General features: G+C 56.3%; 36 protein-coding genes (1 of these 36 running past the window's edge). 11 read left to right on the top strand and 25 right to left on the bottom strand.

All coding sequences use genetic code 11. From position 1 onward, the window contains the following. The first annotated feature begins 159 nt into the window (after nucleotides 1-159). Entirely contained in the window at nucleotides 160-1692 is a 1533-nt protein-coding gene (gene tnpC, locus F8N44_RS28900; RefSeq protein WP_150652718.1) for an IS66 family transposase, read from the top strand. A gap of 610 nt (nucleotides 1693-2302) precedes the next feature. On the opposite strand, the gene F8N44_RS28905 is transcribed toward tnpC, so the two are convergent. From F8N44_RS28905 to F8N44_RS28940, 8 genes are all read right to left on the bottom strand, one after another. Further along, nucleotides 2303-4561, bottom strand: coding sequence for a hypothetical protein (locus F8N44_RS28905; protein WP_150652719.1), 2259 nt, complete (start codon nucleotides 4559-4561; stop codon nucleotides 2303-2305). A 354-nt stretch (nucleotides 4562-4915) separates the two neighbouring features. After that, complete coding sequence (locus tag F8N44_RS28910; RefSeq protein WP_150652720.1) at nucleotides 4916-6223, bottom strand: hypothetical protein; 1308 nt, start codon at nucleotides 6221-6223, stop codon at nucleotides 4916-4918. A 65-nt stretch (nucleotides 6224-6288) separates the two neighbouring features. Beyond that, entirely contained in the window at nucleotides 6289-7230 is a 942-nt protein-coding gene (locus F8N44_RS28915; protein ID WP_150652721.1) for a hypothetical protein, read from the bottom strand. Between the two features lie 256 nt (nucleotides 7231-7486). After that, complete coding sequence (locus F8N44_RS28920) at nucleotides 7487-10417, bottom strand: DEAD/DEAH box helicase (RefSeq protein ID WP_150652722.1); 2931 nt, start codon at nucleotides 10415-10417, stop codon at nucleotides 7487-7489. 666 nt (nucleotides 10418-11083) lie between these two features. Then, the gene (locus F8N44_RS28925; RefSeq protein ID WP_224794829.1) at nucleotides 11084-12067 is read right to left on the bottom strand and encodes a Wadjet anti-phage system protein JetD domain-containing protein; all 984 of its coding nucleotides are present in this window, start codon (nucleotides 12065-12067) and stop codon (nucleotides 11084-11086) included. A 2-nt stretch (nucleotides 12068-12069) separates the two neighbouring features. Continuing rightward, a complete protein-coding gene (locus F8N44_RS28930; protein WP_150652723.1) occupies nucleotides 12070-16332 on the bottom strand; it encodes a hypothetical protein in 4263 nt (1420 codons plus the stop codon). 63 nt (nucleotides 16333-16395) lie between these two features. Next, nucleotides 16396-17121: a hypothetical protein gene (locus tag F8N44_RS28935; protein ID WP_150652724.1), complete on the bottom strand. Its 726-nt coding sequence runs from the start codon at nucleotides 17119-17121 to the stop codon at nucleotides 16396-16398. Beyond that, on the bottom strand, nucleotides 17108-18586 hold the full coding sequence (locus F8N44_RS28940; RefSeq protein WP_150652725.1) for a hypothetical protein: 1479 nt from the start codon (nucleotides 18584-18586) through the stop codon (nucleotides 17108-17110). The genes F8N44_RS28935 and F8N44_RS28940 overlap by 14 nt, the downstream gene beginning before the upstream one ends. A gap of 130 nt (nucleotides 18587-18716) precedes the next feature. On the opposite strand from F8N44_RS28940, the gene F8N44_RS28945 reads away from it, so the two are divergent. Continuing rightward, nucleotides 18717-19607, top strand: coding sequence for a helix-turn-helix transcriptional regulator (locus F8N44_RS28945; RefSeq protein WP_224794830.1), 891 nt, complete (start codon nucleotides 18717-18719; stop codon nucleotides 19605-19607). 248 nt (nucleotides 19608-19855) lie between these two features. Here F8N44_RS28945 and F8N44_RS28950 read toward each other — a convergent pair whose 3' ends face one another. The 5 genes from F8N44_RS28950 to F8N44_RS28965 all read right to left on the bottom strand — a co-directional run bounded on the left by F8N44_RS28950 (nucleotide 19856) and on the right by F8N44_RS28965 (nucleotide 29307). Continuing rightward, entirely contained in the window at nucleotides 19856-20713 is an 858-nt protein-coding gene (locus F8N44_RS28950) for an HNH endonuclease (protein ID WP_224794831.1), read from the bottom strand. Next, nucleotides 20710-22269, bottom strand: coding sequence for an AAA family ATPase (locus F8N44_RS28955; protein ID WP_150652727.1), 1560 nt, complete (start codon nucleotides 22267-22269; stop codon nucleotides 20710-20712). Before F8N44_RS28955 ends, F8N44_RS28950 begins: the two co-directional genes overlap by 4 nt. A gap of 152 nt (nucleotides 22270-22421) precedes the next feature. Further along, complete coding sequence (locus tag F8N44_RS31465) at nucleotides 22422-22589, bottom strand: hypothetical protein (protein WP_191630971.1); 168 nt, start codon at nucleotides 22587-22589, stop codon at nucleotides 22422-22424. A gap of 428 nt (nucleotides 22590-23017) precedes the next feature. Further along, complete coding sequence (locus tag F8N44_RS28960) at nucleotides 23018-27373, bottom strand: NACHT domain-containing protein (RefSeq protein ID WP_150652728.1); 4356 nt, start codon at nucleotides 27371-27373, stop codon at nucleotides 23018-23020. Between the two features lie 683 nt (nucleotides 27374-28056). After that, nucleotides 28057-29307: an MFS transporter gene (locus F8N44_RS28965; RefSeq protein ID WP_150652729.1), complete on the bottom strand. Its 1251-nt coding sequence runs from the start codon at nucleotides 29305-29307 to the stop codon at nucleotides 28057-28059. 102 nt (nucleotides 29308-29409) lie between these two features. Here F8N44_RS28965 and F8N44_RS28970 point away from each other — a divergent pair, with 102 nt between their 5' ends. Then, a complete protein-coding gene (locus tag F8N44_RS28970) occupies nucleotides 29410-30378 on the top strand; it encodes an AraC family transcriptional regulator (RefSeq protein WP_150652730.1) in 969 nt (322 codons plus the stop codon). A gap of 21 nt (nucleotides 30379-30399) precedes the next feature. Here the strand turns inward: F8N44_RS28970 and F8N44_RS28975 are convergent, their stop codons facing one another. From F8N44_RS28975 to gcvA, 3 genes are all read right to left on the bottom strand, one after another. Beyond that, nucleotides 30400-31161 carry an SDR family oxidoreductase gene (locus tag F8N44_RS28975; protein WP_150652731.1) on the bottom strand — a complete coding sequence of 254 codons (762 nt, stop codon included), beginning with the start codon at nucleotides 31159-31161 and terminating at the stop codon, nucleotides 30400-30402. 29 nt (nucleotides 31162-31190) lie between these two features. Beyond that, entirely contained in the window at nucleotides 31191-32018 is an 828-nt protein-coding gene (locus tag F8N44_RS28980) for a DMT family transporter (protein WP_150652732.1), read from the bottom strand. A 74-nt stretch (nucleotides 32019-32092) separates the two neighbouring features. Beyond that, nucleotides 32093-32998: a transcriptional regulator GcvA gene (gene gcvA, locus F8N44_RS28985; protein ID WP_150652733.1), complete on the bottom strand. Its 906-nt coding sequence runs from the start codon at nucleotides 32996-32998 to the stop codon at nucleotides 32093-32095. A 227-nt stretch (nucleotides 32999-33225) separates the two neighbouring features. On the opposite strand from gcvA, the gene F8N44_RS28995 reads away from it, so the two are divergent. From F8N44_RS28995 to F8N44_RS29015, 5 genes are all read left to right on the top strand, one after another. Beyond that, complete coding sequence (locus tag F8N44_RS28995) at nucleotides 33226-33741, top strand: hypothetical protein (protein ID WP_150652734.1); 516 nt, start codon at nucleotides 33226-33228, stop codon at nucleotides 33739-33741. Between the two features lie 243 nt (nucleotides 33742-33984). Then, a complete protein-coding gene (locus F8N44_RS29000) occupies nucleotides 33985-35724 on the top strand; it encodes a dipeptidase (protein ID WP_150652735.1) in 1740 nt (579 codons plus the stop codon). Nucleotides 35725-35996: 272 nt separating this feature from the next. Then, nucleotides 35997-37250 carry a multidrug efflux RND transporter periplasmic adaptor subunit MexE gene (mexE, locus tag F8N44_RS29005; RefSeq protein ID WP_127927306.1) on the top strand — a complete coding sequence of 418 codons (1254 nt, stop codon included), beginning with the start codon at nucleotides 35997-35999 and terminating at the stop codon, nucleotides 37248-37250. A 15-nt stretch (nucleotides 37251-37265) separates the two neighbouring features. Beyond that, entirely contained in the window at nucleotides 37266-40445 is a 3180-nt protein-coding gene (locus F8N44_RS29010) for an efflux RND transporter permease subunit (protein ID WP_150652736.1), read from the top strand. Next, nucleotides 40442-41863, top strand: a complete 1422-nt coding sequence (locus F8N44_RS29015) for an efflux transporter outer membrane subunit (protein ID WP_150652737.1) — start codon at nucleotides 40442-40444, stop codon at nucleotides 41861-41863. Before F8N44_RS29010 ends, F8N44_RS29015 begins: the two co-directional genes overlap by 4 nt. Nucleotides 41864-42061: 198 nt before the next feature. On the opposite strand, the gene F8N44_RS29020 is transcribed toward F8N44_RS29015, so the two are convergent. The 3 genes from F8N44_RS29020 to F8N44_RS29030 are packed head-to-tail and all read right to left on the bottom strand — an operon-like array spanning nucleotide 42062 to nucleotide 45356. Beyond that, a complete protein-coding gene (locus tag F8N44_RS29020) occupies nucleotides 42062-43027 on the bottom strand; it encodes an HlyD family secretion protein (RefSeq protein WP_150652738.1) in 966 nt (321 codons plus the stop codon). Between the two features lie 3 nt (nucleotides 43028-43030). After that, nucleotides 43031-43231, bottom strand: coding sequence for a DUF1656 domain-containing protein (locus tag F8N44_RS29025; RefSeq protein WP_150652739.1), 201 nt, complete (start codon nucleotides 43229-43231; stop codon nucleotides 43031-43033). Next, complete coding sequence (locus tag F8N44_RS29030; protein ID WP_150652740.1) at nucleotides 43221-45356, bottom strand: FUSC family protein; 2136 nt, start codon at nucleotides 45354-45356, stop codon at nucleotides 43221-43223. Before F8N44_RS29030 ends, F8N44_RS29025 begins: the two co-directional genes overlap by 11 nt. Before the next feature lie 171 nt (nucleotides 45357-45527). Between F8N44_RS29030 and F8N44_RS29035 the strand changes: the two genes are divergently transcribed. The 3 genes from F8N44_RS29035 (at nucleotide 45528) to F8N44_RS29045 (ending at nucleotide 49885) form a co-directional block, all read left to right on the top strand. Further along, nucleotides 45528-46583: a tetratricopeptide repeat protein gene (locus F8N44_RS29035; protein WP_150652741.1), complete on the top strand. Its 1056-nt coding sequence runs from the start codon at nucleotides 45528-45530 to the stop codon at nucleotides 46581-46583. Nucleotides 46584-46715: 132 nt separating this feature from the next. Then, nucleotides 46716-48218: an ATPase domain-containing protein gene (locus F8N44_RS29040; RefSeq protein WP_150652742.1), complete on the top strand. Its 1503-nt coding sequence runs from the start codon at nucleotides 46716-46718 to the stop codon at nucleotides 48216-48218. Then, nucleotides 48215-49885 (top strand): ATP-binding protein, encoded by a 1671-nt coding sequence (locus F8N44_RS29045; protein ID WP_150652743.1) that lies wholly within the window; start codon nucleotides 48215-48217, stop codon nucleotides 49883-49885. The genes F8N44_RS29040 and F8N44_RS29045 overlap by 4 nt, the downstream gene beginning before the upstream one ends. Nucleotides 49886-49892: 7 nt before the next feature. Here the strand turns inward: F8N44_RS29045 and F8N44_RS29050 are convergent, their stop codons facing one another. The 6 genes from F8N44_RS29050 to F8N44_RS29075 form a co-directional block, all read right to left on the bottom strand. Continuing rightward, nucleotides 49893-52856, bottom strand: a complete 2964-nt coding sequence (locus F8N44_RS29050; protein ID WP_150652744.1) for an RHS repeat-associated core domain-containing protein — start codon at nucleotides 52854-52856, stop codon at nucleotides 49893-49895. A gap of 96 nt (nucleotides 52857-52952) precedes the next feature. Continuing rightward, nucleotides 52953-53330, bottom strand: coding sequence for a response regulator (locus F8N44_RS29055; protein ID WP_003225116.1), 378 nt, complete (start codon nucleotides 53328-53330; stop codon nucleotides 52953-52955). Nucleotides 53331-53374: 44 nt separating this feature from the next. Then, nucleotides 53375-54589: a hybrid sensor histidine kinase/response regulator gene (locus F8N44_RS29060; protein WP_150652745.1), complete on the bottom strand. Its 1215-nt coding sequence runs from the start codon at nucleotides 54587-54589 to the stop codon at nucleotides 53375-53377. After that, nucleotides 54583-55176 carry a chemotaxis protein CheB gene (locus F8N44_RS29065; RefSeq protein WP_150652746.1) on the bottom strand — a complete coding sequence of 198 codons (594 nt, stop codon included), beginning with the start codon at nucleotides 55174-55176 and terminating at the stop codon, nucleotides 54583-54585. Before F8N44_RS29065 ends, F8N44_RS29060 begins: the two co-directional genes overlap by 7 nt. Continuing rightward, on the bottom strand, nucleotides 55173-56006 hold the full coding sequence (locus tag F8N44_RS29070) for a CheR family methyltransferase (RefSeq protein ID WP_150652747.1): 834 nt from the start codon (nucleotides 56004-56006) through the stop codon (nucleotides 55173-55175). The genes F8N44_RS29065 and F8N44_RS29070 overlap by 4 nt, the downstream gene beginning before the upstream one ends. Next, nucleotides 56006-57671, bottom strand: partial view of a response regulator gene (locus tag F8N44_RS29075; RefSeq protein WP_150652748.1) — the final stretch only. Its footprint extends 1826 nt past the window's final position; only the last 1666 of its 3492 coding nucleotides appear in the window; the start codon falls outside the window, past its right edge — the gene reads right to left on this strand; it ends in the stop codon at nucleotides 56006-56008. Before F8N44_RS29075 ends, F8N44_RS29070 begins: the two co-directional genes overlap by 1 nt.

Genomic DNA, 57671 nt, shown 5'->3' on the forward strand with positions numbered 1-57671 from the left:
TCCGAGCGATTCAAAACATCGCCCGAAGCCCGCGACGAGGCGATTGTCCTGACAGTCCAGGAACTGAACTGGCTACTCGACGGCTTCGACCTCTGGCGCAACCGCCCTCATCAGGTTTTGACACTTCGATACGTCGCCTGATTCGGTATAATCCGCGGCATGATTTCCATGCCCAAAGACCTTCCTGATGATCCTGTTTTGCTCAGGCAATTGCTTGAGCAAATGATCAGTGAGCGGGCGTCTGACAAAGGCAAGATTGTTCATCTTGAAGAAGAGAACGCGCTGTTGCGCCAAAGATTGTTCGGGCGTAAGTCCGAGCAAACGACTGATCCGGCAACGCCGCAGCTGGCGCTCTTCAATGAAGCAGAAAGTGTTGCAGAGCCTGTCGATGAAGCCTGCGAAGAAGAAGTTGTCGTGCCGACCAAACGTCGCGGCAAACGTAAGCCGCTGCCCACCGACCTGCCCCGAATCGAAGTCATCCATGAACTTCCCGAGCATGAGCTGACGTGTGCCTGCGGCTGCCGTAAACACGCCATCGGCGAGGAGGTCAGCGAACAGCTTGAAATCATCCCGATGCAGATCCGCGTGATCAAGCATGTACGCAAGGTCTATGGCTGCCGCGATTGTGAGTCGGCACCGGTGACGGCGGATAAACCCGCCCAACTGATTGAAAAAAGCATGGCCAGTCCGAGCGTGCTGGCCATGTTGCTGACGACCAAATACGTCGACGGTCTACCGCTTCACCGTTTCGAAAAGGTGCTGGGCCGTCATGGCATCGATATCCCGCGCCAGACCCTGGCCCGCTGGGTCATCCAGTGCGGTGAGCACTTTCAGCCGCTGCTCAATTTGATGCGCGATAGCCTGTTGGCCAGCCGCATCATCCACTGCGATGAAACGCGCGTGCAGGTGCTCAAAGAGCCGGATCGGGAGCCAAGCAGCCAGTCCTGGATGTGGGTGCAAACCGGTGGCCCGCCTGACAGGCCAGTGATCCTTTTTGACTATTCCACCAGCCGGGCGCAGGAGGTGCCGACGCGCCTGCTCGATGGCTATCGCGGCTACGTGATGACTGACGATTATGCCGGTTACAACGCGCTGGGCGCACAGGCCGGAGTTGAGCGTTTGGGCTGCTGGGCGCATGCTCGGCGCAAGTTTGTCGAAGCGCAAAAAGTGCAACCCAAGGGCAAGACGGGACGTGCGGATATCGCGCTGAACCTGATCAACAAGCTTTACGGCATCGAGCGCGACCTCAAGGATAACGTCGATGAAGATCGCAAGACCGGTCGCCATGAACGCAGCCTGCCGGTGCTGGCTCAGCTAAAAAGCTGGATGGAAAAGACGCGGCCGCAGGTCACGGCTCAGAATGCCTTGGGTAAAGCCGTCGGTTACCTGGCGAGCAACTGGAACAAACTTGAGCGGTATGTCGAGCAAGGCTACTTGCCGATCGACAACAATGCCGCCGAACGTGCGATCCGGCCCTTCGTCATCGGTAGAAAGAATTGGTTGTTCAGCGACACGCCCAAAGGCGCGACGGCCAGCGCTCAGCTTTACAGCCTGGTCGAGACGGCCAAAGCCAATGACCAAGAACCCTATGCGTGGCTGCGCCACGCACTGGAGCGTTTGCCACTGGCGTCCTCGGTTGAGGATTACGAAGCCCTGTTGCCGTGGAACTGCTCGCCGGTATCACCTGGCTGAGCGCTCACCCCATCCTGAAATCGGTGGGGTTTATGGAGCGCTTACGTTTAAATCGCCTTATATCGTGCGTGAAACTGCAAAGTGGAAGTGCTGTCCCCGCTGCGCACGAAATCATCCAGAAGTCAAAGAGCGACGCCGGAACACAATGAAATTAAAGGGTGGTGAATACCTGGAGGCGCTTCGTGAGAGAGGCCGAGCCATTGGTCTGGAGCTAGTGGATGCCGATTGGAAAACTGCGGCTCAACACGTCACTTATAGGTTCAAATGCATCCACACGAAAGCTGAAGTGAAACCCAGAAACTACAACAGCGTATTCTTGGGGTACAACGGTTGCGATTGCGATGAACACCGCCGACCACGAGTTTGACCCAGCGAACAATTTTGATTTGTATCGATCTCTTGTCCAGATTGAGGTGATTAAGTCACTTCATTTTCCGTTCTTCACGGCGAGATGATGTCGAAGAGCGGCGGACTGCCATCAACATCGCCATAAAGCTGATCTCGTCCCAGAGGTAGCTTCTCTCCGCCCATGACTTTATGTCGTTCTGAGCGTTTACAGTTCGTTACTCAAAAGCTTGATCGGGCACCGGTATACCATCGTTTACCTGGTCTAGAGATCGACATCGTCAAAGATGTTTCGGCCGCCCTCCTGTGCAGATGGCCGCATCAGATCGCTTCGGCCAACTGCAGGCTCTTCTCCCCGCTCCTGTGATACTTCGCTCACCCACTCCTCGACTCGGCGCCTTTGAGTTTCGACCACATCCTCCACCCTGGGCCATTCAGGGAAAGCCGCACGTATTCCCTCTAGCTGATCAATAAAATCAGAAAGGTGGTAATCAGGATCGTCCTCATAGCTATACATTTCCTGCTGAGACTGGCGAATCCTGTCTAGGTCAGGCAAGACATGCTTCTGTACATCGCTGTAGAAGTCTTCCCGCTCCTGGTCACTAAAGAACTCATGCATGTCCTGATCGTAGATGTACCCTAGGTCATCCTCATCGAACACAAAGCCGTGAATTTTGGTCGAGATCGCACCCCTTGCTGATTCCTCAAAAAGGCCTTGTCGAAGCAAGCGCAGTGCAAGGTCAGACGACATCGTGAATAGGTTTCTCGCAAAATCACGAACCAGGCTGGAGGCCAGTTCACCATCAGTTTTCGAGTACATGGCCAGAAATACGGCGTCAGTCCTGCGCAGCAGGAAAGAGTACAATCTGCCCCGCCTCATGCGCACCACTTCGGCCCCACAAGTGACGTACTGATAGCATCGTGTTGCGATCACTGCGAACATGCTCGACGGCAAAATCGTAGCATTCTGGATGCCCGCATCGCCGCACGTCACAAGTTCCATCAAGCGCTCAATGGGTGTGCCATCTACAAAAATCTGCAGGTGATCAGGACTCTGAGCGAGAATTAAAGCAAACGCATCGCCAATCGTTGGGTGCTTGAACCTCCAATAGCGTCCTTCAGCAGTATCTGCCACTTGTACAAAGCTTCCACGGAGGCTCTCAAGCGCTCGGATGCAACCGGCTTGATTACCACCCAACCGTTCAATTGTCTTCACCTCATCCCCTGAGAGGTTGACCGGGCTTTCGATTGCTCCGTGCTTCATGTAGAGCAAAGCCAATGCTGCTTGGCTTTCGTCATCCATGCCCTGCATTGTCTCAACGAGCCATCGCTCCTGCTTAGCGACAAACTCATCAATGCCTTTATGGTCAACCTTGAGCGCCTTGGTGAATTCAATGCTGCCCAAGCGCCGAGCTGTCTCAGGAGCGAACCGACTGTGAGCTGCCACCGCAGGAAGAAACTCCTTTAAAGCCGTCCGAACCCGCCGCGGTTGGTTGCCAAGCTTCACATGGTTGTAGAGGATTTCTGACTTTTCTCGTGGGGTCAGCTCTTTCACGTCGATGACCACCTGGCTTTCCTCGATCAAAGGAAATGCCGTTCTCTTGAGATCACGCCGTGCGCTGTTGTAGATGTAATCACGGCTAGTCAGGACTACCCGATGGCCCGCTCGGATCATCGTCGAGAGCGCTGGGAGTATCCGGTTCCATTCCATCACTAGGTCGGCTTCGTACTGCATCGCCCCAAAGGCGTCATCAACCCAGATGAACTGAGATGCTTCGTCCGTATTCCAGTGATCTCGAATTTGCTCGGGCTTTTCCAGCTTCAACACCCTACTTCCCCACTTATCCATCGCACACATCGCCATAAGTGAGGCAATCGTCGTCTTTCCTGCAGCGGGCTCTCCAACCAGGAGAACAAAACCATGCTGCTGAAGGGCCTGAAGTGCTTTGCGATAGGTGCCAGTCACCACAAGCTTTGAAAGCTCAGGAAGCTCCGTCAGTAGCGCCTTCGTCTGCTTGTACCGTCTCTCATCCAAGATCTGACTGAGGTCACCCAGACCATAGAGCCGAGGCACATTCATGCGCAGGTTACTGTTTAGCTGGATCTTCTCGCAGATCCATGTGGAGCCCAGCAGCAGAACGTGCTTGGCCCCTGCATCTTCAAATGCCTGCTTGATCTTGAGATGGCTCTCTCCAGTCCAGTCGCCGTTCGTCATCAGAACATAGACATCACACTGTCCCTTGGCGACGAGTCTGTGCACTTTTTCACGCTCACCAGACACATCTGACAGCGTCAGATTATGATCACGGCGCGATGTGAACTTGCACTGGAAAACAAACGCGCCTTCATACAGCTCATTTGGCTGAGGAGACCACGTCCCCTTGAACCCACCGTCGCGACCTCCATCATTTCCCTCTAGAAACGTCTCGACCGTCTGACCCAATACCGTAGAGGCTACAGCCATACATAACTGCTGAAAGCTATGCCAACCCAAGAGGTGAAGGTCGTATTTTGGGGTGCTCATTTGACGTTCGATCCTTGCAGCCACGTACCGATGCTGGACAAAGTGTCCATCATAACGAAATTGTCGAAATGCCGTGCACTGGAAATAGCAGTATTACTTTCTAACCTGGATTTTGGGGCCGATCTTTCGCTTCTATATTGGCATTATAGAAATATAATTCGCAACTCTGCTGATTCTTTTAACCTTCACTTGAAAGCAAGTACTGCCGCATACATTACAGGCGACAGCCCAGTGTATTTGATGGACCCATTCTTTCAGCATCGACGAGATACTAGGCAAAGCAATCCGGATCGCAAAAGCTAAAATATCATTAGTGAAAAAGTAACGCAGAGCTCAATCAGCCCTTCGGAATAATCAATTACTCATACCAAGCTTTCTACTAAACCACTGATAGGTTGAATAATCAAACTTACTTCCTAGAAGACTATCAATCCTCGCCTTTATAACCACATAGTCGTGCCGCGCACGATTACGATCATAACATTGACTATTACTTTCCACCTTAAGCGCCAAATCATGCAAAGCTGCCTCATTGAAAAGTTCGATATATTGAGGTATAGCCACTTGAAATCTCGAATCCGCTTGATCGTAACCACTGCTTGATGCGTAATACGTCGAGAGAATATTACAAAACCTCTCCTGCCACTCATCCGAATCAGACAGCCCCAATAGAGCATCTAATTGCTTAGGCGAAAATACAGGATCTTCAGTCTTAATCCATGCCTCAATATCTTGACCATGTTGCATAAGGTCGGCTTTAACAAACCACCCCACCGTCTTACCGACATCACTTTCCGTCACGCAATGCTCAACTTTCATACGTGCGGCTGCATTTAGCAACGGAAATATCTCCGCATTCCGAGATAAAAAATAGATCAGAAAATCTAATGGCTGACCACCGCTAGCTACATTACTAAAATAGTCAACATCGCCCCGTACCCAATCAGCAATGGAACCTTTATTTCTTGTGGCAATAACCTCTAAAGCTTGTAAATTGATTAGTCGATTTTTGTCACAATCTTCATTCTCGACTTTAAAAACAATTTTCCATAGCGAACGAAAAAGACTTCTTTCAACTGGAACTGTCGTCCGTTCAAGATAGCGACTCTCGACGTACCTCTTTACTTTCAGCGGACTATTTAAAACAAGCTTCGATTCTGCAATATCAGCAAGCAACTCCCCCATGATGTGCTGCGTGTAAAATGGCGACTTATTTAACAGCCCCTCCAAAACACATCTAAGCAATGATCTTACAGTGTCTTTTTGTGGTGAATGAAGCTCTCGCTCTCCATTTAAAATAGGGTGGGCAGATAGATGCCGCTGTTTCTGCAGGTAGCGTAAATTTTCATACTCAGCGGTATCGATCAAGTTGGTTTTCGAGTAAACATCATCAATGAGCTGCAACTCCCAAGCAGATGATTTCGAATCAGCTCGCTGAATCTCGCTCATATCACCGAGAATTTTCTTTGCAGAAGCATCTTCATACAAATCGATGAGGCTTTGCAATTTATAAACCACATCACAGACAGCCACAGACCAAAGCATAACCACGGCAGACCGATAATTACCATTGTAATAGGATGACAACACCTCCCGAAAATAATCTTTAGACTTACCATAGTGAATTAGATCGGCCGCCTTTTCCAAAGAAAAATCTTGCATAACCCTCACCTCCTGACACAATTAAAATTAGACACGACTTAAACACAAGGCAACGCCCTCGATTGTTATTTCGTTTTTTGATTTTCACCCCATGGTAGATCGACATTCTCTTTTAACTCTCCCGCCAAGCCCGTAGAGGTCTCAAAAGAAATTAACCCGTCCGTTAATTTTTTCAGTAGCAACTCGAGAGCTTTATTATTTTGCAAAAGAATTGCTAATGACTTAACTCGCTCGAGTTGCTTTGGCTCGGACTCCTGCCAAGAACATGTGAGGATACGCATGCCTTCTTGAGTGATGATTTTACTATCACGCCAAATGTTTTTCTCAATCTCCTCTGTCGTCACTTGTATATCCATCAACTTCAAGAGAGCAGAAACATCAACACCCATTTTCTCCATAACACATTGATTAACAACGCTCCGCCAACTAAACCCTCCTTGCCACCATTCCACCTCCGAGCACAAACACTCTATCAGAGCCTCGGACAACTCATTAGCCATTTGCTTTAACGCTACATCATTCTTCAAAGATCCGACATCTTCTCTAACGGTAACATCGAGATTACACAACAAAATCTCAGTTAGAGCCTCGACATAGGACGCGAAATCTTTGAATGCTAGTTCTTTTTCAGAAAAAGCATCATAGGTGTTAGCAGAGTCTCTTGCCGCCATATATTTTATCCGTGACTCGTGCATTTCCGCCAACAAAACGCCCCACACATCACTTGATCCAATCAAAAATTGGACACCTAAGTTTACCCTTACCCCCTCAGAGCTAGCCCCTCGATACCTTAGCCAATTTCGATAGATATTTTCACGCTGTGCCTTAAGCTCCTTCACCTCCCGCCTAAAATAACCGCCGCCTAAAAATTCGTGATAACTTTTAATTACTTTATAGAAATGAAAGTATTTTTTGCCACCCTGCCCTTCCTCATGCGCCACGCATAAAAAATCTCCAAGCCCAACAACATCTATTATTTTAATACTTTGAAATACTTCGCTACCCACTCAAGCCCCCTTCAAATCACGACACATGTCACATGTAAGAAATTGCCGCTGTCTAGCAGCTTCATCATCACATCCCCCACCCTCAAAAAATTGAGAGCCACTAATTACACTCTGCACAGACTTGCAAACCAAGAATCGTCGAAACTCATAACTCCGACTGAAAACTTATACCTGCATTAATACTTCCCCACGTTGACGCAAATAGAGACACAACATAAATCAATCGATAAAAGTGCATATCTAGTTCATCACCACGTCACATATTGGTTACGACTCTGACATCTGAACCAGATACATTCTTAATGTAGGAATAACTGGTGCCGAGAACTGCAAGCTGATCAGCGGAGATCTTAGCTGCTGAAATGGCAGGCTGTACGATCACAAATCTGAAAATCATCTCGTGGTCGTGGCACTTGTTGCGAAGCAGCTCCAAATCTATTGGGTCACCCTTGAGGATTCTGTCGAACCCTTTCGGCAACGATTGCTGGTACCGCCCCATCAATCGATTGAAAAATTTTTCCTCGGTGTGCAGCCATTTCACCGATCGTGATGCCTGACCGCAGACCTCGTAAACATCGGAGACACGAGCACCAGGCCGATCTTTTTGGGGGCAATACTTGCAGTGGTAAAGGTCGACAAAGATTGCGTCCTTGCTCTCTTTGATTGCCACCAGATCCGCAATCTCACCAGCGCCATCATCGTTGAAAATGAATGCATAGTCGTCCTCAATACGGCTGTAGGTGAACCCTTGGACGGTGTCCATGTTACGGGTAGCCCTCATCGACTCGCTGTGGATCTGGGTGGTTCCCCAGTTCCAAGCCTCAATCAGCGCTATGGGAAGCTTCAAGTCCAAGCTATTGGGTGTGTAGAACCGGTAATTGCCCTCGATCATCGAACCGTCCACGGCTAGCAGGACCAAAGGGTTCATATCCAGGTACTGCTCGAACGAGCTCTCTTCGGCGAAAATGATCTTGACCCCAGGGCAGGAGACTTTGTAGCTGTCGTTCAGTAACCGTATCGTGATGTCAGGCAACAGACGCTCCGTGCCATCTACTGCAATGGCGATGAGGGGCACTTCTAGTGTCAGGTCATCGCTTCGCCGAGGTTTGCCAAGCTCGACATCAAGCAGGTTGAAAATCTCACCGTTGAACGCTAGCGAAATTTTCTGCTCGTTTTCGATCGCAATGGACTCTGGCCAATCAGCATAGAAAAGTCCCGTTGGCCAAGCCCCTTCGATCTTCTCCGAGCGAATCACATCCTTGAGCACTTCAGAAGGGTTGATCGAGGCATCGTTGAGTTTTTGCGAGGCACGTTTGCACCACTCAATCCAGTAAATGATGCTGGAAGAGTTCATCTCCCAGATCTTCCCTTTGTGAGAGCAGCCAACGGTGGTGCGCTGTCCATCTTCATAGCCCGTTGCGAAGATGTTGGACTTTTTCGCCGTGCCGTTCTCGATTTCACTGATGACGGTATTGATGTCCCGCCCGACGTGCATCGTGAATCTCAGATCCTTGCGTGTCCTGGACAGCCCCACGTTCTGCAGCTTCATGAGCTTGATGTCGTGCAGGGTTCGGAAGGTAGGCTCACCGTTGATTCGCCTGGCATCCTTTGCAATCAAATTCAAAAAACGCGTCGCTTGCGACTCATCACCAGAGGAGTGAATGAAGAGCGTCTTGTCGGGCGCGTGGTAGTACGCCAGGTACAGAATCCAGTTCGTGTCCACAATCGCCGAGGTCTGAGCCCATCCGACAGGTGTTTCTCGTCGGGTCACCATGATGATGGTGTCTGAATCGTCGTTGATAGAAAGGAACTGCAGCGGTTCTTTCTTCTGGGAGAAGTGATTCGCTTTTTCTGGCCGCCAATGGTCGCGCTCCACATGGTAGGCGATCGCACTGATCTTGGGGTTTGGGTTCAACCCGAAGATCTCCTCGGAGTCGGCATCATCCGGGAACTGTTCAGTGAACGTCTCTTTTTCGATTTCGCGGGCGATCTTGTCTTGGCTCACATCTCGAATCACAGCGCTCCAGTCGGCACTTTCCTTGTAAAGCACTGCCATCTGGTAATCGACTTTCTGGTTGGCAATGTTTGAGACGAATTTGGCGTCGCCTAGCGTGTCATCAACCCGGGTTAGCCGACCGATGAACTGTAGCGTGACGGCCGGACTGCGATGCTGGTCGTGAATAGCCGCGATTTTCAGCTCTGGCAGGTCGAAGCCTTCGCCCAGCATGTCCACGCATACGATGATCTTGTATTTCTTCTCGACAATTTCACCCAGCAGCTTGACCCGATTCGGCACCTTGCTGTGGATGAGAATGGGTGAGAGGTCTTCATGCTTTTTGTAGAGTTCAAACAGGGCTTCAGCACGTTTTTGCGATCGTGCGCGTACCATCAGTAGGTGGTTAAAGCCTTGCTCTCGATCGCCTCGCAACAACTCTACCGCCTTATCAGCAACCATTTGGTCAGCCAACTCGAGGTTGTATTCGCGCACTGGGTGAAATTCGATCGACTTGAAGTAGCCATCGATCTGCGCATCCTTCAACGGGTAGTTGTAGATAATCTTGCCTTCAAGGGGCTGATTGTCCTCCCTGAAAGGCGTAGCAGTGAACTGCAGGCATGGCTTCTCTTTAAACGCGTTTTTCACCCGCCCCCATGTCATGGCGGCCACATGATGGGTTTCATCGATGATCAGGTGGCTGCAGAGCTCAGCCAAGGCTCGGAGGGACTCTGTGTCGAATCGCTGCAATGCTTGCGGGGTAGCGACAATTACATTCGCCTCGGCAAGCTGTTGGACATCTTCAGCCGACATTCCTGAGCCGACCGCCCTAACCACAGGGTTAAGTGCTGTGGCAGAAATAGCACCGATCTCCCGAAGTTTTTTCAGCCCGAGGCATTTTTCGACAAGCTGGGAGCGCAAGGCATCTGACGGGACGAGCACCAATGTCCTTGCCAACCGCCCTGCGATAAGCAGACCAAGCATGGTATCGGTCTTGCCGGTACCCGTTGGCATCACGATCGTTGCCGTCGTGGCCGGAGACACCACCAGGTGGCCCAGTGAAGCGTATAGGGCGGCAAGCTGAGGCTTACGCAAGCCGGGCGTATTGGTATCCCGGACTGCTAGGTTGAAGTTGAAGAGGTGTTGCTGCCAGCTTTGATATACGTCTAAGTACTTCCCTGTAGCATCGACCATTGCGTTCACCAATTGAATGTGAAAATCAGCGCTGATTATTCAATGGCCACATGCTATCAGTGAACATCATTTCAGGTGTACCCCGAAAAGCAGTGCTCAAACGCGCCACGCCCTCTACCTCCACCAACCGACGATCGATGCCAAACAGTCCAATCTGAGATGAAGGTACACTGAAAGCCATCCGAATCCATCTTGGTCTATGGAAGAAATCGCCATTCGCGATCACTCGCAAAACTGATGCAATTGAGGGCAAAATTGGGGCATATTTGATATTTTTCTGCCTTAAAATACCGTCCTAGAGCCAAGTCAAAATGTTTTTTGGCGACCCTGAGAGTCTTTAGACGTCGTCTGGCAGGCTGTTCGGCTGATCATTTCTGCCTTTCCACAAACCATGGAGCTCCATTCACTTCCGGTAGATTGCTACATTGGGGGCACATCTGAGGGCATGCTTTGGATGGTTTGAAAAGGATGCCCCCAGCCTAAGGTCCAACAGTCTCCCTCATCGAAAACTCACCCGTTGTCAATGAGATCAGCAATGTTCACAGCGAGGTTCCCTATCATTTGCGATCCGGAGGATAGCGAAACAATGGCTGAGGTCGAGTCTCGGATTCCCCGTCCTAGAACCTTCATTACGTTATTTCCAGCGTTACGCGTTGGCGTTGAGTATCAGCTTTTCATCAGTTGTTCCAGCCCTACACCTTCTTGAGGTAACCAGTACCCCTCCTCCCAGAGCTCAGTGATCTGCCCAGAGAAATCCGGCAACCAAGATTTCACTAAATGTCGGTGTTCAGCGTTCAGTGACACAGAATCCCGGCGCCGCCCCACTTCTAGCAATAGGCGGTAAAAGCCAATGCTCGGCGTCAATTGAAGTCGATGCAAACGATTGAATTTCAAGGGAATATTCAGACCTTCAGGATCGATGTCACCGAAGTATTCTGCACTTTGGGCATCTCGCTCTCTCATGACCTCCAGCAAAGCCAGACCGGACGCGCAAATCGTATTTCCACCACCATAGACGATGGCGCTGTAGCGCTTGGCCTGCTCGTTCCACTCTCCCAGGCTCCAGAACGTGTGGTGGTTTTCGACCACGAGCACAGGTGCTCCAACGGCGTCTGAAGGTCGGTAAGCAAGCGGGTGCTCAACCCGCATCGCTCCAATGACACTTAAGGGCATGCGACCACCAAAGAGCGCTCCATTGCGCACCCGGGCGTCGAGAAATTTCTCATCCCCGAAAATTTCCAGCGACCGCTCACGCAACGGCACCTGCAGGAATCGACCGCGGCGCTTGATCAGCCACTCGTTGACCATAAAAGCTGTTGCTTGCTCGCTCAGTGACAGGCTAGGCCAGAACCCAATCTCCGGCAGCCATGAAACGCTGTTGTAGTCGAATGTCGACTTCTGCTTTTCTTCTCGCAACAAGGTAATGGCCTTGGGCATTGGAGGGTGGCCAAGCTTTTCGAAGCCCCTCGCGCCGGGTAATTTCAGCAAACCCTCAGACTCTCCTAGCCGCAACGCTTCGAGCAACTGAGCATCCCGGTTCGGCGTCTCGACCTGCTCCGGATAAGCTGCAAGCCAGAGGGTTCTGAGCGTCGGTAGCGTCACGCGCTTCCCTGCTTCCAGCCCAAGCGTTTTCAAAAATGCAGCGCTCATGGTTATACCGCCGCCTCAGCAAAGGTCGCCCTGGCCATCTCGATATGCGTGCGTTTTGTCTTGCTATTAACGCCGGCCTTACGAAGCCGGATGATCCGCCTGAACCCTTCGAGGATGTTGGCATCCGCATTGGCGGTAAAGCAGATCAGCTGGATACCGAGGCTGGTTGCCAGCTTTCTCTGCGCATCGATGAGGGCTCTGGTCTGGACGTTTGCGAAGGGGTTGTCCAGAAGCAAGGGCCCGCCACCGCCGCGTTTTGCTTGTGTCTGTGTGCTCACACGCATATGACTGACCAGCATGTAGAGGAACGTCGCGATGACAGTCCCTTGGCCACCTGACTTCTTCATGGCATTCACAGGCTGATACTGAAAATCGATGTTCTGCTCCATTTTCAGCATGTGCAGCCCAAACGACTTCTCGTTCGTAAAGCGCAACAGGCACTGCGTGATGATGTCCGCCCCACTGCTTGGGACGACGCCATCCTCGATCTGACTGTTCAGATAGTGGCGGATTTCGAGCTTGCGCTGCTCCGAGCTCTTCGCAGAAAGGTTGGCCGACATCTTCAGGATTTCTTTGCCACCCACATAAGGCGTTCCGGCGGGCATGGTGATTCCTGAGGCATATTTGACCAAAGAGCTCGCCGACGTCGCCTGGTTGTAGACCTCATTCACGCAGCTCTCGAAGTCAGGAATCATTTCGTTCAGCTGATCCATGACCGAAGCAATCCGGTCATGGATCATTTCAGCCAAGCGATCATGGTCGGTACATGCTTTGTCAAAATCGTCCTGACTGATGTGCATCGAGACCTCAGGCTCTACGGCAATGAAATCGCTGTGCGTGGCGACCCTAACCAAGTCTCGATGCGCCCTGCTTGTCTCGATACTGCAGTTTTTCACTGCTGCATCTCGCGCGGTTCGCATTTCTACCAAAGCGGTTACGCGCCGTTGGATATCTCCGTCCAGCGGGATCAGTTTGGGTTCGGCATTGGTAGCAGGGAATGCCGACGCTACAAAATTGACCTGGACGACCAGGGCATCCTTGCGCTTCTCATCGGCGGCGCTGTCGATACGTTGTTGAGTGATTTGCCGGCGAAGAGTTTCGGCCTCAGCGCCTCGCGCCACCGCAGCAGCCAACTCACGCTCCAAGGCATTGGAGACTTCCTCATCACCGAGTCTGCGCATGTCTTCTGAAGGCTCTTCAGGGGCGTGCTCGCGGATGAAACTGTTCAACACTGAGCCCGTTACAGCTGCGTCATGAACCGCTCTCTCCTTCTCGCCATCAAGCCGTGTGTTCAGCTTTTTCTGCGAGTCGATTTCTGCTCCGATGTCGATCTCACTCAGGGCGAGCTCCGTGATGAACGCGTCGTCAAGACGGCCATACTCCTTGAGGAATAGCGCTGCCAATTGAGTAGATCGGTCGCGCTGGTCTCTCAGTTGGTAACTGACGACGCCGAGCTTATGGTTTTCCTCCGCGGTCAGCATCCTCATGGCGTTTGAATACAGCGTCCGAATGACGCTGAGGTCATATCCCGTTTCTTGTAGACAGCCCTCGGCGTCGAAATCGGCGTCATACCGCGTAACTTGCCCAAACTCACGCTGTAGCTCGGAGACAGTAGCGGCAACGTCAACCAGATCCAGGCGAACCTCTTCCAATCTCAGTGAGTGAACGCCTTCATCCTCCCGAAGCTCATCCAGCAACGCGGTGATTTGATTCATCTCTCGGTTGATTTCTAGCAGTTCTCGACGCCCCGCTTCAACCTGGGGTTCCCAGCTGGCCGCGTAATCAGACAGACGCTTGAGGCCGTTCTCGTGGGCCTGAATCTGAGCCGGGAGCGCTTCGATACGCGCACTCAGCGCTTCAAGCTCATGAGTCAAGCGGTCAGTGAGCTCAATCAGCGCAGTCCGCTTCGCCGTCGCAGACTCGATTTCTTCTTGGCGTTGCTCAACTTCCAATTCGATCTGTTGAATAGCCTCGCGCGTGTAATCGCGCTGAAAGCGTTGAAGGGAGGCAAGCGCCGACTGAGCTTGCCTCTCCCGGGCAGAGAAAGCGTCATGCTCGACGTGGGTCTGCTCGATCAGGGCCTGGCAATCTACCAACAACTGGGCGGCAGCGGCCTTATTGAAAAGCGAGTCCTTTTCTGGCCCGAAGACGCAACGATCTTCAGAAGCAGGTTCGGCATCCAGGCTCGCCACTGCCAGCGTCACAGGCAGGGAGAGGGGCAGCTGCAGGGACTGTCCGACTTGAATCGCTTTGTTCCACTCTTCCTTCGCGACATTGACACCGAGAAACCGCGCCGGATCTGACAAGACGAGCGCCCTCGCCTCCTCAGCGTCGGTTCGCAGATCAGCGACATAGGTGTTGGTTGCCCTGGCAGAGCGTATGCCAGCCGAGTTGAGCGCACGTACTACCCTATCAACGTCATCACTGCGCCCGGCCAAGCCGGTCTGTTCGATCGACTCCTGCTGTTCGTGCAGCTGTTTGAGGCGGATGACGCAGTTAGAGAGTTCGCTTCGGGTCGACTCGATAAACTGCTGAACATGAGTGACCAGTGCGGACGAGTGAGGATCACATTGACCGTCGACCAACAAGGTCAAAACAGGGTCATTGTGCAAGTTCTCAACGTTACGATCATATTCGTTCAGGCGCTGCTTCAACGTAGTCAATGCATGTTGCGCATGAGTGATGTCTTGCTGGGCCGAAGAGGTTTGCGCTTGCGCATCATCTAAACATGCTTTTTTCACCAGCCGCTGCTCACGCAACTCATCGAGCGTGGATTCAAGCTCGGTGATGACTGTCCTCAGACGCGTAATCGCTGAGCTCACGTCGATATCGGTTGGCAGCAGCCAGCCATTTTCGATCAACCCGTCCAGTATCTGGTTCGCTGCCCGAATACGCTCTTCAATCTTCCCCTTCGTGCCACTGAGCTCAGCCACCCTGCTGCTGCACTGGTTTCGCTGTTGAGCGATGCGCAAGAGGCCCGCTTTCAGTTCTGTCTCCTGCGCAAGCATTGAAGAGCGTGTTTGCTGGTACCTGTCAGTGTGCTGTTGAATCAGGAAACGAAGCATGGCGCCGTTCTGAGAGGCCTCGTTCTCAAAAGGCCTCAGTTCTTCCTTGAGCGCAGCTGTTTGACTTTCCAGCTCGGCAATCACCTTCTCCACGTTGAAGATGTCTCGCTTGACCAGCGCACCGTTGAGGCAGTCAAGCCGCACCAATCCAGCTTTGAATGTCTGCTGCAATTCATCGGTACGCTGCTTGGCGGCCTGATCTTCACGAGACAGCTTGAGCCTCTGCAGCGAGAAGTGATTACGCTTGGCAAAAGCCGCCTCGTCATCTGCTTTGCTTGCGAGTTGCTCAAGCTGGTCGACTGCATTGTTCGCCTTCGTCAACCGCACATCCAGGGCACTTATCTGATCACGCATCGTGAATACGATGTCAGCCGCATCCTGCTCCACGGCCAACAGAGCGGCCTTGGCTCCAAGGAAGGCAGCTGCGCTTTCTCCGAAGGGTGTCATGGCCTGCTGAAGGCGCTGCAGTTCGTACAAGCGGGCTTCATACTTTGGCTTTGACTTAAGCCTATCCATCGTCTGGACGACCATGTCTCTGAGCGCGCTGGTGTGCTCTTGATTCATCGACAAATTCAACAGTTTCGTAACGAGGTCGCTTTCGGAGCTGAAAGACAGAAAACCCTCTTCGCTTCCCCCTTCACGGCTGTTAAAGGACAGCTGCATGCTCAGCAGTTCAACGTCGATCAGTCGGCGCTGCTCCAGGTGCGAAACCCACTCTCCCTGGTTGTGGGTGAGGTAGAAGTCGCCCTGGCTCTCCAGCCGAGCGTTTTGATGTGCCCAATTCAAGAAGGCCTGCATCGACTGAACCGGCGCGAGGGAAAGGCCCGGAACCGGCAAGTCTTCCCATGCCAGGCCAGAGCTGGCTTCAAAAGCAAAAAAACGGCGATCAACCTCTGACGCCCGGTCTGCGGCCTCCTTCACTTGAACTGCCTGACCGATGACCACTCGGTAAGACTGCCCGTTAGCGCTACGTGGAGGCATCACCCATTCAATGGCGATGAAGGATGGCCTGACATCGCGGGAGAAGTAATCCCTGAAACTGTGGGATTTGGACTGCAGATGCTGCAACCAGCGCTCCTGCTTGGGCTCAAAGCAGCTGAAAATGTAAGAGAGCAGTGAGGTTTTGCCCCCAGCATTCTCAAGGTTCATGCAACTGTCGATCGGCTCGCCTGTTGCAGGGTCACACAGGTCGAACGTCATCTCCTCATACCAGCTGGTGGGGGATCCGAACCGGTCTACGTAGATCCTTGAAATGCGCATAGGTCATCCTTGATTGGAGGGAGCGGCAGCTGCGGCGACAGCTTTAAAGAGGTTCGGTAGGGTCAATTCGCGCAACTGCACGCGTAGCTGGTGTGTGGGCGTAAAGATGGTCTTGTCGCGCATTTCCTCATTGCCCTCCTTTCTGACCAACCCATAGTCATGCAGCCGAAGCAGGCAAACCCTCACGATCCCATCCACAGACTTCATTGACGCCCGCTCAGCACCAGGTATGAACACTGGAAGATCCAGAAGGAAGCTCCAGCCCGGGCGAAGCTGTTCCGCGGCGTAACTATCGCCTTCAGCGGATGAACGCAGGGAATTCGCGATGGCAAGAACCTTGTCTCTTATCTCGGCCAAGGTGCTCGGAAATGGGGCTCGCCCCTCGTCTTCTATGTGGTCTGTAGTGGGATAGAACACTGCAGCAATCGCGAGATGGATCAGTACCATGGCTACCTTGTCCTGCTCTGACATGGATCGCCGCAAGTCAGACGGGCGCAGTGAAAAGCGGCTGTTTCTGCCCGTAGGAGCAATCACCAACCCTCGCTCACTCACGTCGAGAATGACCAACTCCATGCCGGCAGCGACTCCGTTGACCACCTCCGCGAACAGGCGTTCACCGCGAAACCTTGCCACCAAATGCCGGTAGTCTGCGTCGTTTGCAGGATTGGCCGCGACCGCCATTGCCTTGTAGAGCAGCGTGGCTGCATCCTGGCTATCACTGCTGCTCATTACTGCTCTCCTGCTTGATGACATATTTCAGGTCGTCGCCTGATACCACGGAAGTTTCGAACTCACCGCTCACGTGGGCATGAAGATGGGGGTAGCGTGACTCGCTGTCGGCGTAGGCTCGATAGAGCTCGTAGGCAACAGCTTTACGCTCCACGAACGACAGGCCTTCACGCTCAGCGAGTTCGATCAGTTGCCCAAGGTGCCAGGTCTGCCCGGAATGCATCTTCACGTCGAGCCATGCAAGGGCCGTTGCAATAACCTCAGTCGAGAAGGGATTGGGGATCTGCACAAACTCTGCAATTTCCCCATCGACTTCCTCTTCGTCGCCCTCGTACACGTAAGCGTCCCGTCGCTCCAAAAGCGCATCCAATAAGGTCGACAAATCAAAAATCTTGGGGGGGACTGCAGGGTAGAAGCTGAGTAAAAGGTCTTCTGTGACGCTGGAGATTGCACTCAGAGGCTTTTCCATGAGCGCTGGCAGCAGCTGAAGGTCTATGTCGGGCAAGCCAGAGCGGCGCCGAGCCCTAAAGCCCAACGCCTGCCCCTGAAGAAAACGATCACCCGCCCCTCCAATGTCATTCAGCAGGTTCAAACGCTGCAGGTTGGCGCGTTGCAGTTGAAGGTTGAGCTTGGCCAGTGGGGCGATGGCGTTCGGGTTGTCCATGCCGCGAATTTTGGTGGCAAGCGACTCCATCATGTGATGATCGACCGATTGGCGCTCTGAGACGTGATGGCGTGCTTCACTCAACCGCGGGCTGATGTCTTTGCGCCAATTTACAGTGCCCGGTGAACGATTGGCCTGGCGAATCATCTCTCGGATCATTTGTCGGTGCTCAATTGACAGCAAACGTGCGCGATTCGCGAGCTCCAGTGCTTGCTCAAAACGTCCGTTTTCGATGAGGTGAACCAGCATCTTTTCGATGAGAACCTGATAATCCTCAATTTCAAGATCTAGCATCCCCATGAGCACTACATAGCCCTGCTCGGTCGGGGTGAAGCGCACGGTACCTTCATGATCCTGCTCCAAGCGAACCAGCTTGAAGGTGAACTCTTTGGTCTCACCGGAGGGCGCGTGAAAATACGATTCACGGTGTGCTGCGTATTTATTGGTGGCGTTACTCAACGTATCCAGCACGACTTCCGCCACACGCAATCTGGCGGGCTCGCTGAGCTCGGCGCGCATACTGCCGGCGGTGACCATCAAGTGATCACGTACCTCGGTGAGGGTGTACCCCTGATTAATTGCAGCACCTTCCATCATGTAGAAAAGCGAGGCAAGGCAGAGGTAATTGGTATCCAGCCCCTCCAACACCTTGGAATCATCGTCACCGCGGTGCATCGACTTATTGATGTCAAGGCGCAAAATCGGGCGCAAGAGCAGCAAGTTGCGTTGGTGGGCTGTCAGATCGACCAGGTCACCATTCCTCGTGTTAGGAGGCTCTGCCATGTTAGAAAGGTCGTTCATATTCAGCCCACGAATTCCTTGTCGAGCCGTTGGCACCGGCCAAGCCAGAACCGAATCATTATGAGGTGGTGTGACGGATACTAGCTTTATGCCTCTAAGCATCGCAACCAGAAAATAGAACGCAGACGATTTGATGACCAAAGACATTGCAGATCACTCGCAGGCGCAGCAGGAGCGCCTTGCCTACATCGAGCTGAACCTGTGGTTTCTAGGGGAAGTGCGACGGCAGATGCTGGTGAGGCGTTTCCAGATAAAGGCTGCGTCAGCGACCCGGGATCTGGCCCTGTATACCAGCTTGAATCCAGGCAACTTGAGCTACGACGTCAGAGCCAAGACCTTTTTCATAACCCCGAGCTTCAAGCCCATGTACAGCTTCAGCTCGCAACGGGTAATGACTTGGCTGTCTCAGGGGTTTGCGGACGGTTTTCCTGGTGTGTGGGCCGCAGGGGTGCCTGCTCTGCAGCCCGCACGCCTGGGTAATCCAAGCCTTGAAACGCTGGGCGTAGTGACGCGGGCCATCTTTCAACGGCAGCCCTTACTCATCCGCTACGAGTCTTTAAGCGGTGCAAGCGAGCGCGTAATTGTGCCGCATGTGCTGGTAGACAACGGGCTGCGATGGCATGTACGTGGCTTTGATCGCAAAACGCAAGAGTTCCGAGACTTTGTTGTCACCCGGATCATCGAGCCGCGGATTCTCGATAACGACGTGCCACTGGACTATGAAACGCGGGAATCCGATAACCAATGGAACCATCAGGTGACGCTGGAAATGGTGCATCATCCTGACCAACCTCGGCCTGAAGTAACTCACTTGGACTACGAGATGCAGGAGGGCGTGCTGAGGATGACTGTTCAAGCGCTGACTGCCGGCTACACCCTGCGCCAGTGGAGTGTTGACTGCTCACCTGATCACAGCCTCAGAGGCCCAGAGTACCGACTGTGGCTCAGGAATCATGAGGTGCTTGTAGGCGTGGATAACGCACTGCTTGCCCCTGGATTTTCAGAGTCAACTGCGGTCTAGTATCGCCCGCAGGTTGACATGCAGACCTGCTCTGAAAAGACGGTGGATGCTCCGTCGTCCTTCGACTCATGTGCGTCGGTCATGAGTTGCGGCGCGGTACCAAGTGGTAGGCGCCTCAACTCAAACTGGACAAAAGCATCGGGCGCTGGCTTGGCGCCCTGCCACTCATTCACTTGTTCACGACCACCTTGGTGGTCAAAGCTTACGCTCCCGGGCCATCAGTCCTGCTGCGATAACTACGGCTCGATTCATAACTCAGCACTGCAGAACCATTCATCATCCACCAAAGCCCTATACATGACCTTTCTCCAATGATTAGCGGGCAGGCTTTGGCTTTGCGCAACGGAACGCAGTTGCTCACGGAACACCTCAGGCGCCAGGTTTTTCATATGGCCTCTTCGCTGATCAACCAGGGTTCCCAAGTCTTCGGCAGCGCGCACTCGATAACGCCGTGCGATGTTGAAAAAATCGAAGTGATTCGAAGCTCGCTTTTTATTCACCTCCAGCCACTCATCAGGCGGGCACACTTTATACTGAATAGCGCAGGGCGTTTCGTGAGTGACCTCGGCTTTGATCCATGTGTCCTCGTGGAAGCACGCCTGATCGTAATAAGGGTGGATATGCTGTTGCGCAGGATCGGTGATGATCGGATTGCCCTTATCAGTATTGCAGTCCCTACAGGCAGGCACGAGATTGTAAGGCAGCACGGAAAGCTGCGGGTAGTTTGCCTTTGGCAGATAATGATCGAGTGTCTTAACATCCGTAGCCAGCCCACAAAGAGGGCAAACATCATGAGCAGATACTAGAATGGCGTTATAAAGGGAGCGTCCAGGCTCTCGTTTCACCATGTAGTATTCATACAGTTTGACAAGCTCGGACTTTTTTATGTCAGCGACGACAATTGGATCCTCCCCTCTCGCTGTTCGTAAAGGAGGAATCGTACAGGCTGAGCCTGCTTTTGCATGCTCAAGGTAAGCCAGCGCCGCGGTCTTGAAAAATTCTATTTCGCTCAGCATCCGATCTCTGTCAGATACTTCGTTAATTGCCGATACACATTGGCGGAAGGAGAAGTCAGGCTCGTAGTCCTGAATATTCATTCTCTTCATGGGGTCGCCTTCGAATGACTGTCGTTCGCCTTCGAGTCACGGTCTGCAATAAGAGCTCGCAGGATAGCTTGGGCCTCGAAGCCTAATCTCCCATCAAATTTCCGAAGAATTTTGTCAAACGTTTCGCCTTCGTCTACCGCAGCCTGAAGAATGGTGTGAAAACCGGACAGCTGAACTTCCAAGCCGAAGACTTCGCGCGTCAGTACGCCAACATTTTCTCCAAATGTCTCAATTTGCGGGCGTTTGGCGGCGGCAGAGAGCCCCTTTCGATTGACTTTCCAGGCACAGGAGGACGGAATCTCCTGAAGCACGACGGGCGAATGTGTGGCAATGATTGCCACGCCATTGCGATCGAGCATCAAATCGTTCAGGGCCCTGATGAAAGCGGACAGCAAAGGCGGATGAAGGTGGCTTTCGGGCTCGTCCAGCAGAACCAGTGTTTTCTCCTCTACCCGCTCAACCAACTTGGCAATGGTCAGGAGGACGATGGCATGCCCCGAGCTGAGCGTGGAAAATAGCAATTCGGCTGCATCAATGTACTTGGCACTCGACAGCTCCACCTGGGTCAGCATTTCCATCTGGGCAAAATTGTCATCCGACTGCAGGCTCTTTACGGCTTTTTCCCACATGCGCCTTTTATAATCATCTCTGAAGCACGCTTGCAGTGCCTTTACATATTCGCTTTTAAGCTCCGAAGATCCCTTCAGTTCGTAACCATGCTCAGTGGGGCGTTTCAAGCCCACGTAATAAAAGCATGTGCCCTTTGATGGGTCAGGTTGATCTGGCGGCGGACTGAATGGGTCAAAGGCACTAAAGGACACAGAGACGACGCTGCTGAAATACTCACGCGTGATGGGAATACGCTCCATATGCCACTGCCCAGTATGGTACAGCCTATCTTGAGTATTCCCCTGGCCGAGAGCGGCCTTTACGATCCCGTTGAGAATCGTTGTTTTACCAATGCCATTTCGCCCAATGAGTGCATGGACATTGCTGGAAGGTGCCGAGTCGGCTTCCACACTGAATTTCAGCTCAATGCCTGCCGTATCCTCCCCTCCTGATTTCTCATAAATGAAGTCATAGTTCGTACGTACCGCACCACCGCTCAAGACGCGCACGAACTGCTGCTTGATGCTCGGCAGACTCACGTCTCGTAGCAGTGATATAGAAAGAACTTCCTCATCGATCACGCTTTCAAGCAATTCAGGGTTTGCCGCGAGATCTCTCATGCCCGCTACGTACTCTTTTGCGAGCGGCTTAGGTACGCTGTTGGCAAGCTTGTTGTAGTACTCAACGTTATTGCCAAGAGAAAAGAACTCATCCGACAGTTCAGGAAAGTGACGCTGCAGCTTCGACATGGTACTGGTGTCTTTGGTCTGCCCGCGAAAACCTATCTTCACATTCCCTAAGTCATGCTCGACGCCGCTTTGGTCGTAGATGATGACGTAAAACATCGTCACGAAATCATAGTCGTTCCATCGGTCATATTTTAAATATGCGCAGTTTCTGGCGGTCGGGGGAAATCGATCATCTCGACCAACAACGTAAAAGTCCATTTAAGTCCTTATAAACATCAACATGAATTCGAATGCAGGATGCGTGGTCGCAGGCGCCATCAAGCGCGTCTGGAGATTGGACTGATTAACCAGCCCAGATCGATAGAGGCGTAATGCCATGCCATGCCTTGCAGTGCCGTGTAGATGGCTTTTTATAGCTGTGACTGACCCATTGCCATTTCCAAAGCGTCGGCCAGCTGGTCGAGAGCCTCTGTGAGACGCTGCTTCTCTCGCGCATCATCCATTTCGGGGTGAAATCCTCGCGCTTGCCTGAGCAGGGTTTCGAGGTCATTTGTATTCAGGTCAAGCTTCACCAACATGCCGTCCACTCCTGGTTACTGGGCAGCGCCAATGATCACTGTCTGTCGGCGCTGATGGGATTGTGAACCAGGCTACCGGAATTCATTGACCCACCCTAGCATTCAAAAAATGATGACCTTACGGGTGATTTCGGAGGCAACATGTGGGTCATTCAAAATCAGCCAGTAGCCTGTCCCGTTGCTCCCGATATCTCAATCACGACTGAATGAACGTGTGGGAACGAGTTATCGGAAGGCACCGTAACGCGGGATGGCCGGACGGTTACCCTGAAACAAGGTGGGCTCAAAAAGGGTTGCGCCCGAGCGATCTCATCATGCTCAGTGAGGTGGTGACGATTGGAGTCTTGCCATCGTCACTCAATCAGACCTATAAAACATTGCGTCTTGGTCGTGGCACTTATTTCTCAGTGACCAGAGCCCCGCTTAACTCAAGGCTTCATCCCACTGCCCCCTCGGGTCGCCTCCACTTGAGCTCGGTTGGCCTCTATGGCTTTCAACGCTGCCCGCCCCCCTCGCTTAGTAAGATCAATTCCGATGACCTGGATGTCCTCAACGCTGGGAAACCTCCAGGCAATGGTCAGCCAGTGCTCCTGCAGTGCCGTGACGAGGCCTTCAAACCTTACCGGCCCCTCGTTCGGGGTCTCCCAGGTAGCCTGGCCGCCATGATCGACAATCAAAAAGATGCCGCAGCTTGAGCTGACATCGCGCAGATAGTCTCTGCAGAGCTGATTCTCGAGCCGTTCGAAGTGTGCAGGCCCACTCCAGTTTTGCGACAGCTTCAGCTCCACGGGTACTGGCGCGTACACCTGGCTGTTCTCGAATCGGTAATCAGGGCGCTTGTCGTCAGCCAGCTGCTCTTCCTGCGGAATGACGTACCGCCCGGCCGCGCGATCTCTCAACCAGTTACCAATGAACTTCCGGACGGAGGTTTCCTGATTGGTCAGTAACAAAAGCTCCGCGTAGCTCGAGTCGCCATCTTCGAGATCATGCTTCAAATCCAGCAGCCGATCGATGGCCAAGTTCCAGAGTTCTCGATGGGTGGACGGCGTGCTTTCCAATGAGTTATGGAATTCGATGACCTTTGCGGGTTCCCAGGGTGGCGTCTGCGAATCAGCCGTAGCTTTCTGCTGCGCGTAATAAGCGCTCCATGGCCGCAGCCGTTCCGCGGGATGTGCGTGGGCGATTTCCTCCAAGGCAAGAAATGCTTCCTTCCCCGGCGTCTCGCGAATGAATGCCAGAAGTCCATCACGAGCGTCTTGGGCGTCGTCTCTCAGGCCTGGTGAGTAGACACCTCCCCCCGTCCGGTCAATGTCATCCTCGATCCGTACATGAGTATGGGTCAGCAGGTACAGAGTCTTGGCATGCTCTACCGTTTTGTAGTTCTGGCGGCAGCGGCTGTTAGTGTGGCTCCCCACGATGGCCGTCAAGCAAAGCATCGCGAACTTCGCCTTTTCTGCGTCTGATGGCAGCGAGTCGATTCGGGCAGCCAGCGCTAGGATAGCAATCCCAGGATTCGTGCCGATCCACACGGCGTACCAGCTCGGCGCCATTTCCAGGTCGACTTCTTCCACTGCTCGCTTGGAAGCAAGATCCGCCAAGGTTTCATCATCAACTGACGAGTTCTGTACGATGCCCAACACTCGCTGCAGCGCCTCGAGGGTTTTGATGGGGTGTCCTAGCCGGGCTAGGAGTGGGACAGCTAAGACCTCCCACATCCAGTCACCAGATGAGCGCACTTTGCGAATCGCCTCGTTGTTGTAAGAGTCCGAATACTCTGCGTCTAACTCATATTCGATCTCGCGCAACACAATTTCTTGGATCTGCAGTGGGTGAATCCTAGCCAGCTCCCCAAGCCAGTCTGGAAAGCCATTCAGCTCGCGCAGGGCGTAACGGATAGCGAGTTTTGCGTCCTCAGTGGACATCTGTGAGAACGTAGATAGCTGTTCTTCAGCCTCGATAGCCAGACCAATCAGTCCAAATATCACCTGATATGGCGTTGAATTCGGCGCAGCCCCTTCGGAGAGCAACTTCGGACGATATTCCCGCCAAAATCTGACGGCACCGTCTCGGAATGCCTGTGCCACCGACGTGCCGAATTCCGCGATGAGTGATTGCCAATGCCCGGTACTTCGAGTGTTCAATGACGAGGAGTTTTCACGCATCCGTTCCATCAGATACGCCTGATTACGGTTCATGACGCCTGGATTAGAGCTGTTAATCAACCCCACATTGGCCGCGAGCCCTTCTCTCCACGCCTGTCGATTTCCCTCTTCTTCAGCTTTGCGTTTGGCCGCTTCTTGCTTCCACCGAGCCTGTTGGGTTTCCCACTCCTCCACGGGCCGTTCAGGTGGATGCAGCAGCAGCTCAAGCTTCTCGCGGAGGTCGACGTGGGTCTCGGTCACCTGTTGGAGCTTGACCTTCCACGAGGGTGGGGTTCCATGTTGCGAGTAGATATTGAATGCCATGCTGAGCGCCATCAGGCGGTCGTCATTTTCAGTCAGGCTAACGATCTGATCACAGGCGACGTCGAAGTTTTCCCTATTCAGCGACCAAAATGGCTGGAAACCGAGTAATTGCCAAACATTAACTACAGGCTCGCGATGTACTTGTCCTTTCCGAGCCAAGGCAACGTCGTACCAGAAAAGCTGGTAGTCGAGTTGAGGCCACGTAGTCACGATTTCCCTGAGTGCTTCGCCAAGCTCACGAGCGGCCCGCTCTTCGTGGCTATGCATCTGGGCAAGGATACTCAGGATCGCGAGAACTGACTCGTCGAGCGCTGACGGATCGCGTGCCTGGAGCAAACGAAGCACGCCTACGCCGGCAATCTCGACAAGCCAGCTGTATCGCTGAGAAATAGTGCTGAAACCCTGGGTCTCAGTGGGTGGTTTGTTCAGCAGCGCACTGATTCCGCGAATGAAGTTGGGAAGACTTTCCAGCGGCGATTCTGCTGCCAATGATGAAAGCTTGGTCGCCAAGTCGTCCCTACCGCTAAAACGTTCCTTGTCCGCGGATCGCTCTAGCGCCTCCACCAGCCAGGGAAGCCACTGGTTGTCGAGCGGAAGTCCATCCACAAGCTCAGCTAACCAGTCCCGGTTCACCTTCGAGTCACCCGTCAACAGGCCTATGCGGATGTCTGCGAGATCTTGCGGCGTCCCAAGATCGATCACTGCTCGGATTGCAGCTATGCGGGTGTGTTTGTGCGGGGAATTGAGGGCAAATCGCTTCGTCTCTTCGAGCGCGCCAATCACCTCGCCCTGCCAGACCATTCTTAGAAGGAACCAGGCGATGTCATCGTAGGTACCGTATTGCGCCAGAAGTTCTTTGATGTCTTCAGTGAGATCGTGGTGCGCGAATCGCTGTACGGCCGAATAGTCAGTCATCGTCCAGCTGTGAGCCGGCTGCGCCAAGTGCTCGCACGCTTTGCGCAGCACTCTACGACGAGTGCTCAGAGGGAGTTGTCCTGGATCGCCTCCCTCAAAAAACACCTCTGGAGCAACTTCCTCTAGCCGAGCACATATGCGCTCATCTAACAGCGCCAACCACGGCAGCACTGGGCGCATGGATGGATTGATCACCTCCAGCCCGTATTGCGTCCGGAAGAATAGGTTCTCGATCTTAACTCGTGACGCCGCACCAAGAATGAGCGTGTGGAGCCATTCGGCTGTTAGATATTCGCGGACAGTTCGATGGTGAAAACGCACTGTCCCGTAGATACCAGGCTCAAAAATTGGCCGGCTCAGCAATGCTGCTGATTCTGTGTCGTTCCAATCCTTAAGGACGTCGCGAATCGGAATTCCAGATTTATTGGCGTCTCCATCCGGGACGCGAATTGCAGAAGTTTGCCCCAGTGTGGTGGCCGCTGCGATCAGGCGAACACCCTCCCTGAGTCTATCCGGGGCGATGGGCTTTTGTTCCGCCCTATCTTGGTCTCGTTCTTCGAAGCGGCGGTTAATGCTGCTCTGCATCAGTTCCAAGCGGGAGCCTATTCGGTTGTGCTCAAGCCAGAAGTCGACGAGTTCCAGGAAGTCCAGAGGGCGTGTGGTGAGCGACCATGCTTCTTTGCGATCCACTGCTGCACGAAATGCTTTGATGTCTTGAACGCCAGTGGCCGTTAGGAAGCGATCAACCTGCTCACCATGGATGTCATCCAACGTCACCAGGAGGAACGCCGTATCCGGTTGTGATTGGCTTGGTACCGTCTGAACAACATTTCCAGAGCCGTCATCCGTTGTGACAAATGTTTGCCGAGCTGCAGGTTCAAATGCAAAGGCCGTCTCGCAAAGCGCAAGATCTGTCCTTGCGCGCCATGCTGTACTTCGTCCGGTGATGAGTACGTGCATATGGGATGCAATGTTGCGGGTCAGGCGGGCAAGCTTTTTAACTGCCCGTTCAAAATCTTTTGGATCATTCAGCCGAGCCTCGTCGACAGAATCCATGAGCAGCCAGCCCTCAGAGCCTGAATCGATCCAGGCCTCGAACTCTTCATGCGTGCCCACCTCAAAGGCGTCTTCAACGTCCGCGGTTACGTTCTCGATGCGAAGAAAGAATGCGGATTTGCCCTGGCTGCGAAGCTCTAAAGCGACATTACGGATTTCAGCAGTTTTTCCTGAACCCGCCTCGGACAACAGAACCACTCGATTGTGACCCAGGAGGTCAAGCCAGGAGAGTTCCCCTTGCCCACCATGGAGGCCGCCTAGGTCAGTGTCATCGGTAGCATCAGAAGCGAGCAGGATTTTGGAGAATGTACGATCGAGCTGAATGAAGGCGTCCGAATGCCTGTTCATATGTAAGTCCTAAACAGTTCATGGGCAGGCCCGGCCGGGCCCGCAGAGGCTTCCACCATGCTACCTGAAATAGCGAGCCCTTCTAAGATGTCGCCCAGGTTGCGGATCATGGCGGGACGTGAATTGTTCGGATATTTGATCACTATCCTCCCAATAAACGCGTAAATCGACTCTGCAATCCTGGTGGTCTGGTCACACGAACCGATGATCCAGTGAGCTAAAAGCCCCTGCTTCAGGAATGCATCATGAACCGCAGAACCGCACCCTAGCTACCGATCTGGGCACCAACAAGAGCTACCTACAAGAGACATCTACACCAGGAACCTACCGGCGGCGATTGGGGGCAACACTGGGGGCAAGACCAAATATTTTTAGCCTGAAACCATCATGCTAGAGCCTAGTCAAAATGTTTTTCGGCGATCCGGATAGTCTCTAGGGGGGCGTCGGGCGAGGCTGTTTAGCTGATCACTTTGCCTTTTAGTGATGGCCTTGGGGCGGTTAAACCAGCGTCACCATTATCGGGATGGGATAGGTGAGCACCATGATGGTCCGCCCCCCTCCAGCCGGACCCTCAGTCGGCCAAGCAACCATCCGCCGATTGGAAGCGTCCTTGGTGAGACGTCTTATTGTTCATGGGTTAATGCCTGATTACGGATGGAATCGAGGCGTCTTGGCAAACCGGCTCAAAGGTGCAACGCGGGTTTGGACTGGCGAACGTCATGACCAGAAGGGACACGGACACGCAGGGCAATCAGCAACGCCGCCAGCAGCATCAGCACGGCTGCCGCTACGAATACGCCTGCGCTGCCTCCGAGGCTGAACATTGCACCGCCAGCGGCGGCGCCGGTGGCGATGGCTGACTGCACAGAGGCCACGACCATGCCTCCGGCGCTTTCCGCCTGATCAGGTACCGCGCTGGCGACCCAGTTCGACCACGCCACCGGCACACCACCAAAGGCCATGCCCCAGACCGCCAGCAGTACTGCCTGCCCCGGCACCGAGGCCGGCAACAGCACCAACGCCAGTGCTGCAACGCCGACCAGCGCGGGCATCAGCACCAGAGTGGCCAGCGGGTAGCGCTCCAGCAGCCTGCCGGCCAACAGCGTGCCGACGAAGTTCGCCACACCGAACCCCAGCAGCATCAGGGACAGCCCTTGCGCGCCGATGCCGGTAGTCCCTTCAAGAAATGGCCGAACATAGGTAAACATCGCGAAGTGCCCGCTGTGCACCAGCACACAACCGAACATCCCCATGGCGATACCCGGGCGCAGCAGCACCTCGAGTACGGTGCGCAAACGTGCCGGCCGGCGCGGCGCAAGACTCGGCAGAGTGAACGCCTGGAAAGCCAGGGTCACCACGCCTACCGCCGCCGCTGCAAAGAACGCGCTGCGCCAGCCATACAGACCGCCCAGATAACTGCCCAGTGGCACTGCCACTACCGTGCCGATGGCAATGCCGCTGAAAATGATCGACAGCGCCCGGGGCAACAAGGCACTCGGCACCAAGCGCATCGCTACCGCCGCCGCCATGCTCCAGAACCCGCCAAGGGCAATGCCCAGCAAGATGCGCATCAATAACAGCACCGCGAAGCTGGAGGAAACGGCGACCAACAGATTGGAGGCGACCATCAACATGGAAAAACCCAGCAACACCCAACGTCGGTCGATGCCCCGGGTCAGGCCTGGTACTAACAAGCCAGCGAACAGCGCCACTACGGCGGTCACCGTTACCGCCTGGCCAGCCAGCGCTTCGGACACTCCCAGTTCGGCAGCCATCAGCGTCAACAAACTGGCCGGAAGGTACTCAGCGGTCAGTAATCCGAACACGCCCATTGCCAACGAGAAGACGGCCATCCACGCGGGTGCCGCAGGTTCTACGTCCGCGCCAACGCCGCAATGGCGGTCGGACACGGTATTACATACACAGTCAGTCATTGCACGGATCTCCCAATCTTCATTGCGAACCGAAGTCTAGGCGCCGAAAACCGGATGATCTATGATCCAAAGTCTCTACTTCTTGATCGAAACACCTGAACAATGCCTGCAGATCAGTTTGTTCTTTCCTCGGACCTCATCAACGAACTGTTGCGCGGCATGCGCCTGCGTGGTGTTGAATACCGGCGCATCCAGACGGGTCCAACCTTCGGTTTGGGCTTTGCGGAAAAACCTGGGCACGCCTGGTTCCACTTCATGGCCGTCGGCAATGCGGTACTGCGAATGGAGGACGGCAGCACCTACGCGCTGTCTGCCGGCAACGCCGTGTTCATCTCCCATGGCGCGGCCCATCAACTGTTTTCCCATCAGGGCGCGCCTGTCCAGGACATCGATCGTCTAGACGGCGCGCCCTTGGGTGAGACCGTCAGCGCGGTGGATACCGGAACCGATGCCAGCGCCACTCCGAACACTATTCTGTTCAGTGGTTGTATGGAGTTTGAGCTGGGCAGTATTCATGGCCTTGGTCGGTTGATGCCGGGCCTGATGCTGATCGATGCCGGCGGCCAGCGTTACCCCGGGCTGGTGCCGATTCTGACCACCATGGAGCGCGAGGTAAGCGCCGCACGCGTCGGCTACGCCGGTATCCTCGCGCGTTTGGCCGACGTGGTGGCGGCCATGGTCGTTCGCGGCTGGGTGGAGTGCGCTTGCGGGAATGCTTCCGGCCTGGTCGCCGCACTGCGCGATCCCCGCTTGGCCGGTGCACTTCTTGCGCTCCATCAACAACCGGGCCGCGACTGGACTGTTGCGCAGTTGGCAGAGCACTGCAATACCTCACGCTCGGTCTTCGCGGACCGCTTCCAGACGACGATTGGCATGGCCCCGCTGCGCTATGTCACCGAACTGCGCATGCGGCTTGCAAGCCAGTGGCTGACCCTTGAAAGGCTGCCGATTGAAGAGGTGGCGCAGCGTTTGGGCTATACCTCCCAGGCCGCCTTCAGTCGTGCATTCAAGCGCATTACGGGCAAGACGCCTGGGTTGAGTCGCAAGGTGAGGCAAGCCGAACGCAGCTAGTCGATGATCCCTGCCACCGACTCATTTACCCCCCGTTACATCGAGGAATGTACCGGTAACGAATGATGCCTCCGCGCTCGCCAGCCATAGAATCGCGCGTGCCACTTCCTCAGGTTGTCCGCCCCGCCCCATGGGGATGGAGTCCTTGACACGATCGACCCGCCCCGGCTCACCGCCACTGGCGTGCATTTCGGTATAGATATGTCCGGGGCGAATACAGTTGACGCGTATGCCTTCCCGTGCGACCTCCTTCGCAAAGCCAATGGTGAACGTCTCCAGGGCTCCCTTTGACGCCGCATAGTCGACATATTCATTGGGGCTGCCAAGGCGCGCCGACGCCGATGAGACATTGATCACCACGCCGCCCGGGCCGTTGTGACGGTAAGACATGCGCTTCACCGCCTGTTGGGCACACAGAATTGGTCCAATGGCATTGACCGCAAAGATGCGCTGCATCCGCTCGAAACCGAGCTTTTCCAGGCGTGACTGAGGCGCCAGCATCCCGGCGTTATTGACCAGTACGTCGATGCGTCCGAACGTGCGGTCGATGGCCGCGAACAAATCGGCCACCTGTTGGGGATCCGCACTGTCGGCCCGCATCGCCAATGCCCTGCGCCCCAATGCTTCCACATCCGCAGCCACGGCCAGCGCTGCGGGCTCGTTGGCAACGTAGCTGATCGCCACGTCATAACCTCTTGCGGCGGCCAGCCGGGCCGTTGCTGCCCCTACTCCACGACTTCCACCCGTAATCAGAATCAGCGGTGCCTGCGAGACGTTGCGCATGAAACATTGCTCCTGAGCCGTTGGCTGTATCAGCCGATGATGAAAGTGCCGCTGGCGATCACTACGCACGCCAGTATCCGCCGAGCGGTGAGCGTCTCGCCGAGAAACACATAGCCGATCAACGCCGCAAACAGCACGCTGGTTTCGCGCAATGCCGATACCGCGCCCAGGGGCGCTTCGTTCATGGCGTAGATGACCATTCCATAGGCGAGCAAAGAGACCAGCCCGCCGACCAATGCGGTCACTGTTCCGGGCCGGACGCAGAACAAGCTGCGGGTATCGCGTAGGCCGATGTAGACCACCGGCATCAACACTCCCCACAGGGCGCACATCCAAACCGTGTAGGCAAGCGGCGCGCCGGAGAGCCTGGCGCCGATACCGTCGACTACGCTGTAGGCCGCGATAAAACCGCCCGTTCCCAGCGCATAAGGCAGGCTGGGAACAGACAGACTGCGCCCTCTGAAAGCCAGCGACATAATCCCGCCTGACACCAGCGCAATACCGAGTAACACGTCAGGCGTGATGCGTTCTCCGGCAAACACGGCGGCCCCCAAGGTGATCAGCACCGGCGACGATCCACGTGAAATCGGATAGGTCTGCCCCAGGTCGCCGACCCGGTAACTGCGCACCAGAAACAGGTTGTAGCCGACATGCAGCAACCCCGAAAGCATCGCGTAGCCCCAGCTCTCAATCGCGGGTGGATCCATGAACACTGCGGCGACGATACTGGTGATCGCGATGGCAATGCACATCACTGTCATCGACCACAACCGATCGGCGCCGCTACGCAGCAGCGCATTCCAGCTGGCATGCAGGAGCGCGGCGAAAAGCACGAGGAAGATGATATGAACAGGCATGCGCCACTTTAGGCAATGCGGCACCGGGACTAAAGCGAAGCCTCCTCATCCCAGCATGAACGAATGCTCATGACTCACTCATCCGGTCGTTGGACTTTCAGTGCCTCGCTGACCAACCATTGGCGAAAGCTGGCGATGTGCGGTTGTGATTCGATGCCCTTGGGGCAGACGAAGTAATACGCCAGCGGTGACGGGAATGGCACATCGAACAGCCGCACCAGACGGCCATCGCTGATTTCGTTCTCGACATGCCCGCTGCGCACCAATGCAACGCCCTGGCCGAGCAAGGCGGCCTCGACCGTCATGTTGGTATCGCCAAATCTGACGCTCTCCTTGAGCGGCAAATAGGCCAGCCCGACGGCTTGAAACCATACCTCCCATTTTGGTACCAGTTCGGCACCATCGCGCGTCAGCAGCGGGAAATGCAACAGTTCTGCGGGGCTTTGCGGAGTCCCGACGCGTCGCAGCAATTCGGGGCTGGCCACAGGAAATACCTGCTCCCCAAACAGGAACTCAGAATGCAGACCAGGGTAATCGCCCCTGCCGAGCCTGATCGCAACATCAGCCTGGCCGTGAGAGAAGTGGATTATCTTATCCGTGGTGTCCAGCGAGACCAGCAGCTCGGGGTGCTGACGAGCGAGACGCGGCAAGCGTGGCAGCAACCATTTGAGCGCGAAGGAATAGGTGGTGCTGACGCTGAGTCGAACCCTGTCTTTTTGCTCGCGCAAATCACCCAACGTCGCCTCCAGACTGATGAAAAACTCCCGCACGATGGGCGCCAGCGCAGCCCCCGCTGCTGTGAGACGTAACGCCTTGCCACGTTCAAACAACTGCACTCCCCAAAGGGCCTCAAGATGCTTGAGCTGGTGACTGACCGCGCTTTGAGTCACATGTAGCTCCTGTGCGGCCGACGTAAAGGTCAAGTGCCGGGTGGCAGCTTCAAAGGCGCGCAGGGTCGCGGTGGGCGGCAGGTCTCTCATAAGAGCAGTATCCAGCGAGTGATCAGAAAGGTGCATACATGAAGGCCAGCTCATGATAGAACCAAACTCACTCTAAACGTCACTTCGATTATCGAGGCAGATCCGATCAGCAATAAAACCATTGATCAACACCATGCTTCTGCTGAATGGCTGTTTATAGAGCCGGTGCAAGGGACGAAGTCCGCCTACGATCTGATTTTTGCTTCAATCAACGGTATCTTCGGCCAATGAACAGATTCCGCACGGTCATTTACCTTGGCGTTCTTCTCTGCACTGGCTGCGTAAAAACGGCCAGTATTCCACCCGCCGACCTCACGTTATCGTCGTTTGAGCTCGGCCCCGCCAACCTGTTCACAGCAAACTTCAACTCCACTGTGGATTTGCAGAACGCTTTCAATGATTACGAAAATTCCAACCAGCTCAGCCCTACCCTGATCTGCTCTCTGAATCGTGATATGGAGTTTTCGTCTGAGCATTCAATCGCGGTAAAAGCCGAAGGCCGAGTGAACGCGAGCAGTCAGGCCAGGCCCAATTACAAGTTTTCCTCCGATCTGATTTTTTACTACACCAATCCGGATGGAACGCAACGCGACTTGAATGACTACGACGCCATCAAACCGTTGCTGACATCGCAAGCTTCAATCCCGTGCAAAGTTCGCATAACTGCCTATGGGTATGAGGCCTATTACACGAACACGTTATTCATCCCGGCCAGGATCATGATTGAACAGATCTTCAGATAACCGCCCTTTGCTGAGCCTGGCGCAGGGAATTGGCGAAGCTCTGGTCGTCAGTTGATTGCACCGATAAAAAAGCCCGGGAACCGTCCCCGGGCTTTTTCATTTGTGCGCCTCTTTTGCGTTTTTGTGCGACACATCCCCTTTCAGGACTCCCGCAAGGCTCTGGCACGGTGTTAGGTTGTAAGTGTATGTGTCTCAACTTGAGACACGCCTGACTCACTGCCCTGCAAAGGAATGCCCTTCGTAATGAATGTCCCTTTCAAAAAACTGGCTGCCACCACTTTGATGCTGGCCGGTCTTGCCGTGTTCACTGCGCCCGCGCAAGCCAATATCACCCCGCAGCAGAGCGCTGAGATTCTCAAGACCTACAGCGCCGACAAAGCCACAGATTTCCGCCAGTTCATCGGTAATCTGGGCAAGAGCGATCTGGCGAAAACCGCCGACATCGGCCCGGCCATTGGTGCTTATCTCGATAACAAGACTTTGACGGCCGATCAGCAGAACGAAATTTATCGTCTGCTGGGTATCTACACGCGCGCGAAATACAGCGCTGAAGCCACCGAGACCCTGCGCGAACTGGTGGAGATCCCGACCTATCGCAAGGACGGCGTCGATCAGCATGACAACCCGGAATTCATCAAGATCGCCGCGAAGATCAAAAGTCTTGCCGAGTCATTCAATCTGAAATTCCGCAACATCGACAACCGCGTCTACGAGATTTCCCTCGACGGCAGTGGCGATGAAGTCGTCGGCATTCATGCGCACGCCGACGTGGTTCCGGTGACACCGGAAAACTGGGTGCTCAAGGATGGCACCCGCCTCGACCCGTTCAAGATCACCCTGATCGGCGATCGCATGTATGGTCGCGGCACCGAGGATGACAAGAACGGCATCGTGGTTACGCTGTATGCCATGAAAGTCATCAAGGAAGAAAAGCTGCCGCTGGTGCGCAACTTCAAGCTGCTGGTCGACACCACCGAAGAAACCACGGGCGACGCGATCCCTTACTACTTCGAACGCAATCCGACGCCGAACTACAACCTGGCGCTGGATGGTGGTTATCCGGTGGTGATTGCCGAGAAAGGCTACGGCACCGTCATGGCCAACTTTGCCAAGCGCAAAGGTGAAGGCAAAGGTGCGGAAATCATCTCGGTGACCGGTGGCCTGGCGACCAACCAGATTCCATCGGCGTCGGTCGCCACACTGGTCACCGACAAGCCTGCCGAACTGGCCGCCAGTCTGCAGAAGGCCGGCGACGAGTTTGCCAAGCGCAATGGCGGCGATTTCCAGGTGAGCGCCAAGGTCGACGGCAAAGACGTCAAACTGACGGTGACTGGCGTATCCGCGCACTCCTCCGAGCCAGAATCCGGGGTCAACCCGGTCGCGCGGATGCTGGTCTTTATCAATAGCCTTGATGGCAAAGTCGCGTTCAAGCACAACCACATCACCGATGCCGCGCGTTATGCTGCCGACAACTGGGGTCTGGATTACCTGGGCAACAAGCTAAGTGTCGGTTTCTCCGATGCCTTCATGGGGCCGCTGACAACGTCGCTGACCTACGTCGGCATGGATGACAAAGCCTTCAAACTCGCGGTCAACCTGCGCGTGCCGAAGGGCAAGTCGCCGGAGAAGCTCAAGGCTGAAATCGCTGAGAAACTGGCGGCGTGGAGCAAGAAAAGCCACGTCGCCGTTGCCTTCGATTACTCGATTGCCGAGCCGATGTACCGCAACCCTGAGGGTGAGTGGGTCAAGGCTCTGCTGGCGGTATCGACGGAAAACCTCGGGATGAAACACGAGTTCGGCACCTCCGCAGGCGCTACCTCGGTGCATGAACTGCCGAATGGCGTGCAGTTCGGTCTGGCCATGCCGAATGTGAAGTACACCGGCCACACCGATGGCGAGTTCAAGACCGTGGAGCAATTCCAGCTGGATCTGCAGATCGTCACGGAAATGATCGGCCGCATTGGTCAGTTGCCGAAGCTCTGATCACATTGTCGAACCCGCCGCCATGGCGGGTTCGGCATTTTTAATCCCCGCATAATCCTCGCCGCGCAGCCTCGGCCCTGACTTTTGCACGACCGGCAACAGAGAATTGCCATCAAGCCGATTGATAGCCACCTAACGAAAGGTGCATGCTAGAGGGCTCGTTCGGGTCTTATATCATTCCGAATGATAGTTACCTTTGCTTCATTCGATTCGTGCCATCACACCCCGCCGAGCATCATCCGCCCATCTTCAATACATTGGCGGATGCATCCATGGAACAGTCACTCAAACATTTGCGCTTCCCGTTGGCCATGTTGGCCGTACTGGTGATGAGCGCCTGCGGCAAGACTCCGGAGACTGCCGCCACTATGCCCGCTGCGAAAGTCAGCGTGGCCAAGGTGCTGGAACAACCGGTCAACGAGTGGGACGAATTCACCGGGCGCCTCGAAGCGCCAGAAACGGTTGAAATCCGTCCACGGGTCTCCGGCCAGATTGACGAGGTGGCTTTCACCGAAGGCGCACTGGTCAAGAAAGGCGACCTGCTGTTCCAGATTGATCCGCGTCCGTTCCAGGCTGAGGTGCGCCGCCTCGAAGCGCTCGTAGCCCAATCCCGCGCCAACGCCACTCGCAGTGAAAACGAGGCTGGTCGTGGTGAACGTCTGCGCGCCAGCAACGCCATTTCCGCCGAACTGGCCGACTCGCGCACCAGCGCCGCTCAAGAAGCCCGCGCCGCCGTCGGTGCCCTGCAAGCGCAACTGGATCTGGCCAAACTGAACCTCAGTTTCACCCGCGTTACCGCACCGATCAGTGGCCGCGTCAGCCGTGCCGAAATCACCGCCGGCAACCTGGTGACCGCCGACACCACGCCATTGACCAGTGTGGTTTCCACTGACCGCGTCTACGCCTACTTCGACGCCGATGAGCGGGTGTTCCTCAAATACACCCAACTCGCGCGCAACGGTCAGCGTGGCGCGACCACCCCGGTGTACATGGGCCTGTCCAATGAAGACGGCAACCCGCACCTCGGCCAGATGAACTTCGTCGACAACCAGGTCAACCCGAAAACCGGCACCATCCGTGGTCGCGCGGTGTTCGACAATCGCGACGGCACCTACACCCCGGGTCTGTACGCACGTCTGAAACTGGTCGGCAGCGGCACTTACAACGCCATGCTGATCAATGACGAAGCGGTCGGCACCGACCTCGGTAAAAAGTTCGTACTGGTGATGGATGCGGACAACAAAACCGCGTATCGCGCCGTTGAACTCGGTCCGAAAATCGAAGGCCTGCGCATCGTCCGTAATGGCCTGAACAAAGACGACACGATCATCGTCAAGGGTCTGCAACGGGTTCGTCCTGGCTCCCCGGTCACCCCTGAAGTGGTGCCGATGGCCAGCGAACAGACCATCGCGGCACTCGCTCAACAACGTCAAGCGCTGGAAGCCAGCAACCTGCCCAAAGTCGCCCCTGCCAAAGGTGCGTCCGGTTCGGTTGTGAAGCTGGCTGCTACGACCCCACGCGGTTAAGGGACGACAACTCCGATGAATTTTTCCCAATTCTTCATTTCACGGCCGATCTTCGCAGCGGTGCTGTCGCTGCTGATCCTGATCGCCGGTGCGATCTCGCTGTTCCAGCTACCGATCAGCGAATACCCGGAAGTCGTGCCGCCAACCGTGGTGGTGCGTGCCAACTTCCCGGGCGCCAACCCTAAAGTCATCGGTGAAACCGTGGCCGCTCCGCTGGAGCAGGCCATCACCGGCGTCGAGAACATGCTGTACATGTCCTCGCAGTCGACCGCCGACGGCAAGATCACCCTGACCATCACCTTCGCTCTGGGCACTGACCTGGACAATGCGCAGGTCCAGGTGCAAAACCGGGTGACCCGTACCGAACCGAAGCTTCCCGAGGAAGTGACGCGCATCGGTATCACCGTCGACAAGGCCTCGCCCGACCTGACCATGGTTGTGCACTTGACCTCGCCGGACAAACGCTACGACATGCTCTACCTGTCCAACTACGCGATCCTCAACATCAAGGATGAGCTGGCTCGTCTGAATGGTGTCGGTGACGTGCAGCTGTTCGGTATGGGCGATTACTCGCTGCGGGTCTGGCTCGATCCGAACAAGACCGCTTCGCGCAATCTGACTGCGACCGATGTGGTCACCGCCATTCGTGAGCAGAACCGTCAGGTCGCGGCCGGCCAACTCGGTGCGCCGCCTGCCCCGAATGCCCAGAGCTTCCAGTTGTCGGTCAACACTCAGGGCCGACTGGTCAGCGAGGAAGAATTCGAAAACATCGTCATTCGCGCAGGCGACAACGGTGAAATCACCCGCCTCAAAGACATCGCTCGCGTTGAGCTGGGCTCCAGCCAATACGCGCTGCGCTCGTTGCTGGACAACCAGCCGGCGGTGGCCATCCCGATCTTCCAGCGTCCAGGCTCCAATGCCATCGACATCTCTAACGATGTTCGCGGCAAGATGGACGAGCTGAAGAAAAACTTCCCGCAAGGCATGGACTACAGCATCGTCTATGACCCGACGATCTTCGTGCGCGGTTCGATCGAGGCGGTGGTTCACACCCTCTTCGAAGCACTGATCCTCGTGGTACTGGTGGTGATCCTGTTCCTGCAAACCTGGCGCGCCTCGATCATTCCGTTGGTGGCGGTGCCGGTATCGTTGATCGGTACGTTTGCGGTGATGCACCTGTTCGGCTTCTCGCTCAATGCGCTGTCGCTGTTCGGCCTGGTACTGGCGATCGGTATTGTGGTGGACGACGCCATCGTGGTGGTGGAGAACGTCGAACGGAACATCGAACTCGGACTGACACCGGTCGAAGCCACCAAACGGGCGATGCGTGAAGTGACCGGCCCGATCGTTGCCACGGCGCTGGTGCTGTGTGCGGTGTTCATTCCGGCGGCCTTCATTTCCGGTCTCACCGGGCAGTTCTATAAGCAATTCGCACTGACCATCGCCATCTCGACAGTGATCTCGGCGTTCAACTCGCTGACCCTGTCGCCAGCGCTGGCCGCTGTATTGCTGAAAAGCCATGACGCACCGAAAGACCGCTTCTCCAAGGTGCTCGACAAGATCTTCGGTGGCTGGCTGTTCCGTCCGTTCAACCGCTTCTTCGACCGCGCCAGCCATGGCTACGTCGGCACCGTGCGCCGGGTTATCCGTAGCAGCGGCATCGCCCTGCTGTTGTACGCAGGTTTGATGGTGCTGACCTTCTTCGGTTTCTCCAGCACGCCGACCGGTTTCGTACCTGGTCAGGACAAGCAATACCTGGTGGCTTTCGCACAACTGCCGGACGCCTCGAGCCTGGATCGCACCGAAGACGTGATCAAGCGCATGTCCGACCTGGCACTGAAACAGCCAGGCGTGGAAAGCGCGGTAGCGTTCCCGGGCCTATCGATCAACGGCTTCACCAACAGCCCGAACGCCGGCATCGTCTTCGTGACCCTGAAACCGTTCGACGAACGTAAAGACCCGAGCATGTCCGCCGGTGCAATCGCCGGGGCCTTGAACGGCCAATACGCGAACATTCAAGAGGCGTACATGGCGATCTTCCCGCCACCGCCGGTACAAGGTCTGGGCACCATTGGTGGTTTCCGCCTGCAAATCGAAGACCGGGGCAACCTGGGCTACGACGAGCTGTACAAAGAAACCATGAACATCATCAACAAGAGCCACAGCGTGCCGGAACTGGCCGGGCTGTTCACCAGCTACACGGTGAACGTGCCACAAGTCGATGCCGCCATCGACCGTGAAAAAGCCAAGACCCACGGCGTGGCCGTCAGCGACATCTTCGACACCCTGCAGATCTACCTGGGTTCGCTATATGCCAACGACTTCAACCGCTTCGGGCGTACCTATCAGGTCAACGTTCAGGCCGAACAGCAGTTCCGCCTCGAATCCGATCAGATCGGCCAACTGAAAGTACGCAACAACAAAGGCGAAATGATCCCGCTGGCGACCTTCATCAAGGTCAGCGACACCTCGGGCCCGGATCGCGTGATGCACTACAACGGCTTCATCACCGCAGAAATCAACGGTGCCGCAGCCCCGGGCTACAGCTCCGGCCAGGCCGAGAAAGCCATCGAGAAACTGCTGAAAGATGAGCTGCCGAACGGCATGACCTACGAATGGACCGACCTGACCTACCAGCAGATCCTGTCCGGCAACACCGCGCTGTTCGTATTCCCGCTCTGCGTACTGCTGGCGTTCCTCGTGCTCGCCGCGCAATACGAAAGCTGGAGCCTGCCATTGGCGGTGATCCTGATCGTACCGATGACTCTGCTGTCGGCCATTACCGGGGTGATCATCTCGGGCGGTGACAACAACATCTTCACCCAGATCGGCTTGATCGTACTGGTGGGACTGGCGTGTAAGAACGCGATTCTGATCGTCGAATTCGCCAAGGACAAACAGGAAGAAGGCCTCGACCCGCTCGCCGCAGTACTGGAAGCCTGCCGTCTGCGTCTGCGGCCGATCCTGATGACCTCCTTCGCGTTCATCATGGGTGTGGTGCCACTGGTGTTCTCCAGCGGTGCCGGTGCCGAGATGCGTCACGCCATGGGTGTGGCGGTGTTCTCCGGGATGCTCGGGGTGACCTTCTTCGGTCTGTTGCTGACGCCAGTGTTCTACGTACTGATCCGTAACTTTGTCGAACGCGGCGAAGCCCGCAAAGCGGCCAAAGCTCTGAAACTGGAGGCGCAACAATGAGTCTGAAAGTCTTCCTGCCGAGTCTGCTGGTGCTGGCCCTCAGTGCCTGCGCCGTCGGCCCCGACTACAAGACCCCAGCCACGGAGGCGGCCAATATCACGGCCGTCACCGACGGCGCCGCCGGGCAAAAGAACTTCGACCGTTCGAAATTCGAAGGCATCTGGTGGCAGCAATTCGATGATCCAACCCTCAACCAGTTGGTGACCCAGTCGCTGCAAGGCAACCGTGAACTGCGCGTGGCGTTCGCCCGCTGGAAAGCCGCCCGGGCGATCCGCGACGACGCCAGCAACGACGCGATGCCGACCATCACCAGCCGCGCCAGCAGTGATCTGGCCAAGGGGCAAATCCCCGGCCAGACCACCAACCGGGTCAACAGCGAACGCTATGACCTCGGTCTGGACATGGCCTGGGAGCTTGACCTGTTCGGGCGCATCCAGCGCAATCTGGAAGCCAGCGACGCCGACCAACAAGCGGCCGAAGCCGACCTGTATCAACTGCAAGTCACCATGATTGCCGAACTGGTCGACGCTTACGGTCAACTGCGTGGCGCTCAGTTGCGCGAGAAGATCGCCGTGGCCAACCTGAACAACCAGCAGGAGTCGCGCAAAATCACCATCAGCCTGCGTGACGCCGGCGTTGGCGATCAGCTCGATGTCGAGCGGGCCGATGCGCGTCTGGCCTCGGTCGAAGCCAGCGTGCCGCAGTTGCAGGCGGAACAGGTTCGGCAGAAAAACCGCATCGCCACCCTGCTCGGTGAGCGTCCGGACAAGCTGACCGTCGATCTGAGCCCGAAAGACTTGCCGGCGATTGCCAAAGCCTTGCCGATCGGTGACCCGGGCGAACTGTTGCAACGCCGTCCGGACATCCTCAGCGCCGAACGCCAACTGGCTTCGGCCACGGCGCGCATCGGCGTGGCGAAAGCCGATCTGTTCCCACGGGTCAGCCTCAGCGGCTTCCTCGGCTGGACGGCCGGGCGTGGTTCGCAGATTGGTTCCTCGGCGGCCAACGCCTGGGCACTCGGCCCGAGCATCACTTGGGCAGCATTTGATCTTGGCAGCGTGCGAGCTCGATTGCGCGGCGCCGATGCTGAAGCCGAAGGCGCACTGGCGACTTACGAGCAACAAGTGTTGCTGGCCCTGGAAGAGTCGGAAAACGCCTTCAGTGATTACGGCAAGCGTCAGCAACGCTTGATCTCGCTGATCCGTCAGAGCGAATCGAGCCGCAAGGCGGCCGACCTCGCTGAAATCCGCTATCGCGAAGGTACGACCGACTTCCTTGTGTTGCTCGACGCCCAGCGTGAGCGCCTGAACGCCGAAGACAGCCAGGCCCAGGCCGAAGTCGACCTGTATCGCGGCATCGTCGCGATCTACAAAGCCCTTGGCGGTGGCTGGCAACCGGAGACAGTGGCCAGCAAGTAATCGATTGTTAAAGAGCTCCTTTGGTTGGCCGCAACCAACCAAATTTTTTGCCCCGCGTATCATTCGGTCGCGGGGTTTTTTTTATGCTTTTTGATCAATGAGATCTTGTGGGAGCGAGCCTGCTCGCGAATGCGCTGTTTCAGGCGACACACCATCGGGGCTGGTCCAGCTTTCGCGAGCAGGCTCGCTCCCACAGGGTTAACGGTGTTCTTCAGATTGGGGGTTTTCCAGAACGGTGACGGTGGCCGTGGTACCCGCCCGCAGGCGGTTTTTGCCGGCATAGTCGCCATCGATGTCGATCCGCACCGGCACCCGCTGTGCCAGTTTCACCCAGGTGTAACTCGGGTTGATATTGGCCAGTAGCCGACTGCCTGGCGCGTTTTCCCGGTCGGCAATGGCGAAGGCAATGCTCTGCACCGTACCGCCGAAGGACTCCCCGCTCATCAATTGCACCCGCACCCGATCGCCCTCCTCGATCCGTGGCAGTTTGGTTTCTTCGAAATAGCCGCTGATGTAGAACGAATCGCTGTCAACCAGCGCCAACAACGCGCCGCCACTCACTGCGTAGTCACCTTCGCGAGTCAGCAGGTTAGTGACATAGCCACTGACCGGTGACTCGACACGGGTGCGCTGCAAATCCAGTTCGGCCTGGGTCAACGCGGCAATCGCCAGCTGCACATTGGCCTCGGCCAGGCCGAGATTCGCCTGGTTGCGTAACAGGTCGGCCTGAGCCACCGCCACGTCGGTACTGGATTTCTCCCATTCCTCCCCGGAAATCGCGAAACCCTGCTTGAGCGTACGCCGCCGACGTTCTTCGCTTTGCCGTTGTTTGAGCAAGGCTTCGCTGGCAACGATCGCCGCTTGCGACTGCCCCAGCGTTGCCTTGGCCACTTCCACCTCGCGGCGCGAGTGCTCCACTGCCAGGCGGTAACGCGCCGGGTCGATCTCCATCAGCAGTTGGCCCTTGTCGACATGCTGGTTGTCCTGCACCGCGAGGCTGACAATGCGCCCGGAGACATCCGCCGACAGCGTCACCACATCCGCCCTCACCCGGGCATCGCGAGTCCACGGCGCGCGGGTGTAATGCTCCCAGGCAAACCAGCCAAGCACGATCGCCAGCAACACCACCGACAACGTTATCAAGCGAGTGAGTAACACTTTCAAGGCTCAGGCTCCCATCAGCAAAATCAGCGTGGCACAGACGCAGGCATACAAGGCACCTTCGAACAGCGCTTCATGCCAGACCAGACGCAGTACGCCCAAGCGCCGCAACGCCCAATCCAGCACCATGAATATCGGTATGGCCAACAATAACGCCTGGGCGATGGGCGGCAGATAGACGCCGCCGATCTCGAAATCAATGGGCAAGGGCTGCTTCTCCTTCCGGGACAGAACGCTGGAGGGTTTCACCATGGCGCTGCAGAAATGACACGACGATCAACAAGGCCACGCGCATACGAAACAGCGACCAGACATGCTCGTGACTGGCGACGTGCAACTCGTCCAGTTCATCGCCCAATACGTGCAGTGTGTCGAGCAAGGGTGCCAGTTGAACGTCCTGCCGCCCGGCCACAAAACGCCCGGTCTTGCGCAGGGCCGAAGACAGGCGCTGAGTGAAGGTGTCCGTCAGCAGCGCGTTGTTCTGTGCCTGTTGTCGCAATTGATGCATTGCTACGCCCAGTGCTACGCATGCCAGGCTGATTTCATACAGTTGCTGCATGGCGCGGCTGTTCAGCGCCGGCAGCAGGCCAAGCATGCTGGTCAGGCGGTCGACCATGCGGCTTTCAAAGGCAAATTGCTGTTCATCGGTGGCCGGCAACTTGCTCAAGGCATACACCTGTTCGCGCGCTTCGTTGTACAAACGACGAATGCGCAGCGCCGGGCGGAACGGGAAAATCCATGCGTAAACGATCAACGCCAGCATCGCTGCGCTGACATAGGCCCCGGCGAACTCGAACCATTGAATGGCAGTGTTCTGCCCGGTACCGACATTCTGCGGACCGATCATCAGGAAGCTCGACAAGCCCAGTCCCATGCCGATGCCGGCCGTCGCAGGGCTCGCCAGTCCCACCGCGATGACATACAACAACGGCGCGATCATCAGCGCCAACGGTTCGAAGTCACTGATCGAAGGCACCAGCATGAACTGATAGAGCGCCGACACCAGCAACGCCAATCCCAACCCCCGTGCGTAGCTCTGCGCCGCCAGCAATGGTCGCGGAAACGTCGCCATCAGCGAGCAGAGGATGCCCACCAGAATCATCCCGCCACGGGCGCCGTCCCACGCGGTTTCGATCCAGATCAGCCCCGCCACCAGCAACGCAGTGAAAGCGCGGATGGCGTTCATCGACGCCAGCGTGAAATCCAGGTGCAGCGGGCTCGCCTGACCGCGATAGAGGCAACTGGCTTCTCGCCCCTCCTGAATGGCATCGCTCAACTCAAGGATCTGTTCGAGCTGCTGCAGCAGCCGCGCCTGCTCCCAGCGCAACGCCCATGCGAGGGAACGCAGCGTGGCACTCATGTCCTCGGTCAATTGTTCGGCCTCGTAGGCCAAGTCATCGAATTGCTTCTGCAGGGTGATGAAACGATGACGCGCATCGGCCGATACCGAACGTCCCTGCTCCGCCAGTTGATCAAGAGCCGCCAGCTCTTCGGCGCGCAACCGCTGGACTTCCAGTGGCAGCTCGCCTTCCCAGCGCTCGGTGAGCAACTGCCGCTGATGTCGCAACGCCGTCAAACGCGAGGTGAGCAACATCAATTGATTGCCGAGCAACAGCACCAGGTTGTTGGCGCTGCGCAAACGCGGCGCGTCGAAATACAAGTGCCGCCGCAAGCCTTCAAGTGCGCTGATTTCCCCGAGCAGCTGCATTTGCCGGCGCTGGAAGTCAACCTCGCTTTCTTCGGTACGAAGCACCGCCGCAGCGTGACTGGCGGCGAGTTTGATGACCTGATCGACCTTGGCGAAATAACCCTTGGCCACGGCTTGCGGCCGGGCCGTCAGCAGACTGACCACACACACGCACGCCACGGCCAGCAAGGTTTCGGTGACGCGGGTAACTGCCAGCAGGAATGTGCCGTCCTGATCCGGAATCGCCAGCAATGCCACCACCACAGCCGTGTACCCGCTGAGTACAAACGCCTGCGAACTGGTGTAGCGCAGCAACGTGCCGCCCGCCGTGCACAGCGCCAGCCACAGTGCCAGGGTAGTGATGAATGGCAGGGGTGCCTGAGGAAAGATGGCCATGATCAACACCGCCACCACCGCGCCGAGGGTCGTGCCGATCACCTGACCGAAACTGCGTGCCAGCGCCATCCCCGCCAGCGGCTGGCTGACGATGATCACTGCCATGATCGACCACTTGGGCTGATCGAGGTCGAACAGAAACGCCAGATACAATGTCAGCAACCCTGCCGCAATGGTTCGCAGGGCAAACAGCAGGACGGCCTGACCCGGATGGATCACCGCCTTGAAATAATTGAACAGGGCTTGCATGGGCACACTCATCACAACGACTTCTGCAAGCGTAGACACTGCATCGAAAGCCTGACGGGTAACTGAGTCGACGCAGTGTGTAGGACGATTCGCATGCACAGGGTTTGACTCGTGGGCCGAGCTGACCGAAGCTTGCCGCTCTGCTCAAGTACGCCTGTTTCGGAAACCTGCATGCCTCAGTCTCGCCGCTACCTGCTTATCAGCCTGGGCCTTGTGCTTGTCATCATCGTGGCCTGGTTGTCCGTGCGCAGCACCTCCCCGGTCATTCCCGACGCGATCAAACACGGCTACAGCGAAGCGTTGAATGCCGCGCGCACGGGTGAGCCGGGCGCGGCGCGGCAGTTGTATCAACAATTGGGCCGTCCGGACATCTCGGTCAAGCGCCGCGTGTGGCTGCATGGCGAGCTGCCCAACTACCCGAGTCCACAGGCGTTGAAGCTGGCCGACACCGACCTGCAAAACGAATCCCCCGCCGTGCGGCTGGCGGCGATCAAAAGCGTGGTTGGACTGGTGCCGGGCGGGCAGCGCAGCCTGTTGCTCGGGCCGATGCTTGAGGATGAAGATCAAAACGTGCGTTTTGCCGCGATCAACGCCCTGCTCGGCTTGACGCCGGATGAGCTGGGTCTGTATTTCGCACCGCTGCAACAAGCGATTGATGGCTGGGAACAGACCCTCAAGGCACAGCCCGAAAGCGCCACTAACTACGCGCAACTGGCTCGCCTGCATATCCACAACGCTGAACTCAAAGAGGCCCAGGTCGCACTCGACAATACTCTGCGCCTGGAGCCCGGCAACCTGTCCGCACTGGTGATGCAGATCGATGTCCTCGACCGCCAGGGCCAAAGCGATGCCGCCCGGCAATTGCTGGTCAAGCAGCTCAAAGCGCAGCCTGATTCTGCCTATCTGCAACACGCGCTCGGTCTCTGGCTGCTGCATCACGATCAGCGCGAATACGCCCTGCTCGGCTTGTCCAAGGCTGTCGAGCTAGATCCCGACAACAAGGATTACCGCTACGACCTCGCCACCACCCTGCACAGTGCCGAAGAACTGGAAGCGGCGCAGAAGCAGTTGCAGGAAATCGTTCAGCGCCACCCCGCTGACCGCAAGGCGCGGGTCTTGCTGATCAATTACTGGAAAGAAAGCGGCCAACTGCAGAATGTGCAGATTCTGTTGGCTCAGCTGGAGCAGCTCAATCCGGATGATCCAGCGCTGCAACAAGGCCTCTGACCCATTTTCGACAGCTGTCTCGACACATCTCGCAAGGAATTTCGGAACTGCCATCACGCCAAAGGGTCAAGTTAATCAGGCCGCTCGATTCAGTCGACGGTCTCGCTTCCCCTAGTCATGAGAGGGCATTTTTTGTCTACTTCTAACGAGTTGATCAGTGCGAAAGCCGCTACCGGCATTGTAGGTCTGGACGACATCCTGGCCGGTGGCTTGTCTCGCGGTCATGTTTTCCTGCTGGAGGGTGAACCCGGAACCGGCAAAACCACGGTCGCTTTGCATTTTCTCCTCGCTGGCGCGAAAGCCGGCGAGCGCTCGTTGTACATCACGCTCTCGGAAACCGAGCGCGAACTAAGGCAAGGGGCGTTGTCCCACGGCTGGACGCTGGATGACAACATCAAGATCTTCGAGCTGACGCCCCCGGAAAGCCTGCTCAATGCTGAACACCAGCAGAGCCTGCTGTATTCCTCTGACCTGGAACTGGGCGAAGCCACCAAGCAGATTTTCGAAGCGGTCGAACGCTTCAAGCCCACGCGTGTGGTACTCGACAGCCTGTCGGAAATCCGTTTGCTGGCGCAAAGTTCTTTGCGCTATCGCCGGCAGATTCTGGCCATCAAGCATTACTTCGTGCGTTACAACGCCACGGTACTGCTGCTCGACGACCTGACCACCGAGTCCCTCGATAAAACCGTGCACAGTGTCGCTCACGGGGTGATTCGCCTTGAAGAGCTGACGCCCAACTACGGCGCCGAGCGCCGACGCGTGCGGGTGGTCAAGTACCGTGGTCAGAAGTATCGCGGGGGTTTCCATGACTTCACCATCATGGGCGATGGCGTGCATGTGTTCCCGCGGCTGGTGGCGGCTGAACACCGCGGCGAGTATGCGCGCTTGCAATTGACCAGCGGCATCCCGGAAATGGACGCCCTGCTCGGCGGCGGCATCGAAACCGGCTCCAGTACGCTGATTCTCGGCCCTGCCGGTACCGGCAAATCGCTGATCTCGATGATCTTCGCCGCCGCTGCCGTACTACGCGGGGAAAAAGCCGCGCTGTTTATCTTCGATGAAGAACTCGGCCTGCTGTTCGAACGGATGAAAAACATCGGCATCGACCTTAAGGCGCTGCAAGCCACCGGCAATCTGTTGATCGAACAGGTCGACGCCGCTGAGCTGTCGCCGGGCGAGTTCTCCCATCGCGTGCGCCGCTGCGTCGATGAAGGTCAAATCAAAACCGTAGTCATCGATAGCATCAACGGCTATCAGGCGGCAATGCCGGAAGAAAATGCGCTGGTGCTGCACATGCACGAACTGTTGCTGTACCTGAACCGCAAAGGCGCGGCGACTTTCATGACCGTCGCTCAACATGGTCTGGTCGGCGACATGCAAGCGCCGGTCGACATTACTTATCTGGCTGACACGGTGATTCTGTTGCGCTACTTCGAAGCACTGGGCAAAGTCCGCCGCGCGATCTCGATCATCAAGAAACGCACCGGCAGCCACGAATCGACCATTCGTGAATACCGCATTTCCACGCAAGGCATGACCATCGGCGAACCGCTTGAAGCCTTTCAGGGCGTACTGCGTGGCGTCCCCACCTACCTCGGCGCGAGTAATCCGCTGTTGCAGGAAGAACACTTGTGACGGTTCAAGTGCCGCTGGCCGAACGGGCGCTGATTCTGGCGCCCGTGGGTCGCGACAGCCAGATTGCGCTGATGATCCTCAACGAGGCCGGTTACGGAGGAACGGTCACCCCCGATCTGGGATCGCTGTGTACCGAACTGGAACTGGGTGCCGGTCTGGTGCTGGTCGCCGCCGAAGCGTTGCGCGGGCCGGAACTTGAAACGCTGTTCCTGCATCTGGAACAGCAGCCCGCCTGGTCGGATCTGCCGATTGTGCTGCTGACCCACCACGGCGGTCAGGAACAAGGCCCCTCCTCGCGCCTGAGCGATCTGCTCGGCAACGTAACCTTCCTTGAACGCCCGTTTCATCCCGCAACACTGGTCAGTATGGTGTCCGCCGCCCTGCGTGGCCGACGACGACAATACGAAGCCCGCGATCGGCTGGTCGATCTCAGTGAAAGTGAACGGCGTTTGCAGTCGACCCTGGAAACCCTTGAGCAGCAGGTCGAAGAACGCACCGCACAACTGCGGCACAACGAAGAAGCCCTGCGTCAGTCGCAGAAAATGGAAGCGGTCGGCCAGCTCACTGGCGGTATCGCCCATGACTTCAACAATATGCTGACCGGCATCATCGGCAGCCTTGAGTTGCTACGCCGGCGCCTGGCCCGTGGACGTCTGGACGACCTCGACAGCCTGATCGATCTGGGTGTGACGTCGGCCAACCGCGCTGCGAGCCTGACCCACCGTCTGCTGGCGTTCTCGCGCCGGCAATCGCTCGACTCAAAAGCCGTGCAGATGAATACCCTGGTGCTGTCCATGGGTGAACTGCTGCAACGCAGCCTCAACGAAAGCATTCAACTGGACATGCGCCTCAACGACAAGCTGTGGGTCGCCGAGGCTGACCCCAATCAACTGGAAAGCGCCCTGCTCAACCTGGTCATCAATGCCCGCGATGCCATGCCCGACGGCGGCAAACTGGTGGTCGAGACCAGCAATCAGGTGCTCACACGCGAATTCACGGAAGCCTACAGCAACCTCGAACCCGGTGATTACGTGATGCTCAGCGTCACCGACAATGGCAGCGGCATGCCGCAAAGTGTCATCAACCGCGCATTCGATCCGTTTTTCACCACCAAACCGATTGGCCAGGGCACCGGGCTGGGCCTGTCGATGATCTACGGGTTCAGCAAGCAGTCCCGAGGGCATGTCTCGATTCACAGCGAGATCGATGAGGGCACCACGGTCAAACTTTATCTGCCGCGCTTTCGCGGCGAAGAACTGTCCAGTCCCGAATCCACTGTTCAACAGGCGCCGGATGCGCTGGACGGCGAAACCGTGCTGATCGTCGAAGACGACCCGGCCGTGCGCGTGCTGGTCTGCGCGGTGCTTGGTGAATTGGGTTATGCCTTTGTCGAGGCCTGCGATGCCGACAGCGCCGTGCCGATTCTGAACTCGACGCAGCGCATCGACCTGCTGATCAGTGATGTCGGTCTGCCTGGCATGAACGGCCGGCAACTGGCAGAAGTCGGCCGTCAGTATCGGCCGGGGCTGAAGGTGTTGTTCATCACCGGATACGCCGAGCACGCAGCGGTGCGGGGCGGGTTCCTCGATTCGGGAATGCAGATGATCACCAAACCGTTCACGTTCGATCTGCTGACCGCCAAGGTCAGGGAGATGATCCGGCAGTGATGCGCCGTCAAGGATTCATCGGGTGCATTTCCGTGCCGTTCTTGCGCAGGCTGCGCGCCACTCGTTTTTCTTGCGCAGCTTGCAAATTATCTCTTGTGCTCGCTTTAGAGGTTGTTTCGTTGGGGATGGCGTCCACTTCATCCAGACGCGCACCTGACAGCACTATCTCCCCCACAACTGCGTCGGCCTCATTGGCGAGCTGAAGGTTGTCGAGGCCTGCTCGCAGCGATGAATCGCCGGTATCTTCACCCAATGAGAGCGTCACCAAGCTATTGATACCAGTGTTGCCGAGGCCATAAACCGAGGACATCGCCGTATCATGCAAAAATGTCGTTGCGGCTTTTTGTGTCCCCGATAGGGTTGGAAAACTCACCGAATCGCCGTGCCTGCTTTCCTTGTAACTGGCCGGGACAAATTCCGAAGCACGGATATTGTCACCGACGAAGCTTTTCAAAGCGCCATTGACGGCGGACCTCAATACCGGGTTCACGCTCTTCGATACCGGCCCCAGCCACATACCCTCAACGAAATTGACGCCCAGGCTGGCGACCATATTGATAGCTTGTGATCCCAAGGTAGCGCTGGCGTCATAAGCAATCGAAGGCCCGAAACGAGAAACAACCCTGCCAGCGGTCACCCCACCCAGATCTTTCGCAACGTCACTCAACACACCGATCGGATCAGCATTGACAAAACCGCCCGTAAAACCAGTGGCAAAACCCAACGCCCCCATCACTCCCACGGCCAGATGTTTCCCCATACCACCGGTTCCACGCTCGTCAAGAACATGCGCGGCGCTGGCTGCTGATGCATAAGCTAACGAAGCGCCAGTCATGACCGCCAAGGGATAACGAGCCAACTGCCCCAAGGCGGCATTAAGGCCCATTTCTGCCAAGTGTTTGGCCCCGTTCCCGGCGATACCCTTGATCGCCCCGCGGATCACCCCGGCTGCTACAGCTTTGCCGCGTTCACCCTTGGTAACCCGGGTCTTGCTCAACCCTTGCAAGTCGACGAAACCGATCGGGTTTCCGCCCACCATACGATACAAATTCAGCCCGTCGTGAACGCCCCCCGGATCGGCACTCAGCCATCGCTGCCGCCACGGCAGGTAGTAACGAAATCCGTAGTAATACAAGCCTGTCGCATCCCGCTCCTGGCCCGAATAGCGCACCGTCCGGTAACTGGCTTCTACCTTGTCACGCCCGGCCCACCAGGCTGTGCCGCCATACGGGTAGTAACTTTCCTGACTGATGAGTTGCGCATCGGCATCAAGTTCCAGAGTGCTGGAGTTCAGGTGATCGTTAAGGATGTAGCGTTGTTGATCGTTATCGATCCGCGCCGACCTGCCTTGCTCCCAATGTAAAACCTGCACTGTGCAGCGACCGGCCTGGGCGCTGATGACATGCAGGGTTTGCTCGGAGGTTTTACGGATTTCCAGCCCGGGCAGGTATCGGGTTTCATGCAGGCGGGTCAGATTGACGCTGTCGGTTGTGCGGATTTTGCGTACCCGTTGGCATTCACCGTCATAGATATAGCACTCGCCATCGTTGGCCGAGTCGGCACGGACGACCTGATCGACCTGAAGCAGTTGGTTGCGACTGCCCCAGCGTAAATTCTGACGCTTTTGCAGCACATTGAGGTTTCCATTGGCGTCGTACCCGGCGGCTATCTCTTGTTCTCCCGGCCGGTCACCGCTGGCGGTATACGGCAAACTGCGATTGCTGAATGCGGCCACAGCGGTACGTTCGGTGCGCTGACCACTCTCTGCATGGTGGTGCATTGTCAGCAGATTTCCACCTTCGTCGTAACGGTACGTTTGCAGGTAGTTTTCCAACTGATTGGGATCCGGCGGAGAGACGAATTCGGGCAAATGCGGGCCTGCTGGCGCATTGATCCGCTGCCAGCCACTGGCTTCAATCAGTTGATAAAGGGAGTCGTAACGGTAGGTATTGACCGCAACGATGCGCTCATTTCGAAAGTATCGGATCGGCTGTGCCCTGTCTGTGACACTGATCAGATTACCCACCGCATCATAGCTGTACGCCAGACTTTGTAGCGGGGGGCGGCCTGCAACCTGAGCGATCAACGTGCTCAGAAGCCCACTTTCTGCCTGGAAAGTGCTGCGCGTGATGACCCCGTTTCTCGCTGTTTGCTGCTCTACCTGGCCGGCGGCATTGTAGTGAACGTCACCGACCAGTCTGCTGTATTGATCAGCACCCGCCAGCTTCAAAAGGCTTTCGGAAAGCGCTCCGGCCAGGGACTGACGCGAACATTGTTCATTGCCCAAGGCATCCAGAACATAGACCGGCTCGCCGACGGCGTTATAGCCCGTGCGGGTGACCGCGGCCTCAGGCTCCAGCAAGATATCGCGCAGGGCCTGACTCTCCGGCCAGTCCGGCGGATCCAGTGTGTCGAGAAACTGCCGAGCCTGCTTCAGGGGCAATCCGAGGAGGCTGAACTCGTCGAAATTTTCGGTGCCTGCGGTGTCGTCATGACGTGTCAACTGTCCGCAGCGGTTATGCGATGCCGACTCGGCGCTGCTATCAGCATAGGAAAAGCATTCGCTGCGGCGCACCGCCCCCTCCGCCTCATGCTCGAAAACCGCTGCTGGCCGCAACAGTTGATCATAGTCGATGCGATGGTGATTGAACTTCTGATCCCAGGTATCAATTGGCAGACCAGAGGCCCCGGACAAACTCAACCGCCAGCCCGCGTCACTATTGACGGACAACAGCGACGCACCGGACAGGCTCGTGACGTTGGTTTCGTTGGCCGGTGTCGATGGATCGTTTCGAAACAGCGCAAACAGTCGCGGATCACGAATGTGGCTGGCCCGATGCTTGAAGTCGTCGACGGTTTGGCTAACGTACGCCTGCGAATCATCCTCGGCAGAACGTCTGCAATAGGCAACCGTGCGCGCCACTGCGCCGCGAGCGTCATACACAGTGATTTGGGGCGTGTTCCGGTGCATAAATCGACCTCAATCGCGAATGAGGTCTTTTATGAGCTTGCACCGTGATGGCGTCAACTGTCAGAAATTACAGGTATGGCGCCATTCGTCGTGTATTCAGGCGAGCAATTCCTGAATCTTTTCCTGCAACACATCCAGGTCGAACGGCTTTTCCAGGATCGGCGCCTTGCGCGTGATCGGGCTGCCGGTTTCGCGGATTTCCTGCGGGTAACCGCTGATGAAAATCACCTTCAGGTCCGGGCGCAGCTTGACGGCGGGTTCGGCGATCTGCACGCCGGAGATACCGCCCGGCAAGCGGAAGTCGGTGATCAACATGTCCAGATGCGGCTTGCTCGCCAGTATCTCGAACGCCTGCTCGCCATTTTCGGCCTGCAACACGCGATACCCCTGCCCTGACAAGTAATCCGTCAGGACCATCAAGATAACCGGTTCGTCCTCGACGACGAGTACTACATCTTGTGCATCTACGCTCATGGGAAGCCTTTGTTCGGTCAATAGCTGCTGATACGACCGTACGGTCAATCAGAGGTTGCGTCGGATGTGCCGTTTTCCTGGATTGGCAGACAAACGCGAAACTGGGCGCCCTCGTTGATTTCACTCTCGACGACGATTGAGCCGCCATGGGCGGCGACGATCTGCTCGGAAATGAACAGACCCAGCCCGAGCCCGGCCACTACCGTCTTGGCGGAAACCCGTTCGAACTGTTGGAAAATACGCTTCTGGTTCTCCTGGCTGATGCCGATGCCACGGTCCTGCACCTCGACCCGTGCTTCATCGCCCTCACGGTAAACCCGAACCTGAATCGGGCTGCGACCGCCATAGCGCAGGGCATTGGTGAGCAAATTGGTCACCACCTGTTCGATACGGAATTCGTCCCAGTTACCTTCCACCGGCGCTGGCGCGGTAAACGACACTTCGGTTTCTGCGGCCTCGATCTGTGCCGCGAAGTTCTGCAGCAGGTTGCTGACCAATTGCACCAGATCGAAACGGCTCGGCCGGATCGACAATTTGCCGGTGCGAATGCGCGACACGTCGAGCATGTCTTCGATCAGGCGAATCAGGCTTTTGATCTGCCGCTCATCGCGGTCGACCATGGCGTGCATCTTGTCGAGGGTGAACGCCGCAGCGTTGTCCCGAGCCAGGTGCATCTTGCGCAGCTGGGTTTCCAGGATCAGGCCGTTGAGCGGCGTGCGCACTTCGTGGGCAACGATGGACATGAAGTCATCGCGCATACGCACCGCCTGCTCCAGCTCCAACTGGGTGCTTTGCAGCTGTTGCAACAACGCTTCCTGTTCGCGACGAGCCTGCTCCAGCGCTTCAACCTGTTGCTTCATTGCCTTGCTCTGGCGGTACAGGTCGACGAAGACATTGACCTTGCTCTTCACCGCATGGATATCCAGCGGTTTGTGCAGAAAGTCCACCGCCCCGCTTTCGTAGCCCTTGAACGCGTAGTTCAGTTCACGGCCAGCGGCGCTGACGAAAATGATCGGGATGTTCTTGGTTTTCTCGGTGCCGCGCATCAACTCGGCGAGTTCAAAGCCGTTCATGCCCGGCATCTGTACGTCGAGAATGGCCATGGCAAATTCGTGTTGCAACAGCAACGACAGCGCTTCATCCGCCGACAACGCTTTGTAGACGGTACGGTCTTCACGCTTGATCAGCGCTTCAAGTGCCAGCAGGTTCTCCGGCAGATCGTCGACGATCAGCAGTTTGGCTTGGATATTACTCAGCATGCGATTCGTTCCAGCTCGACAAGCAGACGGCCGATGCCGTGAATGGGTAGGACATGATCCGGCTGCTGAATTTTCAGGGCAGCCAGCGGCATGGTGGCGACTTGCGCCTCTTCGGGATCCTGGACGATGGTCAAACCGCCGCAACGTTTGACTTCGGCCAGCCCGCGCGCGCCATCGTGATTGGCACCGGTCAGCAGGACAGCGGCCAGTGATGCACCGTATGCGTCGGCGGCCGATTCAAACAGGTAGTCGATCGAAGGCCGGGAATAGTGCACGCGGTCCTCAAGACTCAGCGAAAGGCTGCGATCCTGTTCGACCGACAGGTGATAACCCGGCGTCGCGAAATACACGTTGCCGGCGACAATGTCCTGTTTGTCGGCAGCCTCGTGCACCGGCAGTTCCACGCGCCGGGCGAAAACCTCGGCCAACTGACTGCGACGCTCTTCAGGCAGATGCAGCACAACAATGATCGGCAATGCGTAGCCTCGGCGCAGCGGCACGAGCAGGCTCAACAGCGCCTCAACGCCACCGGCGGAAGCACCGACCACAATCGCCTCGACGCGAGGTAAATCCACGGCCTCGTTCATGTTTTGCGGTAGATCCGTTCTTGTTTCACCAACGCTTCGAACTGGTTGGCATAACTGGAGAAATCCAGCGTCTCTTTGCTGCCGAGCACCAGAAAACCGCGATGGCAAAGCGATTCATGGAACAAGCCAAACGCCCGATCCTGCAGCTTCTTGTTGAAGTAGATCAGCACGTTGCGGCAGGAAATCAATTGGGTTTCGGAGAACACACTGTCGGTCGCCAGACTGTGGTCGGCAAAGGTCACGTTTTCGCACAGACTCTTGTCGAAAATCGCGTAACCGTACGCTGCCGTGTAGTAGTCGGCAAACGATCGCTGACCACCAGCCTGCTGATAGTTGGCGGTGTACGCGCGAACATTCTCCATGGAGAAAATCCCCTGCTTGGCCTTGTCCAGCGAGCGCGGGTTGATGTCGGTGGCATAGATGATCGTGCGATCGAGCAGGCCCTCTTCGCGCAGCAGAATCGCCATCGAATAGACCTCCTCGCCCGTGCTGCACCCGGCAATCCAGATCTTGATCGACGGATAGGTGCGCAGCAACGGCACCACTTCCCTGCGAATGGCGAGAAAGTGCGACGGATCACGAAACATCTCGCTGACCGGGATCGTCAGCAGTTGCAGCAACTGCATGAACGCCGTCGGGTCATGCAGAACCTTTTCCTGCAAGGCGGAAATAGTCGCGCATTCGAACTGGCTCAACGCGTGCTGCACCCGGCGCTTGATCGAAGCGCCGGAGTAATCGCGAAAATCGTAGCTGTACTTGAGGTAAATCGCCTCGATCAACAAGCGCAGCTCAATTTCGCTGTTTCGTTCGGCTGGACTACTGCGTTCCACTAAATGCGTTCCATCTTCGGTAACCACACGCGAATCAGCGAGAACAGACGATCCAGGTCGATGGGCTTGGCCAGGTAATCATTGGCGCCCGCCTGCAGGCAGCGTTCCTGATCGTCCTTCATGGCCTTGGCCGTCACCGCGATGATCGGCAACTTGCGCCAGCGCGGATCCTTGCGGATCTCAATGGTGGCTTCGAAACCGTCCATTTCCGGCATCATCACGTCCATCAACACCAGATCGATGTCCTCGACTTCGTTAAGTCTCTCAATCGCCTCACGACCGTTACGGCCGATCACCACGACTGCGCCTTTGGTCTCCAGCGCGCTGGTGAGGGCGAAAATGTTGCGCACATCGTCGTCCACCAGCAGCACCTTGCGACCCTCGAAGACCTTGTCGCGGCTGCGCGCGGTCTTGAGCATCTTCTGCCGTTCATGGGACAACTGCGATTCGACTTTGTGCAGAAAGAGTGTGACCTCGTCGAGCAAACGCTCCGGCGAGCGTGCGCCCTTGATGATGATCGAGCGCGAATACTTGCGCAGTTCGGCCTCTTCATCGCGGGTCAGGTTGCGTCCGGTGTAGACGATGACCGGCGGGAACGAGCAGATGTCTTCGGTCGACATGCGCTTGAGCAGGTCATTGCCGAGCATGTCCGGCAGCTTCAAGTCGATGACCATGCAGTCGTAGATCGTCGTGCGCAGCAGCTCCAAAGCGTCCTGCGCTAGGCCGACGGCGGTGATTTCGATGTCTTCGTCGCCGATCAGGCGCGCAATGCTTTCGCGCTGCAAATCGTCATCTTCAACCAGCAGCACGCGTTTGACCTTTTGCGTCAGCTTGGCTTCGAGACGGGCAAACACGTCCTTGAGCTCTTCGCGGGTGGTCGGCTTGACCGCGTAACCGATGGCGCCCATGTGCATGGCCGCTTCGACACGGTCTTCGACGGAAATCACGTGCACCGGAATGTGCCGGGTTTCGGCATGTTCTTTCAAGCGTTGCAATACGGTCAGGCCAGAGTGATCCGGCAGGCGCATGTCGAGCAGGATCGCATCCGGGACGAACTCCTTGGCCAGGTCATAACCTTCATCCGCGCCGTGGGCCACCAGGCACTGATAACCGAGTTCATGCGCCAGATCGTAAAGGATGTGCGCAAAGTTCGGCTCATCTTCCACCACCAGAATGCAACGCGTGGCGAACGGAGCCTTGTTGCGATCATCGGCGAAACGCGGAATGTGCACCGGCGCCAACGGCGAAACCACCGGTGCCAAAGGCACGCTGACCACATTGGCTGGTGGCGTGAAGGTCAACGGCGCAAACGGCACGTCGCTGGACACGTCGAACTGCTGCGGCAACACCAGTGTGAACACACTGCCCTGCCCCGGCGCGCTGCTGACACTGATCGAACCGCCGAGCAAGGTCGCCAGATCCCGCGAAATCGACAAGCCCAGACCGGTGCCGCCGTATTTGCGATTGGTGGTGCCGTCGGCCTGGCGGAAGGCTTCGAAAATGCTCTCCTGCTGATCGGCGGCAATACCGATACCCGAATCGCGCACGATGAACGCAATCCGGTCTTCCGGCTGGCCGGCGATGGTCAGGCTGACGGTGCCCTTTTCGGTGAATTTGATGGCGTTGGACAACAGGTTTTTGATCACTTGCTCCAGACGCTGGCGA

Source organism: Pseudomonas fluorescens (genome assembly GCF_902497745.1).
Taxonomy (GTDB): Bacteria; Pseudomonadota; Gammaproteobacteria; order Pseudomonadales; family Pseudomonadaceae; genus Aquipseudomonas; species Aquipseudomonas fluorescens_BM.

What these genes read in the sequence shown, in the direction of transcription:
- F8N44_RS28910 (WP_150652720.1), bottom strand. Translation starts at nt 6,223, where the DNA reads ATGCAAGATTTTTCTTTGGAAAAGGCGGCCGATCTAATTCACTATGGT.
- F8N44_RS28975 (WP_150652731.1), bottom strand. Translation starts at nt 31,161, where the DNA reads ATGCGCAACGTCTCGCAGGCACCGCTGATTCTGATTACGGGTGGAAGT.
- F8N44_RS28995 (WP_150652734.1), top strand. Translation starts at nt 33,226, where the DNA reads ATGAACAGATTCCGCACGGTCATTTACCTTGGCGTTCTTCTCTGCACT.
- tnpC (WP_150652718.1), top strand. Translation starts at nt 160, where the DNA reads ATGATTTCCATGCCCAAAGACCTTCCTGATGATCCTGTTTTGCTCAGG.
- F8N44_RS28920 (WP_150652722.1), bottom strand. Translation starts at nt 10,417, where the DNA reads ATGGTCGATGCTACAGGGAAGTACTTAGACGTATATCAAAGCTGGCAG.
- F8N44_RS29055 (WP_003225116.1), bottom strand. Translation starts at nt 53,330, where the DNA reads ATGAGCGTAGATGCACAAGATGTAGTACTCGTCGTCGAGGACGAACCG.
- F8N44_RS29050 (WP_150652744.1), bottom strand. Translation starts at nt 52,856, where the DNA reads ATGCACCGGAACACGCCCCAAATCACTGTGTATGACGCTCGCGGCGCA.
- F8N44_RS28960 (WP_150652728.1), bottom strand. Translation starts at nt 27,373, where the DNA reads ATGAACAGGCATTCGGACGCCTTCATTCAGCTCGATCGTACATTCTCC.
- F8N44_RS28940 (WP_150652725.1), bottom strand. Translation starts at nt 18,586, where the DNA reads ATGAACGACCTTTCTAACATGGCAGAGCCTCCTAACACGAGGAATGGT.
- F8N44_RS29015 (WP_150652737.1), top strand. Translation starts at nt 40,442, where the DNA reads ATGAGTCTGAAAGTCTTCCTGCCGAGTCTGCTGGTGCTGGCCCTCAGT.
- F8N44_RS28980 (WP_150652732.1), bottom strand. Translation starts at nt 32,018, where the DNA reads ATGCCTGTTCATATCATCTTCCTCGTGCTTTTCGCCGCGCTCCTGCAT.
- F8N44_RS29010 (WP_150652736.1), top strand. Translation starts at nt 37,266, where the DNA reads ATGAATTTTTCCCAATTCTTCATTTCACGGCCGATCTTCGCAGCGGTG.
- F8N44_RS29030 (WP_150652740.1), bottom strand. Translation starts at nt 45,356, where the DNA reads ATGCAAGCCCTGTTCAATTATTTCAAGGCGGTGATCCATCCGGGTCAG.
- F8N44_RS31465 (WP_191630971.1), bottom strand. Translation starts at nt 22,589, where the DNA reads ATGTTGGTGAAGCTTGACCTGAATACAAATGACCTCGAAACCCTGCTC.
- F8N44_RS28965 (WP_150652729.1), bottom strand. Translation starts at nt 29,307, where the DNA reads ATGACTGACTGTGTATGTAATACCGTGTCCGACCGCCATTGCGGCGTT.
- mexE (WP_127927306.1), top strand. Translation starts at nt 35,997, where the DNA reads ATGGAACAGTCACTCAAACATTTGCGCTTCCCGTTGGCCATGTTGGCC.
- F8N44_RS28970 (WP_150652730.1), top strand. Translation starts at nt 29,410, where the DNA reads ATGCCTGCAGATCAGTTTGTTCTTTCCTCGGACCTCATCAACGAACTG.
- F8N44_RS28955 (WP_150652727.1), bottom strand. Translation starts at nt 22,269, where the DNA reads ATGGACTTTTACGTTGTTGGTCGAGATGATCGATTTCCCCCGACCGCC.
- F8N44_RS29035 (WP_150652741.1), top strand. Translation starts at nt 45,528, where the DNA reads ATGCCTCAGTCTCGCCGCTACCTGCTTATCAGCCTGGGCCTTGTGCTT.
- F8N44_RS28930 (WP_150652723.1), bottom strand. Translation starts at nt 16,332, where the DNA reads ATGACGTTCGACCTGTGTGACCCTGCAACAGGCGAGCCGATCGACAGT.
- F8N44_RS29065 (WP_150652746.1), bottom strand. Translation starts at nt 55,176, where the DNA reads ATGAACGAGGCCGTGGATTTACCTCGCGTCGAGGCGATTGTGGTCGGT.
- F8N44_RS28925 (WP_224794829.1), bottom strand. Translation starts at nt 12,067, where the DNA reads ATGAGCGCTGCATTTTTGAAAACGCTTGGGCTGGAAGCAGGGAAGCGC.
- F8N44_RS28950 (WP_224794831.1), bottom strand. Translation starts at nt 20,713, where the DNA reads ATGAAGAGAATGAATATTCAGGACTACGAGCCTGACTTCTCCTTCCGC.
- F8N44_RS28935 (WP_150652724.1), bottom strand. Translation starts at nt 17,121, where the DNA reads ATGAGCAGCAGTGATAGCCAGGATGCAGCCACGCTGCTCTACAAGGCA.
- F8N44_RS28905 (WP_150652719.1), bottom strand. Translation starts at nt 4,561, where the DNA reads ATGAGCACCCCAAAATACGACCTTCACCTCTTGGGTTGGCATAGCTTT.
- gcvA (WP_150652733.1), bottom strand. Translation starts at nt 32,998, where the DNA reads ATGAGAGACCTGCCGCCCACCGCGACCCTGCGCGCCTTTGAAGCTGCC.
- F8N44_RS29000 (WP_150652735.1), top strand. Translation starts at nt 33,985, where the DNA reads ATGAATGTCCCTTTCAAAAAACTGGCTGCCACCACTTTGATGCTGGCC.
- F8N44_RS29060 (WP_150652745.1), bottom strand. Translation starts at nt 54,589, where the DNA reads ATGCTGAGTAATATCCAAGCCAAACTGCTGATCGTCGACGATCTGCCG.